A 54,133-nucleotide genomic window follows, 5' to 3' on the forward strand; every position below is an offset into this window, starting at 1 on the left:
CGCCGGGCATGTGGCGGCGTCCACCTTCACCGGGCATAAGCTGCAAACAGGTCGATTCCGGCCCGCAGCTCGGAAGGAGTGTCCTTCTCATGGTCAACGTCGCCGACGGATTCGGGTCCAGCATTCTGGGTTACCCGCGGATCGGGCAACACCGCGAACTCAAGCGTGCACTCGAGTCGTATTGGCACGGCACGCTTTCCCGTGACGAACTGCTCGCGGTCGGGCGCGAGATTCAGGAGAGTCAGTATCTGGAGCTGGCAGCCACCGGGTTGACCCAGGTCCCCGGCAACATCTTCTCCTTCTACGACCACATTCTCGACAACGCGCTGCTCTTCGGCGCGGTCCCGCAGCGGTTCGAGCCCTTCCGGGACGGCCTGGACCCGTTGGACTTCTACTTCCTGATGGCTCGCGGCCGGCCCGATCTGCCTCCGCTCGAGCTGGTCAAGCTGCTGAACACGCCGTACCACTACCGGCAGCCGGAACTCGAGCCCGACACCGAGTTCTCACTGCACCCCGAAGCGCTGCTCGACGAATTCGACCGCGCCAAGGCCGCGGGCATCGAGCTGCGTCCGGTGGTGCTCGGCCCGCTGTCGCTGCTGCTGCTGTCCAAGACCGGACACGTGCCCGGCGAGACCGAATTCGACAAGCTGGTGCTGCTCGACAAGCTGCTACCGGTGTACGAGGAACTGTTCGAGGTGCTGGCCAAGCGCGGCGCCACCTGCGTGCAGCTCGACGAGCCCTGTTTCACCAGCGACCGCTCGCCCTCCACCATGGAGCTGTTCGAGAAGACCTACCAGCGGCTGTCCAAGGCCCCGCTGCGCCCGCGCATGCTGGTCACCGGCGCGTACGGCGATTTCGGTGAGGCCACCGAAATCCTGTGCCGCACTGCGGTCGAGGCCATCGGCCTGGACCTGGCCAGCTACCGGATCCGGCCCGAGGACCTGGCCGCCATCCCCGGCATCAAGCGCAAGCGGCTCTACGCCGGCGTCATCAGCGGCACCAATGTGTGGCGCGCCGACCGGTACGTGACGCTGGAATACCTCAACGCGCTCGCCCAGGTCTGCCCCGACATGGTGGTGTCCACCGGCGCCTCGCTGCTGCACGTGCCCTACGACGTGCTGCGCGAATACGAGCTGGAGGGCAATGTCGCCGACCGTCTCGCCTTCGCCAAGCAGAAGGTGCTGGAAGTGGTCTCGCTGGCCAAGGCGCTGACCGAGGGGCCCTCGGAGAAGTGGCGCAAGAAGCCGACCTCGGTGCACTTCAAACAGAAGCACGCGGTGCGTCAGCGCGTCTACGCCGTGACCCCGCAGATGCGGGTGCGCGAACCGTACGAGACGCGAAAGCTGGCGCAGCAGGCCAAACTTCAGCTGCCGCTGGTGCCCGCCACCACGCTGGGCTCGTTCCCGCAGACCCCGACCGCCCGGCAGGCGCGTCACGACCTCGGTCAGGGCCGTTTGTCGTTCGACGAGTACCGCAAGCGCATCGAAGCCGAGATCGAGTCCACCATCCGGTTGCAGGAGGACATCGGCCTGGATGTGCTGGTGCACGGCGAGCACGAGCGCAACGACATGATCCAGTTCTTCGCCGAACAGCTGGACGGCATGGCCACCACCCACTTCGGCTGGGTGCAGGTGTACGGCTCCCGCTGCGTGCGGCCGCCGATCGTGTACGGCGACGTGGCCCGCCCCGAACCCATGTCGGTGTCGTGGACCGCGTACGCGCAGTCGCTCACCGACAAGCCGGTCAAGGGCATGGTCACCGGGCCGGTCACCATGCTGGCCCGCTCCTTCGTGCGTCAGGACCAGCCGCTCTACGAGACCGCCGACCAGGTGGCGCTGGCCATCCGCGACGAGGTCGTGGACCTGGAGAAGGCCGGCATCGCCATCATCCAGGTGGACGAGCCGTCCATCCGCGAGCTGCTGCCGCTGCGCAAGAAGGGGCAGGCCGAGTACCTGCGCTGGGCGGTCGGCGCGTTCAAGCTGGCCACCTCCGGGATCAAGCCCGAGACCCAGATCCACACGCACATCGGCTATTCCAGCCGCGGCGACGTGGTGGCGGCCATCGAGGAACTCGACGCCGACGTCACCGCCATCGTCGCCACCCGCTCCATCGAATGGGTGCTGGAGGCGTTGAAGGAGGACTGCGCCGAGGGCCGCGGCCTCACCCACGGCGTCGGGCCCGGCGTCTACGAATCACGGTCCGCGCGGATCCCGGACATCGACGAACTGGACGAGCTGCTCACCGCGGCCGCCGAGGCCGTCAGCCCGGAACGGCTGTGGGCCAACCCGGACGGCGGTCTCAAGACCCGCCACCACTGGCAGCTGGATCCGTCGCTGCGCAATATGGTGGCCGCCGCCCGTCGCGTCCGCCGCCGCGCGGAAGCGGCCGCGGGCGAAACCGCCTGAGGCCGTAGCGTTCTCACCCCGGACCCCGGTTCGATCCACCGATCGGACCGGGGTTCCGCGTGTTCGCCGCCGACGACCGGAAGGGCGATCGGATGCCGCCGGACCAGCAGGGGAAGTAGGTTCGCGGTCTCCCGGAATTGTCGGTGGGCCTCGCTACGGTGTGGGCGTGAACCGCACGGACCGGCTCTACGCGATCGTCGAGGAGTTGCGGGCGGTGTCGCCGCGCCTGCGCACCGCACGGGAACTCGCCGCGCGGCACGGGGTGAGCGTCCGCACGGTCGAGCGGGATATCAGCGCGCTCCAGCAGTCGGGGGTCCCCATCTACGCCGATGTGGGGCGGCGGGGCGGGTACGCGCTGGAGAAGAGCATGTCGCTGCCGCCGCTCAACTTCACCGCGGCCGAGGCGGTGGCGCTGGCCGTCGCGGTGGCGCGCGCCGACGGCGGTCCGTTCGCCGACGCGGGGCGCAGTGCGCTGCGCAAGATCCTGGCCGCCATGTCCGCCCAGAACGCCGCCGCCGCAAGGCAATTGGCGCTGCGTGTGCGGCTGCTGGAATCACCCGAGGCGGTCGCGCCCATGCCGGTGCCGCCCGAGGTGGAGCAGGCCGTGGTGGCGCGGCGGGTGCTGCGCATCGAATACCTGGATCGGGCGGGCGTGCTCAGTGAGCGCGAGGTGGAACCGGTGGCCCTGCTGCACGGCGGCCGGGGCTGGTACCTGCTGGGCTGGTGCCTGCTGCGCGACGAACCGCGCAATTTCCGGCTCGACCGGATGAAGGCGATCGAACTGACCGAGCGGATCGGGCCGGAGCGGTCCATCGAGACGTGCAGCCCGGCCGAACCGGTGCACGAGATCCGGATGATCTCGCTCGGCTAGGCCCGGGAAACACCGACGAAAGATCGGGAAACACCGACAGGGGGTTGTCGCCGGGCGGCGAGATCGTGGTGGGGCACAAGAATCCACGACGACCGCACAGGAGACAGCCATGACCACCCCGCCCTTCAACACCGTCGCCTGGTTCCAGGTCGGCAGCGACCAGCCCGACTCGGTGAAGACCTTCTACAACGGCCTGTTCGGCTGGAACTTCGCGCAGGACCCCGACCAGGACAGCGGCTACGACCTCATCACCTACCCGGGCAACGAGATGCCCGCCGGCGGCCTCGCGCACGTCGACGACGCCTCGGCCAATCACGCCATCTTCTATGTGCTGGTCCAGGACGTCGCCGCGACCCTGGCCGCGGCCGAGAAGCAGGGCGGCAAGGTGTTCCTGCAGCCCATGACCGCCAACAACGGCCTGGTCTTCGCCGAACTGCTCGACACCTCCGGCAACCGCTTCGGCGTCTTCAGCCCGCCGCCCGCGAACTGAGCGGCGCCGGTCCCGCCCGTCGCGGAGATAGCCTGTCCTGGACGTTGTTTCGAGACAGGAGTGTGGATCGTGGGCATGTTCGATCAGTTGAAGGACGCGGCGGGCAAGGCGGCGGAGCTGGCGGGTCAGCACGCCGACAAGCTGGAGCCGTTGATCGACAAGGCCGGCGACGCGCTGGACCAGCAGACCGACGGCAAGTTCGCCGGCGCGGTGGACAAGGTGCAGGACGCCGCCAAGCAGGCCCTGCGCGAGCAGTCGGGCCAGTAGCCGTCGGTGCATGACGTGCGGCCCGGGGCATTTCGCAGCGGCCGGTGCGAAATACCCCGCGGCGTCACATGGTGGCGGCGTCGATGACGAAGCGGTAGCGCACGTCGGAGGCGATCACGCGCTCGTAGGCGTCGTCGATGCGGTCAGCGGGGATGACCTCGATCTCCGCGCCGATGCCGTGCTCGGCGCAGAAGTCCAGCATCTCCTGGGTTTGCGCGATACCGCCGATCATCGAGCCGGACAGTGAGCGCCGGAAGCCGGACAGCGCCGAGGCCCGCACACTGTAGGGCTTGTCGGGCAGGCCGAGCGCCACCAGGCTGCCGTCCAGGCGCAACAGCTTGAGGTAGTCCTCGATCGGCAGGTCCGCGGACACGGTGTTGATGATCAGGTCGAAGCTGCCGCGCAGCTGCTTGAAGGTGGCGCGGTCACCGGTGGCGTAGTAGTGGTGCGCGCCGAACCGGCGGCCATCGTCCTGCTTGGACATCGAGTGGCTGAGCACGGTCACCTCCGCGCCCATGGCCGCGGCGATCTTCACGCCGATGTGCCCGAGCCCGCCCATGCCGATGATGGCGACCCGTTTGCCCGGCCCGGCGTTCCAGTGCCGCAGCGGTGAGAACAGGGTGATGCCCGCGCACAGCAGCGGCGCGGCCACATCCAGCCCGATGCCCTCGGGAATGGACAGCACGAAGCCCTCGGTCACCACGATCTGCGTGGAGTAGCCGCCCAGGGTCCGCCCGCCCGCCTGCTGTTCGGCGGGCACGGGGGAGTTGTAGGTCCAGACCGCGGCCCGGGTGCAGTACTGCTGTTCCCCGGCCACGCAGGGCTCGCACTCGCCGCACGAGTCGACCAGACAGCCCACGCCGACCCGGTCGCCGACCCGGTGCCGGGTCACTTCGGAGCCGACGGCGGCCACGATTCCGGCGATCTCGTGGCCGGGCACGCACGGGTAGGCGGTCCCACGCCATTCGTTGCGGGCGGTGTGGATGTCGGAGTGGCAGATGCCCGCGTACTTCACGTCGATCAGCACGTCGTGGGGTCCGAGTTCGCGGCGCTCGATGGCGACCTTCTCGAAGGACCCGTCCGGGGCGTTCACGGCATAGGCGGTAGCGGTGCTCATGGAGTCATGCCTACTCCCGCATCCCCCGGAGCTCAAACCTTTCGTCCGATTTCCCACCCCGGCGTGCCGCGCCGATGGGCCCGCAATCGGTCGGCATGCTGGCGGAATGGCGATTCTGCTGTCGTTCCTGTCGTTCTGCTCGACCCTGGTCGGCGGCCTGCTGGCCGTGCGGATCGGCGAGCGCAAGCGACTGGTGCTGGGGCTGGCGGCGGGAGTCATGCTCGGCGTGGTGGCCTTCGATCTGATGCCCGAGGCTCTCGAACTGGACGACAGCGAGGCGCTCGGCGTTCCGGTGCCGCTGCTGGCCGCGGTGATCGGTTTCTTCACCGTGCACGTGATCGAGCGGTCGATGGCCATCCACACCGGCCACGAGGACGAATTCGGGGCGCACCAGCACAATCACGACTTCAGTTCGCTGGGTTTGCTGGCCGCGGGCGGGCTGGTGTTCCACAGCACCCTCGACGGCCTCAGTATCGGTTTCGGCTTCCAGGCGGGCGCGGCGACGGGCGTGGCGGTGGCCATCGCGGTGATCTGCCACGACTTCGCGGACGGATTCAACACTTTCACCCTGGCCACGCTGTACGGCAATGCCCGCAAGCGTGGCCTGATCATGCTCGGGCTCGATGCCGTGGCCCCGGTGATCGGTGCGGTGATCGGTACGGTGGTCAAGGTTCCGTCCGGACTGGTCGGACTGTTCCTGGGTTATTTCGCGGGCTTCCTGCTCTACCTCGCCACGGCCGATATCCTGCCCGAGGCGCACGCGGGCAAACCCGCCCGCGGACCGTTGGTATGCACACTGGCCGGTGTGCTTTTCATATTGGGCGTTGTGGCGCTGAGTCATTGAAATGCTGGTACACCGGTAGAGACGCTTGCTCGAGCCGGCGGGCGAACCGCAATCGGGAGGGTCCGTGGACAGCGACAGACGCGGTGGCGGCGGCCGGGTGTTCGCGCTGTTCGTGGTGGTCGTGCTCGGCATCACCGGATTCCTCGGCTACCGCGGTGAACTGCCCCGCTGGCCCTTCGGCGACACCTACGTCACCGCCGGTCTGACCGGCCCGCCGCTGCCTCCGCTGAACGTCACCCTGGTGGCGCGGGTCGCGGAACCGGCGCTGGTGAACATCACCGCGGGGATCCGCCCCTACGGCATGGGCGCGGCCGGGTCCGGCATCGTGCTCAGCGCCGAGGGGGAGGTGCTGACCAGTCATCACGTCATCAAAGGCGCTGACACCGTGACGGTCTCGGATGTCGGCACCGGCGCGGTCTACACCGCCACCGTGGCCGGCTACGACGCCATGGCCGACATCGCGCTGCTGGATCTGCAGGGCGCGGGCGGTCTGCCGGTCGCCCGGATCGGCAGTTCCGCCCCGCTGCACGTGGGCGACGACGTGCTGGCCATCGGCAATGCCGGCGGCACCGGATCGCCGACCGCGGTGGGCGGGCCCATCACCAATCTGGATTCGTCCATCGTGGCGCGTAATTCGGCCGACCTGACGCGGAAGTCGTTGCGCGGCATGATCGAGGTCGCGGCCGCGGTCGCCGCCGGGCAGTCCGGCGGCGCGCTGGTGGACCGCTACGGCTCGGTGATCGGGGTCGTCACCGCCGCCTCCGGCGAGGCGGCGAAGGCGGTGGGCAAGGGGCCCAACGGCTACGCGGTCCCCATCGACACCGCCATGGGCGTGGTCCGCCAGATCCGTTCCGGCACATCGACCGACACCGTGCACATCGGCCCCACCGCCACGCTCGGCATCCTCACCTCCGACGCGCAGCCGTCCGCGCAGTCGGGGGCGCCGGCGGGCGCGCGCATCGACGTCGCCATCTACGGACTGCCCGCCTACGAGGCCGGGCTCGCCGACGGAGAGGTCATCACCGCCCTCGACGACCGGCCCATCACGGGCTCACAAATGCTGAAAGCCGCACTCAACGCCCATAAACCGGACGATGTGGTGCGGCTCGAGATCAGCGAACCGGGTGGGGCGCGCCGGACGGTGAGCGTGTCCCTCACCGTCGGCCCGCCGAACTAGTCCCGGCCGATCAGAACTTGCTGTTCCAGTACGACTGGAACTGGACGTACACGATCAGGATGACCACCGCGTAGAACACGGCGACCAGCGTCCACCGCCACTCCGCGATGATCTGCGCGACGCCGCGGGACCGGCCGAACAGCAGTTCGGTCACGATGGCGAACATGGCCGGGGTCACCGCCCACACCACCATGCACCACGGGCACAGCGCGTGGATCTGGAAAGTGGCGTCCCAGACCAGCCAGCCGATGGCCGCCACGCCCGCCAGCAGACCGGCCCACATGCCGCCGACGAACCAGCGCGGCAACGAGATTCCGCAGACCAGCAGCACTCCGATGGTCACGAACACCGAGAAACCCACCACGCCGATGATCGGATTGGGGAATCCGAACAGCGACGCGGTCTTGTCCGCCATCACCGTGGAGCACGACAGCGTCGAGTCGATGGTGCACAACGGCCGATAGCCGGGTTCGGTCAGCGACTTGAACTTCTCGACCAGCAGCGTGACCGAGGCCCCCCAGCCGATCAGCGCGGCCAGCAGCAGCGGCCACGCCGATCGGGGTCCAGCGGAGATCATCACTTGCTCGCGTTCTCGATCACCGAGGTCATGCCGCCGGACGACATGAGGGCCTGGCTGTCGGACACCGGGGTGCCGTTCACGTACACCGTCGGAGTGGACTTCACGCCGGTGGCGAAGACCTTGTCGGTCTGCTGCTGCACCCAGGTGGTGTACTTGCCGTCCTTGATTGCCTGGGCCACGGCCGGATCGGTGTACCCGGAGTCCTTGGCGATCTTGATGAGCTGGTCGTCGCTCATGCCGTTGCCGCCCTCCTTGGGCTGGTGCTCGTACATGGCGGACAGCCAGGCCTGGAACTTCGACGGGTCGGCCTCGTACATCACGTAGGCGGCCGCCGCCCCGCGGGTGGAGTACTGATTGCCGTTGGAGGCGCGGTCGAGGAAGGTGATGATGTTGTAGTCCACCACCGCCTGGCCGCTCTGGACCGCCTTGACCAGCGCGTCGGCATTGGCCTTCTCGAACATGTTGCACGCGGGGCACTGCACGTCGGCGACCACGCGCACGGACACCTTCTGCTTGCCCGCGGGCGCGGGGGCGGCGGCGTTGTCGATCCGGATCGCGCCCTCGGGGGTGAGATTCGGCGGCACCAGCGCGGCCTGCTCGGCATTCCAGTGGAACGTGTTCGAGCCCTCGGCGGCCTTGTCGTCGTTGTGCTTGCGCGTCGCCAAGGTGATGCCGATGCCGGCGATCAGGCCGAGTAGGACGACGGCCACCGCCACTTGAATGAGGATCCTGCGGTTGCGGTCGGCCTTGGCCGCCTGCGCCAGCGGATTCCGACCCGGTTTGTTGCTCACCTCTGCGCTCACCACACCTTCCGTAGTCACGACATGTGCGGGCCCATCTTCACCCGCGAACCTGAGAGAAACCAGCAAGCGGGCGTGCGGGGGACGGGGATCACGCCCGCGCGAGGCGTTTCTTCTGCTCCTCGATATCGAAGCCGGCGGGCGGCCAGTCGAGTTTCAGGCCCTGCAGGGCGTCGATCAGCAGTTCGGTGACGGCCAGGCGGGCGTACCACTTGGAGTCGCAGGGCAGCACGTACCAGGGGGCGTAGTCGGTGTTGGTGCGGTCCAGGACCGCCTGGTACGCCTCTTGGTACTGCGGCCAGTAGCCACGCTCGTCGATGTCGGCGGGGTTGAACTTCCAGTACTTGTCTGGGCGGTCCAGCCGCTGCATGAGCCGCTTCTTCTGCTCGTCGAGGGAGACGAACATGGCGACCTTCACCACGGTGGTGCCGTCGTCGACCAGTTTGCGCTCGAACTTGTTGATCTCGTCGTAGCGCTTGCCCCACACCTCCGGCGGGACCAGCTCGTGCACCCGCACCACCAGCACGTCCTCGTAGTGCGAGCGGTCGAACACCCCGAGCTGCCCGCCGCGCGGCAGCTGCTTGCGGATCCGCCACAGGTAGTGGTGTTTGCGCTCCTCGGCGGTCGGCACCCCGAAGGCCGCGTGGTCCACGCCCTGCGGGTCGACCGAGCCGATCACGTGCCGGACGATGCCGCCCTTGCCCGCGGTGTCCATGCCCTGCAGCACCAGCAGCACACTGCGGGTGTCGCCGGAGCGGCCGTTGGCGTAGAGCTTCTCCTGCAGATCCGACAGCACCGCGCGGCGCTCCTCGAGCAGGGCCTCACCGGCACGCTTGTCGCCCTTGAAGCCCGGAGTCGCGGACGGATTCAGGTCCGCGACCGAGATGCCGTCGGCGCGTAGCGCCTTGGTGACCGGTTTGGACCAGGATGTCGCCTTCGCCATTCGTCATGCGTAGCACGCGGCGTGGTTCCCCGCAGGCAACCGCGCCGAATCAGACCCGGGCCAGGTGCACCAGCTGGGCGGCCAGTTCCTCGTCGGTCACCGGGGTCAGCGTGAGATCGGCGGCCGTGGTGAGCAGGTAGCGGCCGTCGCCGGAGAAGTCGAGCCAGGTGCGATGCCGGGTCGGCGGCGAGAGCGGATTCGCCGGTTCCACCGAGACGGTGATGAAGCCGCGGCCGTCCACGGGCTCGCGCAGCTTGCGGCGGAAGCGATCCGCTTCCTCCCCGGCTCCGGCGGCGTCGGGATACAGCACGGCCTGCTGGGGTTCCCGCAGCGTTTCCAGCCGTCCGGGCGGCGCGGATCCGATGATCTCCACCAGTTCCCGGCCCAGATGCTCGGCCGGACACAGGGATACGGTCACCGCGTCCGGCATCGAGACCAGGATCCCGGCCCGCTGCTGGCCCACCGCCGCGAACGCGAGAATGCGCCGGGCGCCGGGCAGGGCGGTGCGTTCGCCGTAGAGGGTGACCGTCGTGGTGTCGGTGCGGGCGCACAGCGCCAGGGCGGCGGCCAGGTCCGGATCGGTGCGACGCAGGTGGCGCGGCATCGGCGCGCCCAGCGCCAGTGGGCCGAATCGCGATGCGCCGCCGGGGTTCTCGGTTGGCGCGGGGCTCGTGTCGAGCGGGTAGGGACGGCGTTCCAGATCGGTTTCGCGGGTCCAGATGATCGCGAACTCGTCCGGGGTCAGGATCCATTTCACGTGGCCGACCCCCTTTCTCGGTAACCACCTCCGTCCCGCCCGCGACCCTACCGGAGAGATTCTGCGGGTGCTGGCCGTCACGCTCGAGCGCAGTTCGTGACCTGTCGCATTCGGGCGGAGGATTTCTATCGGACCGGCGGTCCCGCGAACGGCAGCACGACCGTGCAGGACACCGGCCGAGCGTGTTCGGGATCGAGGGCATTGAGAACCACCCGCACCGCCACCGGATCGGCGGGCAGTTCGAAGTGCTCGGTGTAGTCGGTCGCGCACAGGTCCTGCAGCACCACATTGTCGACGTTCGGGCCGTCGAGCAGGCCGGTGGTCCAGGGGGTGGCGATCTCGTCGTAGCGGGACACGACCGTGGTGAACCGGATCGCCGGGGCGATGGCCGGGTCCGGGTTCAGGTCCACCGCGACCCGTGAACCGGGCGACAGCTGGCAGGGGCCGCACTGCGCCGCCAATTCCATTCCGGGTGCGGTGGATTCGAGCAGCGGTTGCAGATCAGCCAGACCGCTGACCGTCGAGCCGTGCAGTGGCGCGGCCAGCGCCACGTAGTGGTCGATCTTCGGAGCCGCGCCGAGGTGGTTCAGGACGTAGAAGGGGACCGCGCCGCCCATCGAATGGCCGACGAGATCGACCTTGTCCGAACCGGTTTCGGCGCGCACCCGGTCGATGAAGTCGGAGATCTGCCGGGCGCTGGTCTCGACCGGCGTCACCGCGCCCATGATCGGTCCGAGCGCGCCCGTGCCGTAGGTCGTGGTGAATACGCAGTACCCGGCGTTCACGAGCACCGGCGAGAGGGTGTTCCAGCCGACGGTGTCATTGCCCAATCCGTGCAGCAGGACGACCGGATTCGGGTGCGCCGCGGTCGGTGCGCAGGACCAGTCGTTCGCGCCGGGCGGCGGCTGCCCCGGCGCGGTGAGCTCGGCGGCCAGCCCGCCGAAATAGCTGTAGGACGGATCGGGTTGGTCGGCGGCGGCCGTGCCCGGGAGGGCAGCGGCGCACAGGCCCGCGGTGAACAAGGCGGCGAGGCTGAGACGGCCGGTGGCCGATCGCGACATGGGTGCTCCCGGTGTTCGTGCGGTCGTACGCCCGGCGCCCCCAGCGCGCCGGGCATGACCGACCGGTCGGTCATAGACTAGCCCGCGATGTACCCTCGGGGAAAGCCTCGGCCCAGGAAAGGATTTCGGCCATGCCACGACCAGCGGAACCCGGCCGCAACGCCCTGCTCGACGCGGGGTCCGACGTGGCCGCCCGCGCGGGCCTGGCCGGACTGTCCGTGAACGCTGTCGTGCGGGCGGCGGGGATGGCGAAAGGCACCTTCTACCACCACTTCCCGGACCGCCGCAGCTACGTGGTGGCTCTGCATCGCCGCTACCATGACGAGCTGACCACCCTGGTCCTCGCCGCCATCGGCGACCTGGAGCCGGGTCCGGCTCGTCTCCACGCCGGCCTCGCCGCGTACCTGGACGCCTGCCTCGCGACTCGTGGCACGAAAGCCTTCCTGGCTCAATCCCGTACCGACGCCGACCTGCTCGACGAGGTGACGGCCCGCAATCACCTCGTGGCCGTCATGATCGCCCCCGATATCGAAGCACTGGGCTGGGGAAACCCACCCGCGGTGGCGCACCTGGTGATCGCCATGGTCGCCGAAATCGCACTGGCCGAACTGTATTCCGGCGCGGCCCGCCCCGACCTCCGCGCCGCGCTCACCGCACTGATCGACCGCGTCCCGGGCTGACCCGACTCACCGCTCGCTGTCGGCGAGGCCCGTCACGGCCGCATCGAATCCGTCGGTGGCCGCTCGAATCGCCATGGCCCGCACCGTCTCCGGGGCCGTGCCCGCCAGGACGGCTCGGCGGATCTCGGCGTGCAGTGCGCGATCGAGGCCCGCGAGAGCGGCCGCGACGAGCCGCGGAACGGGGTCGTCCGTCTCGGCGCCGGCGGCCTCGGCCAGCGCCTCGGCAAGCGTGTTCTCCGTCTGCTCGCCGAGCCGCCGCAAGCGTGCTTGCAGTGCCGGGCTGTCGTCGATCAGCTGCCAGAAGGTGGTGGCGGCGGGCGCGAGGCCGAGCGTCGGATCGTCGCGGCCCACCCGGTCGAGGAAGGAACGCCGCACCGCCGCCGCGGCCGACTCGCCCGGTTCGCGATCCCGTACCGCCGCCGCGAGCCGGTCCACGACCTCGTCCTGACGGTCGAAGAACAGGTCCTCCTTGGTCGGGAAGTAGTTGAACGCGGTATTGACCGACACGTTCGCCGCCCGCGCGACCTCCGCCACGGTGACCTTGTCGAACCCCTTCTCCGCGAACAGCGCCATGGCCGCGTCGGCCAGTGCGGTCCGGGTGGCGCGCTTCTTCTCCTCGCGCAGTGCCAACGATCGCTCCTTCCGGTCGCGGCCAGTATAGGTGTGACACTAAAAATAGTGTGACACCAAAATTAACGGTACGGTCGGAGCCATGACGCTCAGATTCGGCATCTACGCGGGCGGGCTCGGCGGCGACCAGTACGGCAATGTCACCCCCGGACCGCCGGAACGGGCCGACCGCATCGCGGCCGCCCTCGACGAACTACACGGCGAGCACCCATTCGTGGTGCGCGGATACGTCCTGTACAGCGACGCGCGCGGTGGATTCCAGGAGGCCCCGCCGCGGCCGTGGCAGTACGCCGGGGCACATCGAACCCTCGATCTGGTGGTGTGTTTCCACGAGCCCGGCGACACCTTGACCGGCTGGCTCGCGTTCCTGCGCCAGCAGATTCGCGAGCACGGTCCGGTGCTGTCCTCGCTGCAGATCGCACAGGAGCCCAACCACGCCGGCCCCGGCGGCAACGGCGACTTTCCGCTGGTCCGGCGGGCCGTGGTCGAAGGAGTGCTGGCTGCTCGGGCCGAGGTGGATCGACTCGGCCTCGCGGTGCGCGTCGGCTGCAACGCGGCACCGGCCTTCGATCCGGGGCAGCAGTACTGGACGGACCTCGGCCGCCTGGGCGGGCGCGAATTCGCCGACGCGCTCGACTATGTCGGGCTGGACTTCTTCCCCGACGTCTTCCGGCCGCTACCGGCCTCGGAGCTGGAAGCCGCTGCCACGGCGGTGATGACGGGCTTCCGGCGCGACAGCCTCGCCGCCGCGGGCATACCCGCCACGACACCCATCCACATCAGCGAAAACGGCTGGGCCACCGGGCCGGGACGGTCCTGCGCGCGGCAGGCCGAGGTGCTCGAGACCATGGTCGAACTCGTCGACGGCCTGGCCGACGAGCTCGGCATCACCACCTACGAGCACTTCGGCCTCCGTGATTCGTACAGCGATCAGGGCGATATGAACCTCGAATTCGGGCTCCTGCGTTCGGATTACACGCCGAAGCCCGCCTTCGAGAAATATCGCGAGCTGATCGCGAAGTACAGCGCCCCGGCGTGACCGCCGAGTCTGGTCAGGCGGGAGTGACCTCGATGGTGATGTCGGCGGCGCGCAGCCGCTCGGTCAGCGCGTCACCCATGGCCGAGGCGGGGGTGAGGATGCCCGCCAGCTCCGGCAGGTCGTCGAAGGCCAGGCAGAGTCCGGCCTGGCCGAGCATCACCGCGGTGGCCTGGTAACCCGGGTCGCCCTTACCGGCGAAGGTGCACTTGTACTTCGCGCCGGAGGTGGTGTGAGCGAAGGTTCGCATGGTGAACCAGCCGTTGCGCCGGGCCTTCTCGTCCGGTCCGGTGCCCGGTGCGGGCACGATGCGGTCGATCAGCTTGCGGCCCAGCGGCACTCGCGACAGCACCGCACCGGTCGCCATGGTGGCGACGATGCCGCCCGCGATACCGGCGGCTACCAGGGGAGAGGCGGCCGACGATCCGGCGCTCATGACCTCCTTGTAGCGGAAGTTCTTGCCGTAGGGCCAGCCCAGCAGACCGTTCGAGCGGCGCACGATCTTGGTGTTGTGCGCGCCCATGATGAAGGTCGCCACCCAGCCGTCCAGGCTCGGATCGATGTCCGAGGCTCGCGAGAGGGCCTGGTCGGACTGACGGCCGACGTCGGGGTCCATCGACTTGTCGGGGCTCAGCGAGTAGGGGTGCGCCATGACCGATGCTTTGGCGGGCTCCTCGGCGACCGCCTCGACGAGCGCACGGATCGAGTCGATGGTGCCACCGCTCATCCCGCCCTTGAGGAAGGCCACCAGGGTGACGTCGGTGAGCTCGCCCGTGTTGTCGGCGACACTGCGCTTGTACAGCTGGTACACGCTCAGATCCGACGGAATCGAGTCGAAGCCGCAGGAATTCACGATCTTCGCGCCGGTCTCGGCGGCCTTGTCGCCGAACCGGTCGATGCAGTCGCGGATGAACAGCGCCTCACCGGTGAGATCGGCGTAGTGCGTGCCGTTCTCCGCGCACGCCTGGACCAATGGGAACCCGTAGCGCAGGTACGGACCCACGGTGGTGACGACCACCTTGGTCCGCGCCGCCAGCGCGTTCAAGCTCTCCTGATCCGTCGAATCCGCCTGCACCAGCGGCCATTCCGCGGCGAGCGGGCCGAGTTCCGCGCGAACGGCGGCCAGCTTCTCCAGCGAGCGGCCCGCCAGCGCGATGCGCGCGCCCGCGGGCGCCGCCTCCACGAGATAGTGCGCGGTCAGCTTGCCCACGAAGCCGGTCGCCCCGAATAACGCGATGTCGAATTCCCTTGCGGCCACAGGTCTCACCAATCCGTTTCGTTGGTTCGGGGGCGAAGGCCGGCCGCGGAGGCGGCGGCCCGAGCCCCGCGAGTCGGGTTTGTCACGCCTTGGCGGCGCGCTTGCGGGGCTTCTTGGTGGGTGCCCCGGTGGTCGGCGTGGGAGCCGGTCGGCTCGCCAGCCATTCGTGATGGGCGCGGCCGAGTGCGGTGACCGGGTCGTCCCCGTACAGCCACTCCCGCGCGATGCGGTGCCAGTTGCCGGTCGCTTCCAGCTGCCCGAGCATGCCGAAGGTCAGGAAGTCGGCGCGGCGGGAGAACAGGTGCTCGGGCGGCAGATTCTGCTGTTTCATGCCCTCGAAGTCGGTGGCCCGCGGGTCCACCGCGAGTACGAAGGCGCCGGAGGCCAATTCGGGGGTGATGGTGAGTTCCTCGTCCACCAGCGCCCATTCACACGCGGCGAGTACGTATTCCAGGCATTCCTCGGGCGTGATCTCCTCGGGCGATTCGATGACGCCGCGCTGCACCATGAGGTCGCGCAGGTCCTCGGCCCGCTCCTCGGCGGCCGCGCGAATGCAGACGGCCTCGAAGCGCACGTGTTCGGGATCCATCCGGTTGTAGAGCCCGAAGTCCAGGAACGCGACCCGGCCGTCGGGGCCCAGCAGCAGGTTGCCGGGGTGCGGGTCGCCGCAGAACTCGTTGAAGGTGAACAGCGAGCCCACATAGAACCGGTAGATGATCTCGCCGATCCGATTCCGTTCGGCCGCGGGCATTTCCCGGATCTCCTCGAAGCCGCGGCCGGGGAAGTACGCGCTGACCAGCACGCGGGTGGTGGACAGTTCCGGGTAGGTGGTGGGCACCACGATGAACGGGTGCCCGGCGAACAGGTCCGAGATCTGCTTCTGGGTAGTGGCCTCGGCGACGTAGTCGAGTTCGCTCTCCAGGTTCAGCCGCAGCTCGTCGAGCACGGCCGGGGTCACCCACGGCATGGCGGACTGCAGGATGCGGCGAAACATGGCCAGGTTCTTCAGGTCCGCGCGGACGGCGGTGTCGATGCCCGGGTACTGCACCTTCACCGCGACCTCGCGGCCGTCGTGCAGGGTCGCCTTGTAGACCTGCCCGATCGAGGCGGCGGCGACGGGTTCGGGATCGAATTCGGCGAAGACCTTCTCCAGCGGCTGCCCGAAGTCCTCCTCGATGACCGCCCGCATCACCTCGAACGACACCGAGGGCGCGCTGTCGCGCAGCACCGCGAGCCGCCGCTGGAACCGCTCCCGATGCTCGGGCGGCACCAGGTCCAGGTCCAGCACCGACAGCATCTGCCCGAGCTTCATGGCGACGCCCTTCATGGTGCCCAGCACCATGACCATCTGCTCGGTGGCCCGGATCATGGATTCCTCGGCCATCCGGGCGCGCACCGCCTCGGATCTGCCGCGCATGGAGCGCCGGGTCTTCTGGGCGCGCAAGGCATTACCGGCTACGGCGATTCCCAGCTTCGTCCCCCGCGCGAGCCTGGATGTGGGCAGCTCTTTCGCCATCAGTGACCCTCCATGGGAGCCAACACCCCCGTTGGTGCCGACATGGCGGAAACCCTGTGATGTGAGCGCCTCAGAGGGTGCGCTCCGCCGAACTCAGACTAACCACACTGGGAACTCCAGTGCTAGCCGTCAGCTAGCACTGTTTGGGGTGTTCTCCGCATCGGGTAGCACGTGGGGGCGCGAGTTGAAGTAATGGCGGTCGCCGCCCGCGCGGACCATGCCCTCGATGGCGCTCCAGGCCATCATGGTGAGGTAGTCGAGCATTTCCTCGCTGGACATGGTGCGGTTGGAGATCCACCAGTCCGTCGCCAGCTGCACGCCGCCGACCAGCACGTAGGACCACAGCATGGCGCCTTCGGTCTGCAGGCCGCGGTCGAAGGACTTGTCGATGATGACCGCGGAGACCACCTGCGCGAACAACTTCTCGAAGTCGGCGAGGGTGGAGGTGTCGGTCGCCGCGCCGTTGCCCATGATGAACCGGTACACATCGGTGTCCGAATCCACGGTGTGCACATACGCCGCCAGCGTGTTGCGGACCAATTGGTATTCATCGAGGTCGTCGCTGATGGCGCCGTAGATGCGCGGCATCAGGGTGGTCTCGATGAACCGTTCCATGGTGGCGCGGGTCAAATCCTGCTTGTCCGAGAAGTACCGGTAGAGCACGGTTTTGGAGACGCCGATCTCGGCGGCGATCTCGTCCATTCCGGCATCGCCGCCGCGCTTGCGGATGGCGGCGAGGGTGCCGTCCACCAGTTCTTCGCGTCGGTCGATCTTGTGCTGCTGCCAGCGGCGTTTGCGGCCGTCCACACGACCCCCGCGTGGACCGGTGGCCGCCTCGACGGCTGCACTCACGCTGCCTTTGGTGGTCACGCTGCGTTGGCTCCTTGTTCGCGTCCTGGGCCTGGGCCTATTCAGCTTAAGCCTCCCATGCTGTGGATCGCCGCCGTTCGGGAAGGGCCCGGTGGCGGGGAGTTCGTCACAGCACGCGCCAGAATGGAAGTTATGGAGCAACCTGCCGGCAGTGCCGGGGTACTCGAGCAGACCGAGCCGAAGCCGATGAAGACCGTTCCCACCGGCGGCGGAGCGTTCGCCGATCTCCTGGACGAAGAGGGTAAGAAGCGCGAGCTGTGGCGTATGAAGGCCATCGCGACGGGCTTCCTGGCCGTGGCCACCGTCATCTACATCGTTTGCGCGTGGATCAGTTCCCGCGGCGGGGGCGGGGAGTGGGTGGGCTACGTCAAGGCCGCTTCCGAGGCGGGCATGGTGGGCGCGCTGGCCGACTGGTTCGCCGTCACCGCCCTGTTCCGGCATCCGCTGGGTCTGCCGATCCCGCACACCGCGATCATCCGCAAGAAGAAGGATCAGGTGGGGGAGGGCCTCGGTGACTTCGTGCGCACCAATTTCCTCTCGCCCGACGCCGTCGCCGTGAAGGTGAATTCCGCGCAGATTCCGTTGCGGCTGGGCCGGTGGATGGCAGAACCGGCGAACGCGGAACGGATCTCCGACGAGAGCGCGACGATTCTGCGCGCGGTGATCGGCGTGCTGCGCGACGAGGACGTCGAGCAGATCATCGACCAGACCATCGTGAAGCGGATCGCGGAACCGCTGTGGGGCCCGCCCATCGGCAAGGTCCTCAACGAGTTGATCGCCGACAACCGGCAGGCTCCGCTGCTGGATCTGCTGGCCGAGCGCGCGCACCAGTGGGCGCTGGACTCGCAGGAGACCCTCGACCGCATCGTGAACCGGGACGCTCCCTCGTGGGCGCCCAAATTCGTGAATTCGCTCCTGGCCGAACGCATTTATCGAGAGCTGGTGGAATTCACCTGGAAGGTGCGGACCCAGCCCGATCACGAGGTGCGGCTGGCCGCGAATCGCTTCCTCGAGGAATTCGCCCACGATCTGCAATTCGACGAGGCGATGATCGAGAAGGCGGAAAAGATCAAGACCGAGCTGATGGGCCGGCGCGAGGTCACCGGGATGGCGCAGGCCACCTGGCGGGCGGCCAAGCGGGTGATCCTGGAATCGGCCGACGATCCGAATTCGACCTTGCGGCGCAAGGTGTCGGAGAACGTGTTGCAGTTGGGTGAGCGGTTGTCCTCGGACCCGGCGATGCGCGATCAGGTGGACGGCTGGCTGGAACGGGGCGTCCGTTACCTGGTCGCCAACTACGGCGCCGAGTTCGCGGGTCTGGTCAGCGACACGGTGGCGCGCTGGGATGCCGAGGAGGCTTCGCGCAAGATCGAATTGGCGGCGGGCAAGGACCTGCAATTCATTCGCATCAACGGCACGGTGGTGGGTTCGCTTGCGGGCCTTGTGATCTACACCGTTTCGCATTTGCTGTTCAATGGCTGAACAATTGACCAATTGGCGCTTCTGTTGAAGCGCTGAGTGTTTGCCGACCTGGCATCGATAGGGCGTGCTAACAGAGCGCTTGCAAGAGTTAGCACCCCGTCCTAGAATTGGCCCCACAACCGCCGGAAGGTGAGTGATGAAGCACGATCCCGAGGTTCCCGAACCGATCGAAGGCGACGCAGCGGAGACGTCCGCCGCCGGAGATCGGTCGGGCCGCGTAGCCAACGCGGCTCACGACATCGGGGGCTTCATCCGCTCGCAACGCGAGGCCGCTCAGGTCTCGCTGCGGCAGCTCGCACAGCTGGCGGGGGTGAGCAATCCGTACTTGAGTCAGATCGAGCGCGGACTGCGGAACCCGTCCGCCGAGGTACTCGCGCAGATCGCCAAGGGTCTGCGGGTCTCCTCGGAGGTCTTGTACATGCGGGCCGGGTACCTCGAGCAGAGGCCGCACGGCCCGGTCCGTGATGCCCTGCTGGCCGACAACGGTCTGACCGAACGTCAGAAGCAGGTCCTCTTGGACATCTATGAATCGTTTTGCCGGGAGAACCAGGCTAACGAGGACAGAGGGGACGCAACGGAGCTAATGGGGGGCGTTCCCGGGGGAAACAGGGACAACGAAGTTCCGCACCGCACAACCGAAGTTCCGCCACGCCAGGAGAGCGAACCATCATGACCGAATCGAATCTGACCGCAACCGTCACCAAGCCGATCTACGCCACCGTCGGCGCCGGCGACGCCCTCTATGCCGTCGTGACCGACGCCGTCTCGCAGATCCGTGAGCGTGCCAACTCCGCCGACGTGCAGGGGCGCATCGACGAGGCTCGCGAGCGCTTCGCCAACCTCCCGGCCGACCTGCAGGAGCAGGCCGAGACGCTGCGCCAGCGCGTGCAGGCGCTGCCGTCCGAGCTGCCCGAGGACCTGGCCGAGCTGCGCGAGAAGGCCACCCCCGAAGAGCTGCGCAAGCTGGTCGACCAGTACTACCACCAGCTGCTGGACTTCTACGCCGACCTGGCCGCCCGCGGCGAGGAGACCGTCGAGAAGCTGCGCGCCAACCCGGCCTTCGAGGACCGCTTCGAGCTCGTCGAGTCCCGCTACAACGACCTGCTGGCCCAGACCCAGGACGTGCTGGGCAAGGTCACCGACCAGGTCGGCCCGTACCTCGGCTTCACCGCCAAGGAAGAGGAGGCCCCGGCCGACGAGACCGTCGACGCCGAGGTCGTGGACGTGACCACCGAGACCGCTCCGGTCGAGGACGAGGCCCCCGCCGCCAAGAAGGCCGCTCCGGCCAAGAAGGCTCCGGCCAAGAAGGCCGCGCCCGCCAAGAAGGCCGCCCCGGCCAAGAAGTAGGTCTTCGCGTTCCGCGAAAGAGCTTGTCGCCCTCGCGCACTCCGGTGCGCGGGGGCGACGCTCGTTTCGGGGGCCGCGCGGATTCGTGTCGTGCCCGGAAGTCGCGGTGGCCGGGTCTTCGCTCCGTATGATGGGTGGCGTGATGGGAATACCCGGACTGATTCTGTGGGTCTTGTGGCTGGCCGCGATGGGCATGACAGTGTTCGCCCTCGTGCACGCGATTCGGCAGCGTCCGGATGCCTTCACGGCCGTGGACAAGCTGACCAAGCCGGTGTGGATCGCCATTCTGCTGGCGTCGCTGGGCGGGTTGCTGCTGGGGCAGACCGCGGTCGGGTTCCTCGGTATCGCGGCGGTGGTCGCGACCGGTGTCTACCTGGCCGATGTGCGCCCCAAGGTCGATGAGATCCAGCGCGGGCCGCGCTGGTAGTCGGGCCCGAGAACTTCGGCCGCCACCCGGATCACCGGGTGGCGGCCTCTTTTTTGTGCCCGGCACGGTGTGCGGTGGATTCCGACTGGGGAACTTTTCGGGTGCTTGCACTAGCTAGCACCCGGTACTGCGGGTTACTGTATCTATCAGTAACACAAAGGAGTGTCCTATGCGGGCAACGCTGCCTCACCCTGCGGACCTCGGCCGGAAGGTCCGTGACCTGGTGCTCGCGCACCGGGCCGACCTGCGCACCCGGACCTACGGCACCGCGGATCTGAATCCGCCCGCCGGACCCTACGAGGTCCTGCCGGTCACCGCCTCCGACGGCGCGCGGCTGCGGGTGCACGCCTACGGTCCCGCCGACGGCGATGTGATCGTGCTGGTGCACGGCTGGACCTGCTGTCTCGAATACTGGAATCCCCAGATCAACGCCTTCGCCGGTGAATACCGCGTGATCGCCTACGACGTGCGCGGGCACGGGGAGAGCGACGAGGGCACCGCCCCGCTCACCACCGATCAGCTCGCCGACGATCTGGCTGAGGTCCTCGACGCGGCACTGCGGCCGGGCCGGCGGGCCGTGCTGGTGGGACACAGCCTGGGCGGCATGACGATTCAGGCCTGGGCGGGCCGCTATCCGCGGCGCGTGCAGAAGCAGCTGCTCGCGGTGCTGCTCACCAATACCGCGGCCGGCGACCTGATCGCCGAGACCACCGTGGTCCCGTTCCTCAACCGCGGCGCCGCCGCGCTGCCGTTCCGGGCGGGTCTGCTCGGGCTGAGCGCGCCGATCCTGTTCCCGCCGGTCAAGCCCGTGCGGTGGGTGTTCCGCCGCCAGGTCATGAGCCTGGCGTCGGTCGGCGACATCGCCGACTTCGGCCTCAATATCGTGCGGTCCTGCCCGGCTCGCGTGCGTGGGCGGTTCGGAACCCTGTTGTCCTACCTGGACGTCGGGCGCGGTGCGGCCAACCTGACGGTGCCGACCACCGTCATCGCGGGTTCGGCCGACGACATGACCCCGCCGGTGCACGCGGAGCGGATCGTGGAGATGCTCGCCGAGACCGGCAGTCTGGACGCCTATCGGGTGCTGCCGACCGGGCACCTCGGCAATGTGGAGGCCTATCGGGAGTTCAATGCCGAACTCGCGCGCGTCGCCGGGGCCGCTTTCGGGGTTCCGGCGAAGGTGGTGGGCGCCTGAGGGGTGGGTCTCGCTCACCCCTGGGGGACCTTATTCGTGAGGTCGCGCACCGCGAACATTGTTGTATAGCAAGAAGATATATACCCGCTTGCTGTTGCAAGCACCCCGGTTAGCGCGATACTGTGGTCTGGAACACAAAGGAGTGCTCATGCTGGTGAAACTGCCAGAGGCGGGTGTCGGCGTCGACGCGCTCACCGCGCCCTTCCGTTCCGGGCTGCGGTCCCGGGCCTACCGGACCGCATCGCTCAACTCCCCGCGCCCCACCGAGGTCCTCCCCGTCACCACGCGGGACGGCGCGAAGCTGCGCGTCCACGCCTACGGTCCGGCCGACGGTGACGTGATCGTGCTGGCGCACGGATGGTCCTGTGCCATCGAATACTGGAACCCGCAGATCAACGCCTTCGCGGGCGAGTACCGGGTGATCGCCTTCGACCAGCGCGGCCACGGCGAAAGCGAGAGCGGCACGCGCCTTTTCAGCGCCGATCAGCTCGCGGACGACTTCTCCGACCTGCTCGACGCGGTGCTGGCCCCGGGCCGCCGCGCGGTGCTGGTCGGGCACAGCATGGGCGGCATGACCATTCAGGCGTGGGCCGAACGCTATCCGCACCAGGTCCGGCATCGGGCTTCGGCGGTGCTGCTCGCCACCACCGCCGCGCGGCAGATTCCCAACCGCGCCACCGTGATTCCGTTGCTCAATGACGTGATCCCGGGTCCGGACTGGCTGGCGCTGGCGTTGTTCGGCACCCCGGTGCCACTGCCCGGCGGTCCCGCGGTCAACCTGATCGCCAAGCATCGGCTGATGACCCCGGAAGCCACCCGCGACCAGATCCTCTTCGGCACCTCGATCGTCCGGTCCTGCCGTCCGTCGGTACGCGCTGCCGTGGCCCGGGGCCTGCTCGAACTCGACCTGCACGGCGCCGCGGCGCATTTGACGGTTCCGACCGCGGTGGTCGCGGGTTCGCACGATCGGCTGCTGCCGGAGGTGCATTCGCGCGAGATCGCCGACACCCTCGCCGTCGCCGGACATCTCGACCGGTACACCATCCTGCCCACCGGGCATCTGGTGAACATCGAGGCCGAGAAGGCGTTCAACGTGGAGCTGCACCGCGTCATCCGCCGGTCGCGCCGCGACCCGGTCGCCGTCGCCGGCTGAGCCGGACCAACGACAACGCCCGCCCCGGGAAAGCCGGGGCGGGCGTTGGCTTTTCGGGGTCCTATTCGAAGACGACGGTGCGGCGGCCGTGCACCAGCACCCGGCCCTCCAGATGCCAGCGCAGACCGCGGGCCAGCACCACGCGCTCGATGTCGCGGCCCTGCCGGACCATGTCGCGCACGGTGTCGGAGTGGTCGATGCGGGTGACGTCCTGCTCGATGATCGGGCCCGCGTCCAGTTCGGCGGTCACGTAGTGGCAGGTCGCGCCGATCAGCTTCACGCCGCGCGCGAACGCCTGGTGGTACGGGCGCGCTCCGACGAAGGACGGCAGGAAGCTGTGGTGGATATTGATGGCCTTGCCCGCCCAGTGCTCGCACAGTTCGGCGGGCAGCACCTGCATGAAGCGGGCCAGCACCACCGCGTGCGGGTCGTGGGCGTCGACCAGATCCCGCATCTGCTCGAAGGCGGGACCGCGTTCGGCCGGATCCTTCGGGAACGGGATGTAGTGGAACTTGATGCCGTGCGCCTCGGTCATCGCCGCCAGGTCGGGGTGGTTGCCGATGACGGCCTCGATGGTGGCGGGCAGCTCGCCGGAGGCGGCGCGGCCCAGCAGGTCGTGCAGGCAGTGGCCGTCCTTGGAGACCAGCAGCACCGCGCGGCGGCGTTCCCCGGAGTCGTGCAGCTGCCAGTCGGTCTCCGGGCCCAGCTCGGCGGCGACGGCGGTGAACCGGTCGCGCAGCTCGTCCAGGTCGAACGGCACGGTGGCGGCCTTGATGGCCTGCCGGGTGAAGAACCACCCGGTCTCCAGGTCGGAGTGGTAACCCGCCTCCACGATCGACCCGCCGAAATCGGCGATGAACGAGGTGATGCGGGCGATGATGCCGGGACGGTCCGGGCAGCCCAGGGTGAGCACGTAGCGACGGTCGTCCAGGGTGGAACTCATGAGGGACATACTCCCAGCAACCGCCCGGCTCGCGGCACAGGGGTGAAGCACGCCCCGGTCAGAGCGTGTAGAACGCCTCGGCGTAGTGGAAGTCGCCCTTGATCTCGAGTTCGTAGGCGGTGAGGGTGCGGACCTGGAAGTGGGTGGCCCAGTCCGGCTGGTCCGGAATGACGCCCACCCGGGTGCCGGGTACGAAGCCGAAGCGCGGGTAGTACTCGAGGCTGCCCAGCAGGCCCACGAGGGGCTCGTCGAGGGCGTCCGCGGCCCCGAGGGCGGCGTGCATGAGGGCCGAGCCGATGCCCGCGGCCTGATGGTTCGGGAGCACCCCGAGCGGCCCCAGCGCGAGCACCGGGAATGGGCCCACGGTCGCGCGGGTGAGGCAGACGTGGCCGACCACCTGATCGTGGACCTCCGCCACCAGTGACAGGGTCGGGACCCAGACGGCCGCGTCGTCGCGCAGCTTGTGCACCAGGCCCACTTCGACGGGGTCGCCGGAGACGTGGGAGGAAGGGGAATCGCCGTCGGCAGCCGCGCGGCGATCGGGGCTCGCGCCGAAAGCGCCGCGGTGTACCGCGTCGATCGCGGCGGCATCGCCGGTACGTTCACGACGGATCAGCACGCCTACAAGTCTGCGTGACAGCGGCGGCGGCCCGCAACAAAGATGTGCCAAACTCGGTGCTCATGCCGAAGATTTCCCGCTCTGACGTGGCGGAGATGATCGATCACACACTGCTGTCACCCGATTCCACCCCCGCTGATGTGACCGCGCTGGTGGCCGAGGCGCGCGAATTGGGGGTGTTCGCGATCTGCGTGTCGCCGTCCATGTTGCCGGTGCGCGCGCCCGGTCTGGTGGTGGCCACGGTCGCGGGTTTCCCTTCCGGCAAACATCATTCGCTGGTGAAGGGGGCCGAGGCGCGGCTCGCCGTGGAGCAGGGCGCGGCCGAGGTGGACATGGTCATCGACGTCGGCGCGGCGCGCGCGGGCGAGTACGGTGCCGTGCTCTCCGACATCGTCACCGTGCGGGAGGCGGTGGGAGATCGCGCCCTGCTCAAGGTGATCATCGAAGCGGCGGCGTTGAGCGATGACGCCATCGTGGAGGTGTGCCGGGCCGCGGAACGCGCGGGCGCGGATTTCGTGAAGACCTCCACCGGTTTTCACCCCGCGGGCGGCGCGAGCGCGCATGCGGTGCGGCTCATGGCCGAGACGGTCGGCGGGCGGCTCGGGGTGAAGGCCAGCGGCGGGATCCGGGACGCGGCGCAGGCGGCGGAGTTGATCGCCGCCGGCGCCACCCGGCTGGGTCTGTCCCGGTCTCGCGCGGTGCTGGAAGGGTTTCCGGTCTAGCGGCGGCCGGTCAGCAGAGGATGGGCTGCTGCTGCGCGTTCGGATCCGCCTGCAGCACGGTGTTTCCGCCCTGCAGCGTGATGTGCAGGCCCTCCTTGGTGACCTCGACCTTGTTGGGGGTCAACCCCATCGGGTAGGTCTGCAGGCTCTCGGTCATGAGCTGGACGATGCCCGAGACCAGATCGGTGGGCAGCCCGAAGCCGAGCAGCGACGCCTGCAGCGTCTCGACCTCGATCTTGCCGTCCACGATCTTCGGCTTGACCTGCAGTTGGGCCAGGCCGCCCAGCACCGCGAAGCTCAGTGTGCCGGTGGCGGGATCGGAGGCGGTGGCCGAGACCAGACCGGCCATCGTCTGGGTGATGCCGTCATTGCTCCAGGTGACGTCGGCGTTGGAGCTGCCGACGCTGGCCTGCTTGCCGCCGTCCTTGGTCTCGACGTCGTGGAAGGTCGCGTGCACGACCATGCCCTGGGCCGGGCCGAACTTGGAATCGTCGCTCTGCACGGTGACCTCGCCGACCTTGTGGTCGATCATGGTGAGCAGCAGCGGCTTCCAGCCGAACGAGACGTCGATCTTGGAGCCCATCTGGGCCTCGAACTGCGAGCTGATGCACTTCTGGACCTTGTGGCGGGCCCAGGCCTCGCCGCCGGCGAGTCCGCCCGCGACCAGTAGTGCGGCCACCAGGGTGACGATCAGCAGGGTCTTCTTGCGGCTGCGCCGCGGACCGGATGAACCGGTCTGTCCGCCACCGGCTTTCGCCGGGGGAGGTGGAGTGCCCGGTGGCATCTGCATACCGCCGGACTGGGTGATCGGACCCGAAGGTCCTGCCGGATAACCGGGTCCGCCCGGCAGAACCGCGGTCGGGCCGGTGCCGTTCGCGAGTTTCGCGGTGTCGGCGGTCGGCGTCGAGCCGGTGCCGGGATGGCCGGTCGCGCCCGCCGCGTAGGCGGCCTCGCCGGGGTGCAGGACCTGGGTGGGCTGGACGTCGGGATCGGGGGTGGCCGGGGTGCCGGTGTGGGCGGGATCGTTCCACCAGTCGGTGGCCGCGTCCTGTCTCGCACCTAGGACCTCGGTGGGCGTGCCGTCTGGTTTATCGAGGTCGACCGGCTGCGCCGTGGAGTCGCCGGGCCGCACGGTGGGGTCGACCGGCTGCGCGGCGGAGGTGTCGCGCTTGGTTGCGTCGTCCGAGGTGGGTTCCGAACTCATGGGGGCGATTCTTCCCGAGCTTTCTGTGTTAGCTCTGTGCATCCTGTGAGGTGTCGGCACACAGCCGCGGAATGTGACATAACACACATGGGTCCGGCTTATCCTGAGTGCCATGGCTGGGAACGCGGCACCGGGGGATCCGGAACACGGATGGGACGCGTTGCGGGAGCAGGCCGGGCGGCACGCGGGATACTTCACCACCCGACAGGTACTGCGCACCGGATGTGAGGTCCGGATCCGCGACGGATTACGCGACGGCAGCGTGCTGCGGTCGGGGGTGGGGCTGCTACGGCTGGCCGACTGGCCCGACGGGCCGCTGGACGAGTACGCCATGTGGTCGGCCTGGTTCGACGGGGCGGCCGCCGTCTCCCACCACAGCGCCGCCGAACTGCACGGGCTGGGCCGGCTGCGGCCGCGGTTCGTGCACCTGTCGGCGCGGGTCGGGCGGTTCCCGCTGTCGCCGCGGCTGGTGGTGCTGCGGCGCAGTTTCGCGCGCAAGGACGTGGAATCGGCGGGCGCGTTCCTGGTGACGACGCCGCTGCGCACCGTCATGGATCTGGCCGAGGCCGGGATCGGGCAGGCCGCCCTGGACGAGGTGGTCTCCGACGCGGTCGCCATCCACCGGTGCGCGCGGGCCGAGATCCGTTCCGCCAGTGCGGCTCTGGACCCGGCCACCGCGGCCCGGCTGCAACGCGCGCTGGCTCGCGCGCAGGAAGATCACCGGTAGCGTTCGCCGGACGGCATTCCGGGGAGCGCGGCGTGCGGGTTTCGAGTTTTGCGGGCGCGCGATTCGTGGCAGGGTGACTGGTATGGGGACCGGTGCTGGCGTGTGGGATCTGGTGTTTCCGCCGGGCCCGCCCGAACGGATCGCGGACATGTTCTCGGCCGCCGTCGTCGCCGACGCGATCCGGCCCTACGACGCCGACCTGGCGCAATCCGTGGAGACCTGCCGCGACTGGCGGCACGGCTACCACCGCGTCTTCCGGGGCATGACGGCGCTGGCGATCAGCGCGCCCGAGATCTCGATCGGCATGGCCGAGGCCGGACTGCGCTCGGTGCGGCACATGCTGCGGTTCACCGTCGGCCGCACGGTCGCGGCCCTGGACACCGTCGACGTGGACGCCGCGGCCGACGGCGCCGGGCTGGAGACCGCCGCGGTGGCCGGCGAGGCCGCGGCGGTGAAGCGGCTCGAGGTGCCGTGGCGCGGATTGCTGCTGGCCGAGGACGCGCTGCGGCTGCGCCTGGCCGAATGGCAGACCCACGGCATCCTGGAAGCCGATTTCGTGGCCGCGATCGAGCGGGTCATCGACCATCCGGAGTGGCTGGCGCTGCCCGGTTTCCGGGTCACCGTGACCGGCGCGGGCGCGGAACTCGGTCCGCTGCGGCCGCTGCTGAACTGGGGCGCGGAAGTGCTCGCGGTCGATCGGCCGGGGCGGGTGCGCTGGGAGCGGCTGCGGGCGGCCGCCAAGTCCGGCGCGGGGGTGATGCGCTACCCCGTCGCGGACGGCGAACCCGGTGTCGACATCTCCCGAGGCTTTCCGGCTCTGGCGCAATGGATCACCGCGCACAGTGACGCGCGGCCGGTGCTCGGGCTCTACGCCGGGCTGCCCGGTGCCGCCGGGGTGCGGCTGGCGGTGGCCTCCGATGTACTCGCCGACGCGGTGCTGCGGCATCACCCCGATGCGGCGCTGGCCATGCTGGGCTCGCCGACCGACACCTACGCGGTTCCGGCCTCGGTGGTGGCGGCGGCCCGGGATCACCTGGCGCAGCGCGGTTTCCGCGGCAATGCGCAGGATCTGCTGCACCGGGTCGCGCCGCGCTCGCTGTACCGGCTCAACTACACCCGCCCGATCTTCGACACCGAGGGCGGCGCGTGGGGGCTGTTCGACAACCTGCCCGCGCTGGCCGGGCCGGATTACGCACTGGCGCAACGGTTGCCGCGCTGGCGGGCGGTGCTGGCCGCCGCGGCGGGCTGCCCGGTGTCGTTCACGGTGGCCCCGCCGGCCTGGACCCGCGGTCTCGCCCGCGAGAACGGCTGGCGCGCGGCCGCGTACCGGGCGTCCTCCCGCTTCGGCATCGAGATCTTCGACCCCGCCACCGCGCGAACCCTGCTCGCCGCGAAGCTGGTCGCCGACCTGTACGCGCCCGACGAGCCGCGAATCTCCAACCCGGAAGCGCTGTTCGCGGCGGGCGCCGCCCACGGCGGTCTGTGGCGGCAGCCCTTCGCACCGCGGTCGCTGCTCGCTCCGGCCGCGGTCTCCGGCATGGTGCGGGACCTGCTCCACAAGCTCCACTGATCCGCGCGTGGGTACCCGCGGATCAGTGCAGCCTGCGGTCGGCCACTGGTGCCCCGTCGGGGGCCGGAGTGTGGGGACCATAGGGGGACAGGGTAACTCGCGGGACTCGCTCAGGGCAGCGGCGCGACGGCGGACCACGGCACCGTCAGAGTGTTGTCCCGCAGGCGGCGGCGGTAGGCGCGGAGCGGAAAACCCTGCTCGCGCAGCAGGTTCGCGGCGTGGCGCCAGCGGACGCGGGGGCCGTAGGGGGCCAGCGGCGCGGCGACGGACCAGGCGCGGTCGGCGGCGGTCAGCAGGGTGTGGATGGGTTCGCCGGGGATATTGCGGTGGATGAGGGCCTTGGGGAGGCGTTCGGCGATGTCGGAGGGCGTGTCGACGGTGAAGGGGTCCCAGGCCAGGGTGAGGGACAGCGGGCGGGTGCGATCCAGGAGGACCCAGGCGCAGCGGCGGCCGAGTTCGTCGCAGGTGCCGTCGAGGAGCAGGCCGTCGGGGGCCAGCCCGGACTGGATGGTCGACCAGGCTTCGGGGACAGCGGATTCCGGATACTGGCGCAGCACGTTGAAGGCGCGCACCAGGGTCGGTCGCAGACCCGCGAGTTCGAAACCGCCGCGGGCGAACACCACTCCGTCCCGGCCCGGGACCACCCGTTCGGGATCGATCTCCAGGCCGACCACGCGGAGATCGGGCCGCACGGTCCGCAGCCGGGCCGCCAGCTCCAGGGTGGTGACCGGGCTGGCCCCGTAACCGAGATCCACCACCAGTGGATCCGCGGCGTCCAGCAATCTTCCGGTGACGAGCGGGTCGTGCGTCATCCACCGGTCCCCGCGGCGCAACCGGTTGATCCCGGTGGTGCCACGGGTGATCGTGCCGATGGGTTTGGTTACCCGACGGGGTGCTGCTGATCCAGCCAAACCTTCGTCACCTCGGCTTCGGCGCGGAACAGGTCCACCAGATTCACCAGCATGAGCTGTTCGAGCCTGCGCCCGAGGAACGGAACATTGACCTGGGCCCGCGAGGAGGTGCGCAGGGTGCAGCCGGTCTCGGTGGGAAACAGCCGCATGCTGCCGCCGAGAGTGCCCGGGCTGCCGGGGATTTCGGCGGTGTAGGCGCCGGTCACCTCGGGACCGTACGGCCCGTAGGTTTCCCGGCGGGTGATCACCATGTCCTTGTGCACCACCATCTGCGCCATCTCGGGCAGGGTGTCGCGGGGCAGCACGTGACGTAGTTCGACCGTGATGCCGTCGTCGCCGGACTCCAGGCTGACGATGTCGTTCGGGGAATGCTTGCGCAGTTCCTCGATGCGGGCGTCCCAGTGCTCACGGTTCGTCATCGCCGCGTACACCTGGTGGGTGGTGTGCAGCGAATACCGCGCGGAATAGTCGAGTCGGCGGGCCACGATCGCTCAGGTTACTGCCGGGCGACCTCGGTCAGTGAGAACTCAGCCAATTGTCGGTGAACTCGGCCTCGCGCTCCAGCAGTTCGGTGAGGTGCTGCTGGATGGCCGCCTCGATCTTCTTGCCGAACAGCGGGATCTTCACCTCGATGGTGGCGTCGACCACGAAGGTGGAGCCGGTGCCGTCCTCGGTGACGGTGAGGCTGCCGGTGATGGTCGCGGGCGCGCCGTCCACGTATGCCTCGACGGTGCCGCCGCTGCCGTGCCAGATCTCGGTGCGCGGAATCGTCAGGCCGTCGGGCTTGATCGCGGTGATCTGGGCGGGCAGTTCCGCGGCCGGGATGGTCTGGACCATGTCGACACGCACCTGGTCACCGTTGATGGCGAGGCTCTCGATGCGAGCGTTGGGGCCGCCGACCGCCTCGATGCGGTCCTTCCAGTACTGCTCGTTCGCGAACGCAGCGCGCACCGCGGCCATGGGATGTGTCGAGTGCCCAGTGAAGGCCAGAGGTGTCGCCATGGTCGGACACGCTACCGTCTGTGCCTGTGCGTACTTCTCGGGTGGTGTCGTTCGACGACCTGCGGGACCTGCTGGCGGCGACCGGTGCGCGGCTGCGTGCCGGGGTCCCGCTGGCGGAACTGACGACCCTGCGGGTCGGCGGCCCGGCCACGGTGGCCGACTGCGAGACCACCGAAGCACTGGTGGCGACGGTCCGGGAACTGGACGCGGCCGGGATTCCGGTGCTGCTCGTCGCGGGCGGCTCCAACCTGCTCATCGGTGACGACGGCTTCGACGGGGTCGTGGTGCGGATCGCCACCGACGGCGTGGAGATCGGAGCGGACTCGGTGCTCGCCGAGGCGGGCGCGAACTGGGACGCGGTGGTGGCGGCCACGGTGGCGGCCGGGCTCGGCGGCCTCGAATGCCTGTCCGGCATCCCGGGTTCCGCGGGCGCCACACCGGTGCAGAATGTCGGCGCCTATGGCGTCGAGGTGGCGAGTTTGCTGCGCAGGGTGCGCTTGCTGGACCGGGCCACCGGGGAGATCCGCTGGGTCGCGCCCGAGGAGCTCGGATTCGGGTACCGCACTTCGATTCTCAAGCACAGTTCCGCCGCGGTGGTGCTGGCCGTCGAATTCGCGCTGCGCGCGGACGGTTCCAGCGCGCCGCTGGGGTACCGGGAACTGGCCGGCGCGCTGGGCGCGGCCGAGAGCGAGTCCCGGCCGGCCGCCGATGTGCGCGAGGTGGTGCTGCGGTTGCGGGCGGGCAAGGGCATGGTGCTGGACCCGGCCGATCACGACACCTGGAGTGCCGGTTCGTTTTTCACCAATCCCGTTATTCCGGACGAGCGGGTGGAAGCCGTGCGCGCCGCGATCGCCTCACATCTCGGCGCGGATGTAACCGTGCCCACCTACCCGGCCGAGGGCGGGGTAAAATTCTCGGCGGGCTGGCTCATCGAGCGCGCCGGCTTCGCCAAGGGCTTTCCGGGCGACGGGTCTCCGGCGCGGTTGTCGACCAAACACACGCTGGCGCTGACCAATCGAGGCGCGGCTACCGCGACCGATCTGGCGACCCTCGCCCGCACGGTTCGCGAAGGGGTTGCCGAGCGCTTCGGCATCGAGCTGGAACCCGAACCCGTGACCGTGGGAGTGAGCCTGTAGCGGGTGGTGTCCACCACCAGTACAGCGTCCGGGATACACGGTTTGCGGGGGTAGGGTCGAACAAGTGAGTAATCGAGGACTGTCCCGCCGGTCGGCCATGCGTGCCGCACTGGTGGCGTCGACAGCGGTCATCGCGGCGGCCTGCTCGTCGTCGAACAAGAACGGCGGCACGGCCAAACCTGCCGAACCCGTCGCGACCGTGAAATTGGAACCGGCCGCCGGCGCCGAGCAGGTCAACCCGACCACGCCGGTCACCGTCACCGTCACCAACGGGCGGATCGACCAGCTGGCGCTGACCAATGCCAATGGCAAACAGGTAGCCGGCACATTCGATGCCACTCGCAGCAAATTCACGGTGAACGAGCCGCTCGGCTACGGCGTCACCTACACCTGGTCCGGCACCGCCATCGGCACCGACAACAAGCCGGTCGCCATCGACGGCAAGTTCAGCACCGTCAACCCCAAGAAGACCGCTCCCGCCACCGTCAATATCGGCGACGGGCAGGAGGTCGGCATCGCCGCGTCGATCATGCTCCAGTTCAAGGGGCACGTCGAGAACAAGGCAGCCGTCGAGAAGGCGCTCACCGTCACCGCCACCCCGGCCACCGAGGGCTCCTGGGCCTGGCTGCAGGACGACAACGGCGGCTCGCGCGCGCACTGGCGGCCCCGCGAGTACTGGCAGCCCGGCACCACCGTGCACCTCGGCGCCAAGCTGTACGGCCTGGACATGGGCGGCGGTCTGTTCGGCGACTCCGACCTCACCTCCGACTTCCGCATCGGCCGCGCCCAGATCGTGAAGGCCTCCGCGCCCAGCCACCGCGTCCAGGTGGTGCGGGACGGCGCGACCATCTTCGACTTCGCGTGCAGCTACGGCGAGGGCAACGAGGACCGCAATGTCACCCGCTCCGGCATTCACGTGGTGACGGAGAAGTACGAGGACTTCATGATGTCGAATCCGCCGTTCTACACGAACGTGCGGGAACGCTGGGCCGTGCGCATCTCGAACAATGGCGAGTTCATTCACGCCAATCCGCAATCGGCTTCCGCCCAGGGCAATTCGAACGTCACCAACGGCTGCATCAACCTCAGCACCGCCGATGCCCAGGCCTACTTCCCGACCGCGCTCTACGGCGATCCGGTCGAGGTCACCGGCACCCGTATCCAGCTGTCGGCGGCCGACGGCGACATCTACGACTGGACCATCGACTGGGAGACCTGGAAGGGCCTGTCCGCCCTGCAGGGCGAACCGCACAACCAGATCTCGGCCACCCCGCTCGCGCCCCAGCCGGTCGGCGGTCGCTGACCGCTCGAATCGCGCGCCCGCGACCGCCGGGTTAGGGTCCTCGCCGAGTAACGCCGTGGTGAGGAGCGTCCATGGTCGCGGGCCGAAAGGGAGCGGCGGCAACGGATTCCGGGCGCGCCCTGAGTCCTTCGGAGCGATGGTTCTGGATCATCGACCGGATGTCGCCGGCCAACTGCACCGCGCGCGTCCGCGTCGACGGGCGGATTCCGGTCGGGCGGCTGGAATCCGCGGCGGCGATCCTGGTCGCGGAATATCCGCTACTGCGGATGGGCATTTCGGACAATGTGGGCAGTGATCCGTGGTTGCGCCCACTACCCGCACCGCGAATTCCGGTGCGGCGGATCCAATCCCGTGATTCCGGGGACTGGGTGCGCGTGGTCGACGCCGAAATCGCCGAACCCATCGACATCGCGAACGGCTTGGCGCGCATCACCGACATCGTCGCCGGGGCGGATTCCGACGGCGAAAACCACGAGATCGTTCTGACGATCTCCCACATCATCGCGGACGGCCGCTCCCTGCTGGCGTTGCTGCGCAAGCTGATCGACTACGCGTCGGATCCGCCCGGGCCGGTAGCCACGCGGCCTCCGGTCCCGGCCGCGGACGACCTGATTCCCCGGGGCGCGCGCGGCTTCCGCCGCTGGGCGCACACCACCTTGGCCGACCAGATCGGCGCGCTGGTGCGGCGACCACAACGGCTGACCGGCACGGTGGCGGCGTTGTCCGAGCGGCGGACCAGGGTCGTGCACCGGGTGCTCGGCCGGGAAGCGCTGGCCTCCTTGATCATCGATTGCCGCCGAGCCGGGGTGACCGTGCACGCGGCCCTGGCGGCCGCGGTCGCCGACGTCATCGGCGAGGGGGAATCCGGGTTGATCGACGCCGAGGCGCCCCGGGAGATCCCGACTGCGGCTGCCGAGGCGGCGGGGGGTGCGGAGCCCTCGGGAGGCCGGTGCACGACGTCCGGGCCGGGCGCGAGGACAGCGGCGCGTCGGGTCTCGAGGTTCGGACCTCGGGAGGGCCTGGCGATCGGCGCGCGGGATGCCGGGGCGGCCCGCGGGCGCGGTGCCGTGGGAGTCGGGTCGCCGGTGGATTTCCGGGAATCGCTCAGTCCGCGTGTGGATTCGGAGGAGCTGGGGGTGTACGCACCGGTGCTGGTCGGGTTCGTGCCGTTCGGGCGCGGTGTTTCGCTGTGGGAGGCGGCGCGGGCGGTGAAGCGGCAGTTGGATCGTGGCGTGCGGCAGGGGCGGCATCTGGCGACGGTGGCGGGGATGCGGTTCGGGACGCCGCGCACCCTGGAATCCGGGCGGCGGCTGGCGGAACTGGTGGATCGGCGTGCGCCGTGGAATGTGTCGGTCACGAATCTGGGGCGGGTCGAGTTTCCGGAAAAGGCCGGGGCGTGGCGGCTTTCGGGGTTACGGGTGGCCGCGTCGAATTCGTGCGTGAGCGTCATGACGGTCGCGGTCACGACGGCGCACGCCGAGATGTACCTCGGGTTCTGCCATGCCGAACCGGCGTTGCCGGCGGCGCGGGCGGAGGCTTTCGCGGACGCGGTGCTGGCCGTGCTGGCGCGGCGGCCGGATCCGTCAGCGCCGTTGCAGGCGGGCGCGTAGTTCGGCGCGGTCGGGCTTGCTGGTGCGGCCGGCCACGGGGATCTCGTCGACCAGGACGATGTCGTCGGGCAGGGCGGAAACGTCGATGAGGGCGGGTAATTCGCGGCGGAGGCGGGCCTCGACGTCGGTGGCGTTCAGGTCGGCGACGACGGCCAGGACGATGCGCTCGTCGCCGATCTCGTCGGGGATGCCGATCATGACGGCCTCGCGGACGCCCTCGACGCCCACGATGGCCGGTTCGTACAGCCCCGGATAGATATTGGTCTTGCCGCGGATCATCATGTCCTTCTTGCGGCCCATCAGGACCAGGGTGCCGCCGTCGAAGCGGGCCAGGTCGCCGGTGGCGATCTCCTTCAGCGGGGGTTCGCCGAGGTAACCGCGGCACAGGTTGGGGCCGGAGAGGATGAGTTCGCCGTCGTCGGCGATGCGCGCGTCCACGCCGTCGCACGGGAAGCCGAGCGGGTCGCCCGCCCCCTCGAAGGCGAGTTTGTCGGCGCCGGAAGTGATTGCCACCGGCAGGATCTCGGTCATGCCGTAGACAGCCAGGAATTCGGTGCCGGGGAGGGCGGCGCGGGCGCGGCGCAGCAGCGCGGTGGTGACGGGCGCGCCGCCGAGGGAGATCTCCTCGAGGTGGGCCGGTGCGGTCAGCCGCCCGGCGTCGACGGCGTCGAGGATCACCGCCAGGTCGGCGGGGGTGAGGAAGGCGTGGGTGGCGCTGTCCGGGCTGCCCGCCGGGCCGAGGGTGCGGGCGAAGCCGAGCGGATCGACGTGGGTGCTGAAGCGGGGATAGCGCGGCATGGACCAGCGCGCCCCCTCCAGCACCGCGGGCACGCCCATCATCAGCTGCTCGGTGTGCAGGTGGGAGCCGGGCATCAGGGTGGTGGAGCCCGCCACGGCGGCCAGGCCCGCGCCCAGCGAACCGCGGGTGTGCACCACGGCTTTCGGGTCCGCGGTGGTGCCGGAGGTGAAGACGATGAGCGCCTCGGCGTCGGGATCCTCGACCGGCGCGTCCACGACGGCGCCGGTGGCGGGGCCGGACCAGCCGGGTTCGGAGCCGATCAGGCGGCCGAGCGGGATGGAGCCGCGCGGTGTCCCGGGGAGGCGCGGGCCGCTGTGGATGTGGCGCACCGGCAGCCGCCCGAATTCCGGTAGCGAGAGGCCGAGCCGGCGGCCGTACTTCTGGAGCGGCCCGCTCAGCAGGTAGAGCAGTGATTCGGTGGCGGCCCAGACGGGTTTCACCAATTCCAGTCGGCGCGCGAACAATTCGGGACCGACGCCGGGGTCGACGAACACGATGCTGCCGCCCGCCGCGATGGTCCCGAACACCAGCACCACCGCGTCCACGCAGGGCCGGATGGAGAACAGCATCCGGTCGCCGGGCTCGAAGCCCTTGCTGTGCAGGCGTTTCACCACCAGGCGGATGCGGGCGTCGAGTTCGGCGAAGCTCAGCGGCCGTTCGCCGATCATGCCGAGGGCGGGGGCGTCGGGGGTGCGCAGCACCTGCTCACGCAGCAGCGCGACGAAATCCTCGCCCGTCGACGGGTATCCAGACGTCACCGGATGTCCACCAGCTCCGGTTTGTAGCGGTGGTCGGCGTACCAGGCGAGGGTCTTGCGCACACCCCAGGCTTTCACGCGCCGATTGGACCCGTACACCCGCACGTCGCGGCGCAGCCCGTAGTCGGTGGTGAGCGTGCGGACCGCGTTCACCAGGGCCCGGTCCTCGTGCAGTTCCTCGATGGCGGTGCGCGGGAAACCGCCCGCGGCCTCGTACAGTTCGGCCGTGATGGCCATATTGCAGCCGGGCGTCATGACGTACGGGCCCAGGTAGCGCGGATCCTGGTTGCCGGGCCGGAGTTTCCCGAACTGCGAGGCCACCTCGAGGGCGACCCGGATGACGGTGCGGTCCAGCAGGCTCACGCCCTCGTCGGTGCGGGGGATGAGCTGACCGCTGACCAGGCGCAGGCCGGAGTCGAAGGCGGCCCGGATCCGCGCGGTCCAGTCGGGGGCGGGCAGGCAGTCGGCGTCGGTGCGGGCCAGGCGGGTGGCCCCGGCCGCGATGGCGTGGCGCATGCCGGTGTCGGCGGCCGCGCCGGTGCCCTTGTGTTCCTCGGTGATGATCTCGATCCGCGGCTCCGGATGCGCGAGGGCGAAGTCGCGCACCACCTTCACGGTGGCGTCGGTGGAGTTGTTGTCCACCACCACGACGGTGAAGTCCCGGTCCCGCTGCCCGGCGAGTGCCGCCAGGGTGGCGGTGATGCCGTGTTCCTCGTTGTAGGCGGGCACGATCACCCACAGGTCGTTCATGGCTCTCCCGGCGGAATTACTTACCGCGACTTACGGTTTCGGCAGGCGGTACGCGATGGCGGCGGCCGACGGGCCCGCCCCGGCGGCCACGAACAAGGCTACGGCGGCGTGGTCGAGACCGCCGCTGTCGCGGGCCGCCAGGAACGCGACGGGCAAGGCCGAGGTGTGGGCGTCGCCGCCGGAGTCGTCGGCGCTGACCGCCTCGGGGGCGATGCCCAAGCGCTCGGCGAGCCGGGCCGGGAAGTCGGGGGTGGGTCGCCCGCAGATCAGCATCGTGCGGTCCAGGGGCGCGTCCGCCACCTCGAGGGCTTCGGTCGCGGCCGAGACCGCGTGGCGCAGGAGCGCTTCGACGTCGGCGGGGCGGTGCACCGTGATGGCGGACCGGCCGGTCGTCCCCATCTCCGGGAGCCGCACGAATCCCTCCGACGCGGGCCGTCCGTCGGTGGCGCTGATGTGCAGCGCCCCGAATCCGGCCGGGCCCGCGGCCTTCTCCAGCAGCATGGCCGCACCCACCGGCTTGATCGGGAAACCCGGCTGCGGCCGCGGCGATGTCGACGGGTGCGCGTCGCCGGATACCAGTAGCACCTGGTGGACGGTCGGCGCCTCCAGCAGCGCCTGACCGACCTGGATGGCATTGAGAATGCCGCAGGCCCCGTTCATCAGGTCGAAGGACAGGCAGGGCACATCGCCGCTGCGATACTCCAGCCCGATGCCCACCTGCTGCTGGATCAGCGCGGACATGGCCGGTTCCACCATGTTGGAGTCGCGGTAGACGCCGGTGTTGATCAGCGCGTCGATCCGCTCGGGCGTGCTGCCCGCCTCCGCGATGGCCCGGCGCGCGGCGGCCGCCGCCTGCTCGATCGAACTGCCGCCACCGATTTCGGTGACGATGGAAGAAATCACGATTCCCATACCGCATCACACCCGCAGGTCGCCGAGCGTCACCGACAGAAACCCGGCCACGACGCCGGAAGCCGCGGGGACCATCAGTACTTTCGCCCCGGACGCTATCCGCTGTTGTTTGAGCGCGTCATGTAAAACCACGAAATGCGAGGTCGACGCGGTGTTGCCGTACCGGTCCAGCACCATGAGCGCGGGCGGTATCGGGGCGTCGAATTCGCGTTCGGCGATCTTGGACACCAATTCCACCGCGGGCGCGCTGAATTGATGGTGGATCACGTGGTCGTAGCCCTCCGCCGCGAAATCGCTGCCCCGCGCGGCCAGGAAGTCCCGCTGCCGGGTGGTCCACAGCAGATAGCGGGCCTCGTTGTGCATGGCCCGGTTGTCGGTGTAGAGCGCGATACCGGAACTGCGGTCGCTCGGCATGCCCAGGCACAACTGCGCGAATCCGGCGCTGGTATTGAGTTCGACGTAGTCGATGCCCTCGTCGGCGGTGCCGTCGCCGTCCAGCACCACCGCGGCCGCGCCGTCGCCGACGGTGAGGGACGCGAACTGCGGATCGTATTTCTCCGACATCTCGCGCACCGCGGTATCGGAGATCGGGGTGATGTACTCGCCGGAGACCACCAGGCCGCGCCGCACCATTCCCGCGCGAATCATCCGGTCCAGCACCAGAACTCCGCTCATCATGCCCGCGCAGGCATTGGAGACGTCGAAATGGATGGCTCCGGTCGCGCCGAGTTCGTTGCGTAGCATGAGCGCGAACGAGGGTTCCACGCAGAATTCGTCACCGCGAATACGCGTGATGGAGCAGGAGATGACGACATCCAGATCGGCGGCGTCGTAGCGGGAATTGTCGAGGGCGGTCCGGGCCGCGGCCATCGCCACGGTGAAGGAGTCCTCGTCCTCGGCGCAGCGGCGGCGGTGCCGCACGCCGCTGATCCGCTCCAGGTCGATGGGGGAGTCGACGGCCAGCTGGGCCAGCAGCTCCGCGGTCGATATCTCGGTGGCGGGCAGGTACGACCCGACCGCCTCGATGCGTGATCTCACCATGTTTCGCTCCAAGCCGCCCTCGGTTGCGGGGGACGCTAGCAGCGGCCGGCGCGCGGATTCCGATTTTGAAGAATCCGTGATTCAGATCATGGGGGCCGTGAACTGCGATGCGGGGCAACGCAACTACGCCGCGCCGCGCACCACGGTCAGGAACGACGCGCGAAACGCCCCGGCCCGGCCTGATCCCGCGGCGTCACCGTGATGGTGTCCAGATTGACGTGCGGCGGGCGGGACGCCACGAAACCCACCACTTCCGCGATGTCCTGCGCCACCAGCGGATCGATGCCCTGATACACACTCGCCGCACGCTCGGCGTCACCCGCGAACCGCACCAGCGAGAACTCCGTCTCCACCGCGCCCGGCGCGATCTCGGTCAGCCGCACCGGCTGCCCGAGCAGCTCACCGCGCAGCGTCCGGTGCAGCACCGCCTGCGCGTGCTTGGCCGAGGTGTACCCGGACCCGTTGTCGTAGGCGTGGAAGGCGGCGATCGAGGTGATGGTGACGATCAGGCCGTCGCCGGAGGCGATCAGCTTGGGCAGCAGCGCCTTGGTGAGCCGCAGCGTGCCCAGCACATTGGTCTCCCACATCCAGCGCCAGTCGTCCAGATCGGCCTCGAGCACCGGGGCCAGGCCCTTCGCGCCACCGGCATTGTTGACCAGCACGTCGCACCGCTCGACCGCCTCGGTGAACGCGCGCACCGACTCCTCGTCGGTCACGTCCAGGGCCAGCGGGGTGCCGCCGATCTCCTCGGCCAGCTTCTCCAGCCGCTCCACCCGCCGTGCGCCCACGTAGACGTGGTACCGCTGCTTGGCGAGTTCGCGGGCGGTTGCCTCGCCGATACCCGAACTGGCTCCGGTCACCACAGCGGTACGAGTGCTCATGCCTCCGAGCTTAGGCAGAAGCCCTGGCCTGCCCCTTCTCGGCCCGCGCCCGCCGCAGGCGCCGCGGCGGGGGCGAGATCCCGGCGGCGCTGCCGGTTAGCCTCACTCCTATGGCGATTCGGGAAGCAGTGAGCGCGGACGGCACGACCATCGTTTACCGGGTGACGGGTCCGGAAGGGGCGCGGCCGCTGGTGCTGCTGCACGGCTGGTCGGGGAATCTGTGCTGCTGGGGACGCTCGGCCGACCTGCTCGCCGAGCAGTTCCGGGTGATCGCGGTGGACCTGCGCGGGCACGGCTACTCCGACGCCCCCGCGACCGGCTACGACGATCCGAAGAACTGGGCCGCCGATGTCGCCGCCGTGTTCGCGGCCGAGGACATCACCGCCGGCGCGCTGCTGCTGGGCTGGTCGTACGGCGGCATCGTCGCCTCCGACTACCTCACCGCGCACGGCACCGCGGCCCTCGCGGGCGTCGTCTACACCGGTTCGCAGGCCAATATCGGCCGCGGCGTGCCCGGCGCGGAGACCGGGCCCGGCATGGCCAAGGCCATTCCCGACGTGTTCGACGAGAGCGCGGGCAAGGCCATGCGCGGTTTCGCCGCCTTCGGCAATGCCAATACCGGCCCCGGCCGGGACAAGGGCGTGGACGCCCAGCGGCTGTTCGGCGGCAGCATCGCCACGCTGCCCCGGGTCCGCAAGGCGCTGTTCTACCGGACGGTCGACAACACCGACACCCTGCGCGGCCTCGACATCCCCGTGCTGGTGCTGCACGGCACCGCTGACCCGGTGGTTCCCATCGAGAACGGCCGCCACATCGCCGCCTCCGCGCCCGACGTGCGGACCTCGTACTGGGAGGGCGCCCAGCACGGTCTGTTCATCGAGGATCCGGAGCGATTCGCCGCCGAAATCGCCGCTTTCGCGCGAGACCTGCGGTGATAGCGGTATTGCATTCACATCGACGAATATCCTTGTGAGTCAGGTCACTTGGGAAGGTAACCCGTGCATGGGGCGTTGTAACCCCCGTGCACACTGGAGTGGTGAGTCAACGCCCGGAGCTACGGCCCAATCGGATTGCCGTGCTATCGGTGCATACGTCGCCCTTGGCGCAGCCCGGAACGGGCGATGCGGGCGGCATGAACGTCTACGTTCTGCAGACCGCCCTCGAACTGGCCCGCCGCGGCACCGAGGTGGAGATCTTCACCCGCGCCACCTCCTCCAATGACGAACCCGTCGTCGAGGCCGCGCCCGGCGTGCTGGTCCGCAATGTGGTCGCCGGGCCCTTCGAGGGGCTCGACAAGTTCGACCTGCCCACCCAGCTGTGCCCCTTCGCCGCGGAGGTGTTGCGCACCGAGGCGCGCAACCTGCCCGGCCACTACGACCTGATCCACTCGCACTACTGGCTGTCCGGCCAGGTCGGATGGCTCGCGCGGGACCGCTGGCGGGTGCCGATGGTGCACACCGCGCACACCCTGGCCGCGGTCAAGAACGCCTTCCTGGCCGAGGGCGACTGCCCCGAGCCCGCGGTCCGCGAGATCGGCGAGAAGCAGATCGTCGCCGAGGCCGACCGGCTGGTCGCCAACACCGGCGAGGAGGCCCGCCAGCTCGTGGAGCTCTACGGCGCCGACCCCGAGCACATCGACGTGGTGCTGCCCGGCGCCGACCTGAGCCGCTATCACCCCGGCGACAAGCTCGCCGCCCGCGCCGAGCTCGGCCTGCGCGCCGACGAGCGGATCGTCGCCTTCATCGGCCGCATCCAGCCGCTCAAGGCCCCCGACGTGCTGGTTCGCGCCGCCGCGCACCTGCTCGCCGAGGAGGCCGCGCAGCCGGTGCCGCCCACGCGGCCGCTGCGCGTGGTGATCGTGGGCGGGCCCTCCGGCAGCGGGCTGGAACGGCCCAACGCGCTCATCGAACTCGCTGCGGCCCTGGGCATCTCGGATCGCGTCACCTTCCTGCCGCCACAGCCCGCGCACCGGCTGGTGCAGGTGTACCGCGCCGCCGACCTGGTCGCGGTGCCCAGCTACAACGAGTCTTTCGGCCTGGTCGCCATCGAAGCGCAGGCCAGCGGCACCCCGGTGCTGGCCGCGGACGTGGGCGGGCTCGGCACCGCCGTCCGCGACGGCGTCTCCGGCCTGCTGGTTCCCGGCCACCGGACACCGGACTGGGCGGACGCGCTGCGCAGCATGCTCGACGACCCGGTCCGGCTCGAACTCATGGGTGCGGCGGCCGTCGAGCACGCGGCCAACTTCTCCTGGGCGCACACCGCCGACGGGCTGCTGGACAGCTACTCGGCCGCGTTGTCGCAGGCTCGGGGCAATCGGGTGCGCGGTAGCCTGCATACTGATCGCGCAAGAGCACTGACACGGCCGGCGGTCAGCCCGAGGTCGGCACGCGGGGAGGCTGACCTGGCATGGCGGCGGCGGACGGGAGCGGTACGCAGATGAGTGAGTTCGAGCGCGACTGGACGCCGCGCCCGCACGCCAGCAGCGGTGGTTTGAACGACGAAACCGCCCGGGCCACGGCGCAACTCATCGACGACACGCTCCGCGACCGCGAGATCGAGTACTCGCGCGAGGCGCCCGACCTGTTCGCGGTGGTGCTGCCCGGCGAGCGCAAGCTCAAGACCGTCATCGGCGTCGGCGTCGGCAAGCACGGCGTGCGGATGGAATCCTTCGTCTGCCGCAAGCCCGACGAGAACTTCGAGGGCGTCTACAAATTCCTGCTGCGCCGCAATCGCCGCCTCTACGGCGTCGCCTACACCATCGACCGGGTCGGCGACATCTACCTGGTCGGGCGCATGTCCAACGACCGCGTCACCTCCGACGAACTGGACCGCTGGTTCGGCCAGATCCTCGAGGCCGTCGACGCCGACTTCAACACCCTGCTCGAACTCGGCTTCGCCGAATCCATTCGCAAGGAATGGAAATGGCGGGTCTCGCGCGGCGAATCGCTGAAGAATCTGCGCGCCTTCGAACACCTCATCGAGGACGCCGACACGCTGCCCCGTATGCCAGGGTGAGAACTGATTTCGTGCCGGTCGGGTAACTTGTCGGGACGTCCACACCAGGTTCGGCTCACCACCGCGGGCACGCAATGCCAACCCGGACGAATCTGAGCCGTGCGCTGAAGTCTCGGAGAGGCGGGGGAGTCATGGTGGCGCTTGCGCTGGATATCGGAGCGACCAAATTCGCGGCCGCCCTGGTCGATTCGACGGGTGCGCCCGAGAAACCCCGACGCGTCGCTGTACCCGAATCCGGGGTGTGGGCGGCCTGCCGTGAACTATTGAGCACCGTGGCCGCCGGGGAAACGGTGACCGCGGTCGGGATCGGGTCCGCGGGCCCGGTGGACGTCACCGCCGGGGTGTGCGGTCCGCTCAATATTCCGGAATGGGCCGACGGCTTCCCCGTGGTCGACGCGGTGCGGAAAGTGTTCCCCGCGGCCGAGATTCGCTTCGCCCTCGACGGGGCCTGCCTGGCGCTGGCCGAACACCGGCTCGGCGCGGCGCGCGGCGCGACCAACGCGCTCTGCCTGACCGTGTCCTCGGGCATCGGCGGCGGGATCATCAGTGACGGCCGGGTCGTCATGGGCCGCACCGGCAATGCCGGACACGTCGGCCACATCGTGGTGCCCGGCAACGAAGAGCCCTGCGCCTGCGGTGGATTCGGCTGCGTGGAGGCCGTCGGCAGCGGCAAGTCCGCGGTGCGCTGGGCCCGGCGGCAGGGGTGGGAGGGCCAGACCGGAGTGGAACTGGCGCAGGCCGCGCGCGACGGGGAGCCGCTCGCCATGGAAGCCCTCGCCCGGGCCGGCGCCGCCATCGGGACCGCGGTCGCCTCCGCGGCCGCGTTGCTCGACACCGATCTGGTCGTCATCGGCGGCGGCTTCGCGCAGTCCGGGGAGCCGCTGTGGCAGCCGCTGCGCGCGGCGGCGCTCGGTCACGCCCGCCTGCGCTTCCTGCGGGAACTGCGGGTCGTTCCCTCCGAACTCACTGATCAGGCCACCCTGCGGGGCGCGGCGCTGCTCGTGGGAGGATGACCCCATGACGTACACCCTCGTTTTGCTGCGCCACGGCGAGAGCGAATGGAATGCCCTCAACCTGTTCACCGGCTGGGTGGATGTTCGCCTCACCGACAAGGGTGTCGCGGAAGGCAAGCGCGCCGGCGAGCTGCTCGCCGAGCACGGGATTCTGCCGGACATCGTCTACACCTCGCTGCTGCGCCGCGCGATCAGCACCGCCAACAACGCCCTCGACGCCTGCGACCGCCACTGGATTCCGGTGGTTCGCGACTGGCGTCTGAACGAGCGCCACTACGGCGCTCTCCAGGGCAAGAACAAGGCGGAGATCAAGGAGCAGTACGGCGAGGACCAGTTCATGCTGTGGCGCCGCAGCTACGACACCCCGCCGCCGCCGATCGAGGTCGACAGCGAGTACAGCCAGGACGGCGACCCGCGCTACGCGGGCATCGAGGTCCCCGCGACCGAGTGCCTCAAGGACGTCGTCGCCCGGATGGTCCCGTACTGGGAGGACACCATCGCGACCGATGTGCGTTCCGGCAAGACCGTTCTGGTTGCCGCGCACGGTAATTCGCTGCGCGCGCTGGTGAAGCACCTGGAGAACATCTCCGACGAGGACATCGCCGGGCTGAACATTCCGACCGGCATTCCGCTGAAGTACGAGCTCGACGAGAACCTGCGCCCGCTCGGCGCCGGTGTCTACCTCGACCCGGAGGCCGCCGCGGCCGGCGCCGCCGCCGTCGCGAACCAGGGCGGGAAATAGAGAGGACAACTCTCGTAACTCTCGGGGGCTTCGCCCCTGAAACCCTCGAAACGCCCGGGGAGGCTTCGGCCTGAAACCCCCGAAACAATGGCCCGCCCAATGACATTGGGCGGGCCATTGTCATCAATACATTCCAGTGTGATAGGCGTCTCACTACGCGACCGTAAGGTATTTCCATGTCGCGCAAAACAATTTGCCATAGTGTCGGCAATTCGAAGATGTATCTGTAACCGGGGTTTGCAACTTACTGTGCGGTAGATATGCTGCTGGGCGTTCGACCACCTGCGAGAGGTAGATCACGTTCGATGAAGCACGCGCTACAGGCCACGGTTTTAGCCGCCACGGCCGCTCTGCTCCTGCCTTTGACCGGCATCACCGCCGATGCCATCATCCCGACCGGACCCGATGGCGGCGCCGCCGGCGCCGCCTGGACCGCCGCCGAGGACGGGCCGCAGCAGTACCCCAACGTCTTCATCGAATGGGACGTCCCGATCACCATGAGTGACGGCACCGTCCTCAAGGGCAACGTCTACCACCCGGCCGACGCCGCGGGCCGACCCGTCGACACCCCGACGCCGACCGTGCTGAACATGACGCCCTACACCAAGCTGGTGTCGAACGTCGCCGACAGCGCCTTCTCCATTCCGGGCCTGTCCGACGCGCTTCTGAACGTCTTCCGCAACATCCACCTCGACGGCACTCCGCTCACCGGCTTCGGTGAACTGCTGAACGCGGCGGGCAACGGCGAACTCCGCAACTTCTCCGTCGACCGCCAGCTCATCAAGTCCGGGTACACGCAGGTCGTCGTGGACGTGCGCGGCACCGGATTCTCGCAGGGCGAATGGGACATGCTGCGCGGCCGCGAACAGCAGGACACCGTCGAGACCATCGACTGGGCGTCCAGGCAGCGCTGGTCCAACGGCCGTATCGGCATGAGCGGGCTGTCCTACAGCGCCATCAACCAGGTGCAGGCCGCCGAGAAGCAGCCGCCCGCGCTGAAGGCCATCTTCCCGATCGTGCCCGGCAGCGACCTCATCGACGACGTGCTCGCGCCCGGCGGCGGCTTCGGTTTCAACTTCATCCCGCTGTGGCTGAGCGCCATCAACGGCCTCAAGTGGGTGCCGGACCTGGCCTCCATCGCCGCGGGCACCTTCGACTTCAAGTGGTTGCAGGATCGTGTCAACGACCCCTTCGGCTACCTCGACGTGCTGATGTCGGCCTACACCTCCACCACCATGGACAGCCTCGACCCGCGCGTGAAGGACATGCTCAACGGGTTCACCCAGGACCGCCAGGACTGGCTCGGCGACCCCAGCCGCATCCAGATCCCGACCTTCGTCACCGGCGGCTGGCACGACCTGTTCACCTACTCGGAATCCAAGATCTACAACCAGATTCCGCTGCCGCCCGGCCAGAAGCAGCTGCTCATGGGCAACACCTACCACGTCACCTCCGGTGCGGACGTCAACCGCGTCGGCGCCCCGCCGCGCCTGGACGTGCTGCAGCGCGCCTGGTTCGACAAGTGGCTCAAGGGCATCGACAACGGCATCGACGCCTACGGGCCGGTGACCCTCAAGACGCAGGGCGGCGGCTGGAACACCCAGGGCGGATTCGGGCCCACCGCACCGGCTTCCGAGGCCGCCGACTACCGGCGCATGTACTTCTCCGCGCAGCCCTCCGGCACCGCGAACAGCCTGCACGACGGCTCGCTCACCGCGGCCGCCAACAGCGACGGTGACCGGCTCACCGTCGCGCCCGGCCTGTCCACCGTCTGCTCCAACGACGCCGCCCAGGCCACCGCGGGCATCCTCAACCTGATCGACGGCTGCTCCAAGGACTCCCGCGTCGCCGAGACCAACGCGCTCACCTTCACCAGCGCGCCGGTCGCCGAGGCCACCACCATCTCGGGCCCGATCGCGGTGCACCTCAATACCGTTCAGGACGCCGCCGACGGCTACTGGACCGTCACCGTCAACGACGTCGCCCCCGACGGCCAGTCCACCGTGCTGACCTCCGGCGAGCTCATGGCCTCGCTGCGCCAGGTCGACGAGGACCGCAGCAGCCGCTCCCCGAACGGCGACTACACCGACCCGCGCGCCTTCACCTCGCTGGACAAGCGCCAGGAGACCGTGCCCGGCGAGGCCACCACCCTCGACATCGCCCTCGGCGGCACCCAGGCCGTCCTGCAGCCGGGCCACCGCCTGCGCGTGGACGTGTTCGCGGGCAACTTCCCCAAGGGCCTGCCCATCCTCCCGATGCTCATCGACACCGGTCTCAGGCCGCAGCACCTGCAGCTCGACCCGGACCGTCCGAGCTTCGTGAACATCCCGGTCCGCGGCAACACCGGCTGGTGACACCGCCCTACCGGGATTGAATCCCCGAGCGTGCACAACGGCGTGCACGCCCGGGGTTTTTTTTCTTTCCGGCCGCATGCGGTCAGGCGTCTCAGGACTCGGGGTCGGCGACGATCACGACTTTGCCGGTGACGGTGCCGGATTCGGCGAGGGTGAGTGCCCGGGCGGCCTCCCGTAACGGGATTCGGGCCGCGATCTGCGGGTGCAGCGCGCCGCGCTCGGCGAGGTCGAGCACCGCGCCCAGGTCCGTCGCGAGGCGCGACCGGAACCGGGAACGCCGCCGGCGGCCCGCCCAGATGTTGTAGAAGGACGCGCTCCGGTTGTTGGGCAGCGCATTCCACCACAGTAGGCGGGCGAACAGCTTCAGCACCGGCAGCCGGGAATTGCCCTCCTCGTCCTTGGTGGCGGCGCTGCCGTAGGAGACGAGGGTGCCACCGGGCGCGAGCAGCGCGAACGAGTCCACGATGCCGGGGCCGCCGACATGATCGAAGACGGCGTCCACCCCGCCCGGCGCCAGCGCCCGCACCTGGGCGGCCACATCCCCGCGATAGTCCACCGGCAGGGCGCCGAGCTCGGCGACCGCGTCGGCATTGCGCGCCGAGGCGGTCCCGATCACGCGGATTCCCGCCGCGCGCGCCAGTTGCACGAGCGTCGACCCGACGCCACCGTTCGCGCCGTGCACCAGGATGGTCTGCCCCGCACGGGCTTTCGCCTTCCGATGCAGCATCTGCCAGGCGGTGATGCCGTTCACGACGAAGGTCTCCGCGGCGTCCGCGGCCAGGCCCTCCGGCACCGGCACCAGATCATCCGCGGGCACCGCGAGATGGCTGCTCCAGCCGCCGATCTTGGTCAGCGCCGCGACCCGGCGGCCGATCAGGGCCGGATCGACCCCGGCCCCGACCGCCGCCACCATGCCGACGACGTCGTAGCCGGGCACGAACGGAAACGCGGGCTGGTCATAGTATTTGCCGCGCCGCATCTGCTGCTCGGCGAAGGACACCCCGGTCGCCTCCATGCGGACCAGTGCCTCACCGGGGCCGGGCTGCGGCAATTCGCGCGTGGTGACGGTCAGGCCCTCCGGCTCGACGCGTCCGGGCAGCACTACTTCGGTGGCGATGATGTTCGACATGGGTCGATCCCTTCCGGGTGTGTGATCGGTCAATCACTCTTGGATTGAAGAAAACGCCCTCGTCCGAGGGCGTGAGAGGTCAGTCGAAGTGGCGGATGCCCGCGGTAAGGGTGGCGGCCCAGGCGCCTTCGCCGGCGTCCAGGCCGAGGGTCGTGATCAGGTGGCACAACTGCCCGTAGGCCATGAACCGCTGCACCTGCCGGCCGGTCGCGCCGGAACGGGTTTCGGCGAACTCGGTGACCCGCCGCAGGCCGCGGCGCACGGCCTCGGCGATATCGGGCACATCGGCCGCCGAGAGGGCGTGCACCTGCAGCATGAGCAGGCTCTTGTCCACGATCAGTTCGGCGTAGGCCCCGCCCATCTCGTACAGGACCTGCTCCGGATCGCCGCCCGGGGTCCGGGCGGCGCCGGTCGCCAGGGCGCCCTCGACCCGTTCGAAACAGCGATCCAGGGCGGCGACGAACAACTCCACCTTGCTGGGGAAGAGCTTGAACACGTACGCGGGTGAGATTCCGGCCGCGGCGGCGACCGTATTGATCGGCGTCCCATGGAATCCCGTCTTGGCGAACTCGGTGATCGCCGCGTCCAGCACGGCATCCCGTCGAACATCCGAAGTCGAGAGTGCGATCCCGCGTCTGCTCATGTGAGTGACTGTACACTCACTCTCGGGATCTCCGCTAGCCCTCCGACTCGTCGGGAACGGCGAAGGCCGCTTCCAGCGGCGGGAACAGGGCCCGGGCATCGTGACCGGCGAACCAGAGGCCGACCACGAAAGCCGCGGTCGCCTCCAGATATCGGGCCCGGGACAGGCCGCCCGCGGGGATCGGGCGCAGCTTCAGGTCCTCGGCGAGGCCGGAGACGAGCGCGATCGCCGCCTCGTCATCGCCGCAGAGCGGCACCGTCACAGGGCGGCCGTCGAATTCGCGATCAGCGCCCGCCCACACCTCGGCGGCCAGCAGGTTGAACGCCTTCACGACCTTGGCGCCGGGCACCGCGGCCGAGATGCGTTCGGCCACCGCGGGTTCGGAGAGACCGAAGCCGCCGGTGTCCGGGGCGAAAGCATTGGTGCAGTCGATCAGAGTGCGCCCGGTGAGCGCCTCACGCTGGTCGGTGAGGATGTCCGTCAACGCGGCCACCGGCACGGCCAGCAGGGTGGCGTCGCCGAAATTCGCCGCCTCGGACACGGTGGCGGGGCGGGCGCCGGACCCGATCGCGGCGGCGGCCTCCGCCGCTCGCGTGGAAGTCCGTGCGCCGACCACGATCTCGTGCCCGGCCGCGGCCCAGCCGCCGCCGAGAGCGCGAGCCATCTGCCCGGCCCCGATGATTCCGATTCGCATGTCATCTCCTTGGTGTGGCGTGTGGTGACGACGTTAGGAATTCCGAAGCGCACTCCCGGGTGCCCAATGGCGGTGGCAGGGTGGAGGCATGACGGTCGAGAGCATCGAACCGGTGCGGTTCGCCGAATACGGCGGCCGCGAATCGGACTGCCCCGCGCGGCTGGCGGTAGACGTATTCGGCAATTCCTGGCTGACAGTGATCGTTTACACACTTCGTGAGGGTCCGATGCGCCCCGTGGAATTGCGGCGCGCCATCGGCGGCATCAGTCAGAAGATGCTCACCCAGACGCTGCGGCGCATGCAGGCGATGGGATTGCTGGAACATCGCCGATACGCGGAAGCGCCACCGCGCGTTGAGTATTCGCTGACCCCCGCGGGCCGTGATCTGCTGATTCCGATCTTCGCGCTGGGGGAGTGGGCGGACCGCCACGGCGACACCGTGCGCACCGCCCTCTACGGCGATCCGGAGGACTGACCGTCGCCGCGAAAGCGGTTGCCACAGGGGCGCTCAGCTCCCGCGACACGCTGACCGAACATCGCGTGAACACCGGGCTAACGAGGGTGGAAGGACCCATGACCTGCGTGAAACTTCCTGCACCCGGGGTTTGACCCCGCGTCGGCGACCGTACGATTCAAAGTGTGAGCGTTCCACAGGCCGTGCTTTTGGCAGTCCTGGCGGCCGTAGTAGGACTGGCCGTCGGCGGACTGCTCATTCCGTATGTGAACGCTCGTCAGGAGCGGATGCGCGCCGCCACCGATACCGGGCTGACCATGTCCCAGGTGCTGGATCTGATCGTGCTCGCGTCCGAATCCGGCATCGCCGTCGTCGACCAGTACCGGGACGTGGTCCTGGTCAACCCGCGGGCCGAGGAGCTGGGCGTGGTCCACGACCGCCTGCTCGACGAGCGCGCGTGGGCGGCGGTCGAACAGGTGCTGGCCGGGGGCCAGGACGTCGAGTTCGAGCTGACCGCCAAGATTCCCATGCCCGGCCGCGCCCGCCTCGCTGTCCGAGGAGTTGCCCGGCCGCTCTCGCAGGAGAATCCGAACTTCGTGGTCCTGTTCGCGGACGACGACTCCGAACAGGCCCGCATGGAGGCCACCCGCCGCGACTTCGTCGCCAATGTGAGCCATGAACTCAAGACCCCCGTCGGGGCCATGAGCCTGTTGGCCGAGGCGTTGCTGGAATCCGCCGACGATCCCGACTCGGTCCGGCACTTCGGTGAACGCCTGCACGGCGAGGCCCGCCGCATGGGCAAGATGGTCACCGAGCTGATCGCGCTGTCGCGGCTGCAGGGCGCCGAACGGCTGCCCGAGCTCGAGGCCGTCGACGTCGACAGCGTGGTCACCCAGGCCATCGAGCGCTCCCGCACCACCGCCGAGGCCGCGGGCATCACCGTGTCCACCGACGCGGGCAGCGGCCTCGAGGTGCTCGGCGACCAGACCCTGCTGGTGACCGCGCTGTCCAACCTGGTCGAGAACGCCATCGCGTACTCCCCGCGCGGCTCCCACGTGTCGGTGAGCCGGGCGCTGCGCGGCGGCTACATCAATATCGCCGTCACCGACCGCGGCATCGGCATCTCCAAGGAAGACCAGGAACGCGTCTTCGAACGCTTCTTCCGGGCCGACAAGGCGCGCTCGCGTGCCACCGGTGGTACCGGCCTAGGGCTGGCTATCGTCAAGCATGTGGCCGCCAACCACAACGGTGAGATCACCCTGTGGAGCAAACTGGGCACCGGATCGACGTTCACCCTGCGTATCCCGGCCCACCCTGCCGATTCCAACGGGCAGGTCGACAAGAGACTTGCCACCGGCATTCCGGTGGCCAAGAAGGAAAACGGCACGCGCCCCCTCGGGCGGGCCAGAACCAACGGTGTGGAGGCAACCCGATGACGAGTGTGCTGATCGTCGAGGACGAGGAGTCGCTGGCCGATCCGCTCGCGTTCCTGCTGCGCAAGGAGGGGTTCGAGGTCACCGTGGTGGGCGACGGCCCGTCCGCGCTGGCCGAGTTCGACCGCTCGGGCGCGGACATCGTCTTGCTCGACCTCATGCTCCCCGGCATGAGCGGCACCGACGTGTGCAAGCAGCTGCGGGTGCGCGGCAGCGTCCCGGTCATCATGGTGACCGCGCGCGACAGCGAGATCGACAAGGTGGTCGGCCTGGAACTGGGCGCCGACGACTACGTCACCAAGCCCTACTCCTCGCGCGAGCTGATCGCCCGCATCCGGGCCGTGCTGCGCCGAGGCGCCGGCGAGGAGCCCGACAACGGCAGCGAGACCGCGGTGCTCGAGGCCGGGCCGGTGCGCATGGACGTGGACCGCCACACCGTGCAGGTGAACGGCAAGGCGGTGACGCTGCCGCTCAAGGAATTCGACCTGCTCGAATACCTGCTGCGCAATTCCGGGCGCGTGCTCACCCGCGGCCAGCTCATCGACCGCGTCTGGGGCGCCGATTACGTCGGCGACACCAAGACCCTCGACGTGCACGTGAAGCGTCTGCGCTCGAAGATCGAAGCCGATCCGGCCAAGCCCGAGCACCTGGTCACCGTGCGCGGCCTGGGCTACAAGCTCGAAGCCTAGGACCGCCCAGAACGCAGAACCCGCCCGCTTCGAATTCACGAAGCGGGCGGGTTTCGTCTTTCTCCCCGACCAGTTTCCGGGCTTACCCGTTCGGCCGGTGTACTACGCGTTGGGGTCGGACTTCATGGTGTAGACCCACGCCGGGCCGATGCCGGGCAGTTCCTGCTTCTCCAGGATGATCCAGCCCAGGCCGGGGTTGTCCTGCTGCATGCAGTCGTACCACGCGACGTCCGCGCCGTTGCCGCGGCAGGCGATGGTGTGGCTGGTGCCGTAGGGGCTCACCACGATCTGCTTGCCGGCGTCCTTGGCGCCCAGCACGGCCGGGTCGTTGTACACGACGAAATCGGCGGTGCGATCGGAGAACGCGGTCGGATCGGTGTTATCGGCGAACGCCTGCGGGGCAATGGAGATAACCGCACCGGCGGTCAGAGCGGAGACGGCGAGGATTTTCTTGATCATGGCCACGATGTCTAACACGTTCCGGTGAATTCGCAATAGCGGATCGATGTCGTGGGCACTTCCGGCTATTCACAACGCGAGGTCATCGGACCGGCGGTTATGCGAAATATACTTCTGTGCAGCCTGATTGGATTGTCTCCGACCTGCACCGTTTGTTCACCTTCCGGACACTATGACGCGCGCCGCACCGGCGAGACCCACGCCACAAACGAGCACGGGCGTGCCGGGTTCCGGAGAACCCGACACGCCCGATCGCGTGAGGCGATTCGCTAGCTGCTGCCGAAGAGGCCGCTCAGCAGACCGCCCACCAGCTTGCCCGCGCTACCGGTCGCACTGCCGGAGCCGATGCTGCCACCGCCGCCGGTCGACGGCTTGGTGGTGGTCGGTGCCGTCGTGGTCGGCGGCGCGGTGGTGGTCGGCGGGGTCGTGGTGGTCGGCGGGGTGGTGGTGCCGCCCGACACGTTCACGATCAGGGTCTGCGTGCTGCTGCCCTGCGACGCCGTGATGATGTGCTGGCCCGGCGTGGTGGGCTTCCAGGTGACGCTCGAGTGGTACGCCGGCCACGGGATGATGCCGACGCCGTCGGTGAGGCTCACGCCGTTGTCGTTCCAGTTCACCAGCAGGCCGAACGACGCACCGGAGAGATCCGCACTCAGGGTGTAGGTACCCCCGACCGCGGGCGCCGTGTCGGAAATCGTGATCACGTCGACGGTGGCGTTGGCCGCCGGCGCCAGGGCGACCGCGACCGCGGCTGCCGAGGCGACGGCTAGACCGGCCATCCCGGCTCCGAGCGCACGGCCCGGAGAATTGCTGCGCATAGGTACTCCTCTGTTGTTACTAGCGCTTGTGCCCCAAGGGAATTGGGGAGATCGGTCAGAGACCGAAGGGCAGACCGTTGGCGCTACCCGTGCCGCCACCGCTCGGGGGGTTGGTGGTGGTCGTGGGCGGCGTCGTCGTGGTGGTCGGCGGAGCCGTCGTGGTGGTCGGATCCGTCGTGGTGGTGGTCGGGGGGACCGTGGTGGTCGTGGTCGGCGGCACCGTGGTCGTGGTGGTCGGCGGGACCGTGGTCGTGGTCGTCGGCGGCACGGTGGTCGTGGTCGTCGGCGGCGTGGTGGTGGGGCTGCTGACGTTCACGATCAGGGTGTTGGTCGAGCTGCCCTGCTTCAGGGTGATGGTGTGCTTGCCCGGCGTGGTGGGGGTCCAGTCGGTGCTGGAGTGGTTCACCGGCCACGGCACCTTGGAAGGCGGGTCGGTGATCGGGTTGCCGTTGTCTTCCCAGTAGCAGAGCAGGCCGAACTCCCAGCCGCTCAGATTGGCGGAGAGGGTGTAGGTCTGGCCGACGGTCCAGTTCGAGCCCGAGATAGTGATCGAGTCGACGGTCGCGTGGGCCTCGGGGGCCTCGTGGGTGGCCACGGCCAGCGACCCGCCGGCGATGACGGCCAGGCCCGCCAACCCGGCGCCGAGACGGCGAACGGTGGTGGTGCGCATGTGTACTCCTGTGTGTACCAAAGGAATTCGGAGACGAGTCCGGAGCGGGGTCAGAGACCGAAGGGCAGACCGTTGGCGCTACCCGTGCCGCCACCGCTCGGGGGGTTGGTGGTGGTCGTGGGCGGCGTCGTCGTGGTGGTCGGCGGAGTCGTGGTGCTGCTGGGCGGCTCGGTCGTCGTGGTCGGCGGAACCGTCGTCGTGGTCGGGGGCACCGTGGTGGTGGTCGGCGG

Annotated in this window: 56 protein-coding genes; 29 read left to right on the plus strand and 27 right to left on the minus strand. The window is 69.3% G+C overall.

Annotated features, from left to right (window positions below):
• Nucleotides 1–89 precede the first annotated feature (89 nt).
• From metE to ACFYTS_RS07735, 4 genes are all read left to right on the plus strand, one after another.
• The gene (metE, locus tag ACFYTS_RS07720) at nucleotides 90–2,405 is read left to right on the plus strand and encodes a 5-methyltetrahydropteroyltriglutamate--homocysteine S-methyltransferase (protein WP_387302167.1); all 2,316 of its coding nucleotides are present in this window, start codon (nucleotides 90–92) and stop codon (nucleotides 2,403–2,405) included.
• 166 nt (nucleotides 2,406–2,571) lie between these two features.
• Nucleotides 2,572–3,276 (plus strand): WYL domain-containing protein, encoded by a 705-nt coding sequence (locus ACFYTS_RS07725; RefSeq protein WP_357281950.1) that lies wholly within the window; start codon nucleotides 2,572–2,574, stop codon nucleotides 3,274–3,276.
• Nucleotides 3,277–3,385: 109 nt separating this feature from the next.
• Nucleotides 3,386–3,766 carry a VOC family protein gene (locus ACFYTS_RS07730; protein ID WP_387302169.1) on the plus strand — a complete coding sequence of 127 codons (381 nt, stop codon included), beginning with the start codon at nucleotides 3,386–3,388 and terminating at the stop codon, nucleotides 3,764–3,766.
• 75 nt (nucleotides 3,767–3,841) lie between these two features.
• Nucleotides 3,842–4,033 (plus strand): antitoxin, encoded by a 192-nt coding sequence (locus ACFYTS_RS07735; RefSeq protein WP_357281948.1) that lies wholly within the window; start codon nucleotides 3,842–3,844, stop codon nucleotides 4,031–4,033.
• A 64-nt stretch (nucleotides 4,034–4,097) separates the two neighbouring features.
• Here ACFYTS_RS07735 and ACFYTS_RS07740 read toward each other — a convergent pair whose 3' ends face one another.
• Nucleotides 4,098–5,150 (minus strand): NAD(P)-dependent alcohol dehydrogenase, encoded by a 1,053-nt coding sequence (locus ACFYTS_RS07740; RefSeq protein WP_357281947.1) that lies wholly within the window; start codon nucleotides 5,148–5,150, stop codon nucleotides 4,098–4,100.
• Nucleotides 5,151–5,256: 106 nt separating this feature from the next.
• Here ACFYTS_RS07740 and ACFYTS_RS07745 point away from each other — a divergent pair, with 106 nt between their 5' ends.
• Both ACFYTS_RS07745 and ACFYTS_RS07750 read left to right on the plus strand, forming a co-directional pair.
• Nucleotides 5,257–5,994, plus strand: a complete 738-nt coding sequence (locus tag ACFYTS_RS07745; protein WP_357281945.1) for a ZIP family metal transporter — start codon at nucleotides 5,257–5,259, stop codon at nucleotides 5,992–5,994.
• A 64-nt stretch (nucleotides 5,995–6,058) separates the two neighbouring features.
• A complete protein-coding gene (locus ACFYTS_RS07750) occupies nucleotides 6,059–7,171 on the plus strand; it encodes a S1C family serine protease (RefSeq protein ID WP_387302171.1) in 1,113 nt (370 codons plus the stop codon).
• A gap of 10 nt (nucleotides 7,172–7,181) precedes the next feature.
• On the opposite strand, the gene ACFYTS_RS07755 is transcribed toward ACFYTS_RS07750, so the two are convergent.
• The 5 genes from ACFYTS_RS07755 to ACFYTS_RS07775 all read right to left on the minus strand — a co-directional run bounded on the left by ACFYTS_RS07755 (nucleotide 7,182) and on the right by ACFYTS_RS07775 (nucleotide 11,312).
• The gene (locus ACFYTS_RS07755) at nucleotides 7,182–7,748 is read right to left on the minus strand and encodes a vitamin K epoxide reductase family protein (protein WP_357281942.1); all 567 of its coding nucleotides are present in this window, start codon (nucleotides 7,746–7,748) and stop codon (nucleotides 7,182–7,184) included.
• Nucleotides 7,748–8,554 carry a DsbA family protein gene (locus ACFYTS_RS07760; RefSeq protein WP_387302173.1) on the minus strand — a complete coding sequence of 269 codons (807 nt, stop codon included), beginning with the start codon at nucleotides 8,552–8,554 and terminating at the stop codon, nucleotides 7,748–7,750. The genes ACFYTS_RS07755 and ACFYTS_RS07760 overlap by 1 nt, the downstream gene beginning before the upstream one ends.
• Nucleotides 8,555–8,642: 88 nt before the next feature.
• Nucleotides 8,643–9,494, minus strand: coding sequence for a polyphosphate kinase 2 family protein (locus ACFYTS_RS07765; RefSeq protein WP_387302175.1), 852 nt, complete (start codon nucleotides 9,492–9,494; stop codon nucleotides 8,643–8,645).
• Between the two features lie 49 nt (nucleotides 9,495–9,543).
• Nucleotides 9,544–10,251 (minus strand): ESX secretion-associated protein EspG, encoded by a 708-nt coding sequence (locus ACFYTS_RS07770; RefSeq protein ID WP_387302176.1) that lies wholly within the window; start codon nucleotides 10,249–10,251, stop codon nucleotides 9,544–9,546.
• 125 nt (nucleotides 10,252–10,376) lie between these two features.
• Nucleotides 10,377–11,312 (minus strand): esterase/lipase family protein, encoded by a 936-nt coding sequence (locus tag ACFYTS_RS07775; protein WP_387302178.1) that lies wholly within the window; start codon nucleotides 11,310–11,312, stop codon nucleotides 10,377–10,379.
• Nucleotides 11,313–11,443: 131 nt separating this feature from the next.
• Here ACFYTS_RS07775 and ACFYTS_RS07780 point away from each other — a divergent pair, with 131 nt between their 5' ends.
• Nucleotides 11,444–11,992, plus strand: a complete 549-nt coding sequence (locus ACFYTS_RS07780; protein WP_357281934.1) for a TetR/AcrR family transcriptional regulator — start codon at nucleotides 11,444–11,446, stop codon at nucleotides 11,990–11,992.
• A 6-nt stretch (nucleotides 11,993–11,998) separates the two neighbouring features.
• Here ACFYTS_RS07780 and ACFYTS_RS07785 read toward each other — a convergent pair whose 3' ends face one another.
• Complete coding sequence (locus tag ACFYTS_RS07785) at nucleotides 11,999–12,622, minus strand: TetR/AcrR family transcriptional regulator (RefSeq protein WP_387302180.1); 624 nt, start codon at nucleotides 12,620–12,622, stop codon at nucleotides 11,999–12,001.
• Nucleotides 12,623–12,704: 82 nt separating this feature from the next.
• Between ACFYTS_RS07785 and ACFYTS_RS07790 the strand changes: the two genes are divergently transcribed.
• On the plus strand, nucleotides 12,705–13,661 hold the full coding sequence (locus tag ACFYTS_RS07790; protein ID WP_387302182.1) for a hypothetical protein: 957 nt from the start codon (nucleotides 12,705–12,707) through the stop codon (nucleotides 13,659–13,661).
• 13 nt (nucleotides 13,662–13,674) lie between these two features.
• On the opposite strand, the gene ACFYTS_RS07795 is transcribed toward ACFYTS_RS07790, so the two are convergent.
• The 3 genes from ACFYTS_RS07795 to ACFYTS_RS07805 all read right to left on the minus strand — a co-directional run bounded on the left by ACFYTS_RS07795 (nucleotide 13,675) and on the right by ACFYTS_RS07805 (nucleotide 17,302).
• Nucleotides 13,675–14,916: a saccharopine dehydrogenase family protein gene (locus tag ACFYTS_RS07795; RefSeq protein WP_387302184.1), complete on the minus strand. Its 1,242-nt coding sequence runs from the start codon at nucleotides 14,914–14,916 to the stop codon at nucleotides 13,675–13,677.
• Between the two features lie 82 nt (nucleotides 14,917–14,998).
• Nucleotides 14,999–16,432, minus strand: a complete 1,434-nt coding sequence (locus tag ACFYTS_RS07800) for an AarF/ABC1/UbiB kinase family protein (protein ID WP_357281928.1) — start codon at nucleotides 16,430–16,432, stop codon at nucleotides 14,999–15,001.
• Nucleotides 16,433–16,561: 129 nt separating this feature from the next.
• Entirely contained in the window at nucleotides 16,562–17,302 is a 741-nt protein-coding gene (locus tag ACFYTS_RS07805) for a TetR/AcrR family transcriptional regulator (RefSeq protein ID WP_379092058.1), read from the minus strand.
• A gap of 186 nt (nucleotides 17,303–17,488) precedes the next feature.
• Between ACFYTS_RS07805 and ACFYTS_RS07810 the strand changes: the two genes are divergently transcribed.
• The 6 genes from ACFYTS_RS07810 (at nucleotide 17,489) to ACFYTS_RS07835 (ending at nucleotide 22,903) form a co-directional block, all read left to right on the plus strand.
• Nucleotides 17,489–18,784: a DUF445 family protein gene (locus ACFYTS_RS07810; protein WP_357282049.1), complete on the plus strand. Its 1,296-nt coding sequence runs from the start codon at nucleotides 17,489–17,491 to the stop codon at nucleotides 18,782–18,784.
• A gap of 136 nt (nucleotides 18,785–18,920) precedes the next feature.
• Entirely contained in the window at nucleotides 18,921–19,457 is a 537-nt protein-coding gene (locus ACFYTS_RS07815; RefSeq protein ID WP_357281927.1) for a helix-turn-helix transcriptional regulator, read from the plus strand.
• Nucleotides 19,454–20,131, plus strand: coding sequence for a heparin-binding hemagglutinin (locus ACFYTS_RS07820; protein ID WP_357281926.1), 678 nt, complete (start codon nucleotides 19,454–19,456; stop codon nucleotides 20,129–20,131). The genes ACFYTS_RS07815 and ACFYTS_RS07820 overlap by 4 nt, the downstream gene beginning before the upstream one ends.
• A 130-nt stretch (nucleotides 20,132–20,261) precedes the next feature.
• The gene (locus ACFYTS_RS07825; RefSeq protein WP_357281925.1) at nucleotides 20,262–20,558 is read left to right on the plus strand and encodes a DUF2516 family protein; all 297 of its coding nucleotides are present in this window, start codon (nucleotides 20,262–20,264) and stop codon (nucleotides 20,556–20,558) included.
• Between the two features lie 169 nt (nucleotides 20,559–20,727).
• Nucleotides 20,728–21,750, plus strand: coding sequence for an alpha/beta hydrolase (locus ACFYTS_RS07830; protein ID WP_357281923.1), 1,023 nt, complete (start codon nucleotides 20,728–20,730; stop codon nucleotides 21,748–21,750).
• Between the two features lie 148 nt (nucleotides 21,751–21,898).
• Nucleotides 21,899–22,903 (plus strand): alpha/beta fold hydrolase, encoded by a 1,005-nt coding sequence (locus ACFYTS_RS07835; RefSeq protein ID WP_387302187.1) that lies wholly within the window; start codon nucleotides 21,899–21,901, stop codon nucleotides 22,901–22,903.
• A 61-nt stretch (nucleotides 22,904–22,964) separates the two neighbouring features.
• Here ACFYTS_RS07835 and purU read toward each other — a convergent pair whose 3' ends face one another.
• Nucleotides 22,965–23,846 (minus strand): formyltetrahydrofolate deformylase, encoded by an 882-nt coding sequence (gene purU / locus ACFYTS_RS07840; RefSeq protein WP_387302189.1) that lies wholly within the window; start codon nucleotides 23,844–23,846, stop codon nucleotides 22,965–22,967.
• A 58-nt stretch (nucleotides 23,847–23,904) separates the two neighbouring features.
• Complete coding sequence (locus ACFYTS_RS07845; RefSeq protein WP_387302191.1) at nucleotides 23,905–24,465, minus strand: GNAT family N-acetyltransferase; 561 nt, start codon at nucleotides 24,463–24,465, stop codon at nucleotides 23,905–23,907.
• 95 nt (nucleotides 24,466–24,560) lie between these two features.
• On the opposite strand from ACFYTS_RS07845, the gene deoC reads away from it, so the two are divergent.
• A complete protein-coding gene (gene deoC, locus ACFYTS_RS07850; RefSeq protein WP_387302193.1) occupies nucleotides 24,561–25,187 on the plus strand; it encodes a deoxyribose-phosphate aldolase in 627 nt (208 codons plus the stop codon).
• Between the two features lie 10 nt (nucleotides 25,188–25,197).
• Here deoC and ACFYTS_RS07855 read toward each other — a convergent pair whose 3' ends face one another.
• The gene (locus ACFYTS_RS07855) at nucleotides 25,198–26,391 is read right to left on the minus strand and encodes a DUF2993 domain-containing protein (protein WP_387302195.1); all 1,194 of its coding nucleotides are present in this window, start codon (nucleotides 26,389–26,391) and stop codon (nucleotides 25,198–25,200) included.
• Between the two features lie 112 nt (nucleotides 26,392–26,503).
• Here ACFYTS_RS07855 and ACFYTS_RS07860 point away from each other — a divergent pair, with 112 nt between their 5' ends.
• Both ACFYTS_RS07860 and ACFYTS_RS07865 read left to right on the plus strand, forming a co-directional pair.
• Nucleotides 26,504–27,118, plus strand: a complete 615-nt coding sequence (locus tag ACFYTS_RS07860; RefSeq protein ID WP_357281913.1) for a hypothetical protein — start codon at nucleotides 26,504–26,506, stop codon at nucleotides 27,116–27,118.
• An 82-nt stretch (nucleotides 27,119–27,200) separates the two neighbouring features.
• Complete coding sequence (locus ACFYTS_RS07865) at nucleotides 27,201–28,688, plus strand: hypothetical protein (protein WP_387302197.1); 1,488 nt, start codon at nucleotides 27,201–27,203, stop codon at nucleotides 28,686–28,688.
• 110 nt (nucleotides 28,689–28,798) lie between these two features.
• Here the strand turns inward: ACFYTS_RS07865 and ACFYTS_RS07870 are convergent, their stop codons facing one another.
• From ACFYTS_RS07870 to ACFYTS_RS07880, 3 genes are all read right to left on the minus strand, one after another.
• The gene (locus ACFYTS_RS07870) at nucleotides 28,799–29,500 is read right to left on the minus strand and encodes a class I SAM-dependent methyltransferase (protein WP_387302199.1); all 702 of its coding nucleotides are present in this window, start codon (nucleotides 29,498–29,500) and stop codon (nucleotides 28,799–28,801) included.
• A gap of 68 nt (nucleotides 29,501–29,568) precedes the next feature.
• Nucleotides 29,569–30,084: a DUF2505 domain-containing protein gene (locus tag ACFYTS_RS07875; protein WP_357281909.1), complete on the minus strand. Its 516-nt coding sequence runs from the start codon at nucleotides 30,082–30,084 to the stop codon at nucleotides 29,569–29,571.
• A gap of 31 nt (nucleotides 30,085–30,115) precedes the next feature.
• Nucleotides 30,116–30,601 carry a DUF2505 domain-containing protein gene (locus ACFYTS_RS07880; RefSeq protein ID WP_357281907.1) on the minus strand — a complete coding sequence of 162 codons (486 nt, stop codon included), beginning with the start codon at nucleotides 30,599–30,601 and terminating at the stop codon, nucleotides 30,116–30,118.
• A gap of 44 nt (nucleotides 30,602–30,645) precedes the next feature.
• Here ACFYTS_RS07880 and ACFYTS_RS07885 point away from each other — a divergent pair, with 44 nt between their 5' ends.
• The 3 genes from ACFYTS_RS07885 to ACFYTS_RS07895 all read left to right on the plus strand — a co-directional run bounded on the left by ACFYTS_RS07885 (nucleotide 30,646) and on the right by ACFYTS_RS07895 (nucleotide 34,650).
• Nucleotides 30,646–31,737, plus strand: a complete 1,092-nt coding sequence (locus tag ACFYTS_RS07885; protein ID WP_387302843.1) for a UDP-N-acetylmuramate dehydrogenase — start codon at nucleotides 30,646–30,648, stop codon at nucleotides 31,735–31,737.
• A 97-nt stretch (nucleotides 31,738–31,834) separates the two neighbouring features.
• Entirely contained in the window at nucleotides 31,835–33,040 is a 1,206-nt protein-coding gene (locus ACFYTS_RS07890; RefSeq protein ID WP_387302845.1) for an Ig-like domain-containing protein, read from the plus strand.
• Between the two features lie 71 nt (nucleotides 33,041–33,111).
• Nucleotides 33,112–34,650: a hypothetical protein gene (locus ACFYTS_RS07895; protein ID WP_387302201.1), complete on the plus strand. Its 1,539-nt coding sequence runs from the start codon at nucleotides 33,112–33,114 to the stop codon at nucleotides 34,648–34,650.
• Here ACFYTS_RS07895 and ACFYTS_RS07900 read toward each other — a convergent pair.
• From ACFYTS_RS07900 to ACFYTS_RS07920, 5 genes are all read right to left on the minus strand, one after another.
• Entirely contained in the window at nucleotides 34,624–36,207 is a 1,584-nt protein-coding gene (locus ACFYTS_RS07900; protein ID WP_387302203.1) for a class I adenylate-forming enzyme family protein, read from the minus strand. The genes ACFYTS_RS07895 and ACFYTS_RS07900 overlap by 27 nt on opposite strands.
• On the minus strand, nucleotides 36,204–36,956 hold the full coding sequence (locus ACFYTS_RS07905) for a glycosyltransferase family A protein (protein WP_357281903.1): 753 nt from the start codon (nucleotides 36,954–36,956) through the stop codon (nucleotides 36,204–36,206). Before ACFYTS_RS07905 ends, ACFYTS_RS07900 begins: the two co-directional genes overlap by 4 nt.
• Before the next feature lie 30 nt (nucleotides 36,957–36,986).
• On the minus strand, nucleotides 36,987–37,868 hold the full coding sequence (locus tag ACFYTS_RS07910) for a hypothetical protein (protein WP_387302205.1): 882 nt from the start codon (nucleotides 37,866–37,868) through the stop codon (nucleotides 36,987–36,989).
• Nucleotides 37,869–37,874: 6 nt separating this feature from the next.
• Complete coding sequence (locus tag ACFYTS_RS07915) at nucleotides 37,875–38,909, minus strand: 3-oxoacyl-[acyl-carrier-protein] synthase III C-terminal domain-containing protein (RefSeq protein WP_357281899.1); 1,035 nt, start codon at nucleotides 38,907–38,909, stop codon at nucleotides 37,875–37,877.
• 146 nt (nucleotides 38,910–39,055) lie between these two features.
• Nucleotides 39,056–39,790: an SDR family NAD(P)-dependent oxidoreductase gene (locus ACFYTS_RS07920; protein ID WP_387302207.1), complete on the minus strand. Its 735-nt coding sequence runs from the start codon at nucleotides 39,788–39,790 to the stop codon at nucleotides 39,056–39,058.
• Between the two features lie 110 nt (nucleotides 39,791–39,900).
• On the opposite strand from ACFYTS_RS07920, the gene ACFYTS_RS07925 reads away from it, so the two are divergent.
• The 6 genes from ACFYTS_RS07925 to ACFYTS_RS07950 all read left to right on the plus strand — a co-directional run bounded on the left by ACFYTS_RS07925 (nucleotide 39,901) and on the right by ACFYTS_RS07950 (nucleotide 46,914).
• Nucleotides 39,901–40,725 carry an alpha/beta hydrolase gene (locus ACFYTS_RS07925; protein ID WP_357281896.1) on the plus strand — a complete coding sequence of 275 codons (825 nt, stop codon included), beginning with the start codon at nucleotides 39,901–39,903 and terminating at the stop codon, nucleotides 40,723–40,725.
• 101 nt (nucleotides 40,726–40,826) lie between these two features.
• The gene (mshA, locus tag ACFYTS_RS07930; protein ID WP_357281895.1) at nucleotides 40,827–42,230 is read left to right on the plus strand and encodes a D-inositol-3-phosphate glycosyltransferase; all 1,404 of its coding nucleotides are present in this window, start codon (nucleotides 40,827–40,829) and stop codon (nucleotides 42,228–42,230) included.
• Nucleotides 42,227–42,805, plus strand: a complete 579-nt coding sequence (locus ACFYTS_RS07935; protein WP_357281893.1) for a YbjN domain-containing protein — start codon at nucleotides 42,227–42,229, stop codon at nucleotides 42,803–42,805. Before mshA ends, ACFYTS_RS07935 begins: the two co-directional genes overlap by 4 nt.
• Nucleotides 42,806–42,936: 131 nt before the next feature.
• Nucleotides 42,937–43,818 (plus strand): ROK family protein, encoded by an 882-nt coding sequence (locus ACFYTS_RS07940; protein WP_387302210.1) that lies wholly within the window; start codon nucleotides 42,937–42,939, stop codon nucleotides 43,816–43,818.
• Between the two features lie 4 nt (nucleotides 43,819–43,822).
• Nucleotides 43,823–44,560 (plus strand): phosphoglyceromutase, encoded by a 738-nt coding sequence (locus ACFYTS_RS07945; protein ID WP_357281890.1) that lies wholly within the window; start codon nucleotides 43,823–43,825, stop codon nucleotides 44,558–44,560.
• Nucleotides 44,561–44,865: 305 nt separating this feature from the next.
• Entirely contained in the window at nucleotides 44,866–46,914 is a 2,049-nt protein-coding gene (locus ACFYTS_RS07950; protein ID WP_387302212.1) for a CocE/NonD family hydrolase, read from the plus strand.
• Between the two features lie 91 nt (nucleotides 46,915–47,005).
• On the opposite strand, the gene ACFYTS_RS07955 is transcribed toward ACFYTS_RS07950, so the two are convergent.
• The 3 genes from ACFYTS_RS07955 to ACFYTS_RS07965 form a co-directional block, all read right to left on the minus strand.
• Nucleotides 47,006–48,043, minus strand: a complete 1,038-nt coding sequence (locus ACFYTS_RS07955) for a medium chain dehydrogenase/reductase family protein (RefSeq protein ID WP_387302214.1) — start codon at nucleotides 48,041–48,043, stop codon at nucleotides 47,006–47,008.
• A gap of 79 nt (nucleotides 48,044–48,122) precedes the next feature.
• Complete coding sequence (locus ACFYTS_RS07960) at nucleotides 48,123–48,686, minus strand: TetR/AcrR family transcriptional regulator (RefSeq protein WP_387302216.1); 564 nt, start codon at nucleotides 48,684–48,686, stop codon at nucleotides 48,123–48,125.
• Nucleotides 48,687–48,720: 34 nt separating this feature from the next.
• Nucleotides 48,721–49,380 (minus strand): NADPH-dependent F420 reductase, encoded by a 660-nt coding sequence (locus tag ACFYTS_RS07965; protein WP_387302218.1) that lies wholly within the window; start codon nucleotides 49,378–49,380, stop codon nucleotides 48,721–48,723.
• Between the two features lie 88 nt (nucleotides 49,381–49,468).
• On the opposite strand from ACFYTS_RS07965, the gene ACFYTS_RS07970 reads away from it, so the two are divergent.
• The 3 genes from ACFYTS_RS07970 (at nucleotide 49,469) to ACFYTS_RS07980 (ending at nucleotide 51,956) form a co-directional block, all read left to right on the plus strand.
• Nucleotides 49,469–49,855, plus strand: a complete 387-nt coding sequence (locus tag ACFYTS_RS07970; protein WP_357090942.1) for a helix-turn-helix domain-containing protein — start codon at nucleotides 49,469–49,471, stop codon at nucleotides 49,853–49,855.
• 164 nt (nucleotides 49,856–50,019) lie between these two features.
• Nucleotides 50,020–51,270, plus strand: a complete 1,251-nt coding sequence (locus ACFYTS_RS07975) for an ATP-binding protein (RefSeq protein WP_357281882.1) — start codon at nucleotides 50,020–50,022, stop codon at nucleotides 51,268–51,270.
• Nucleotides 51,267–51,956 (plus strand): response regulator transcription factor, encoded by a 690-nt coding sequence (locus tag ACFYTS_RS07980; protein ID WP_357090946.1) that lies wholly within the window; start codon nucleotides 51,267–51,269, stop codon nucleotides 51,954–51,956. The genes ACFYTS_RS07975 and ACFYTS_RS07980 overlap by 4 nt, the downstream gene beginning before the upstream one ends.
• Nucleotides 51,957–52,058: 102 nt before the next feature.
• Here the strand turns inward: ACFYTS_RS07980 and ACFYTS_RS07985 are convergent, their stop codons facing one another.
• The 3 genes from ACFYTS_RS07985 to ACFYTS_RS07995 form a co-directional block, all read right to left on the minus strand.
• A complete protein-coding gene (locus tag ACFYTS_RS07985; RefSeq protein WP_357281881.1) occupies nucleotides 52,059–52,415 on the minus strand; it encodes a hypothetical protein in 357 nt (118 codons plus the stop codon).
• Between the two features lie 269 nt (nucleotides 52,416–52,684).
• Entirely contained in the window at nucleotides 52,685–53,233 is a 549-nt protein-coding gene (locus ACFYTS_RS07990) for a hypothetical protein (protein WP_357281879.1), read from the minus strand.
• A 55-nt stretch (nucleotides 53,234–53,288) separates the two neighbouring features.
• Nucleotides 53,289–53,903: a hypothetical protein gene (locus tag ACFYTS_RS07995; protein ID WP_387302221.1), complete on the minus strand. Its 615-nt coding sequence runs from the start codon at nucleotides 53,901–53,903 to the stop codon at nucleotides 53,289–53,291.
• Between the last annotated feature and the right edge of the window lie 230 nt (nucleotides 53,904–54,133).

The organism is Nocardia sp. NPDC004151 (assembly GCF_042874235.1).
In the GTDB taxonomy this organism is placed as follows: domain Bacteria; phylum Actinomycetota; class Actinomycetes; order Mycobacteriales; family Mycobacteriaceae; genus Nocardia.

What these genes read in the sequence shown, in the direction of transcription:
- metE (WP_387302167.1), top strand. Translation starts at nt 90, where the DNA reads ATGGTCAACGTCGCCGACGGATTCGGGTCCAGCATTCTGGGTTACCCG.
- ACFYTS_RS07730 (WP_387302169.1), top strand. Translation starts at nt 3,386, where the DNA reads ATGACCACCCCGCCCTTCAACACCGTCGCCTGGTTCCAGGTCGGCAGC.
- ACFYTS_RS07735 (WP_357281948.1), top strand. Translation starts at nt 3,842, where the DNA reads ATGTTCGATCAGTTGAAGGACGCGGCGGGCAAGGCGGCGGAGCTGGCG.
- ACFYTS_RS07740 (WP_357281947.1), bottom strand. Translation starts at nt 5,150, where the DNA reads ATGAGCACCGCTACCGCCTATGCCGTGAACGCCCCGGACGGGTCCTTC.
- ACFYTS_RS07745 (WP_357281945.1), top strand. Translation starts at nt 5,257, where the DNA reads ATGGCGATTCTGCTGTCGTTCCTGTCGTTCTGCTCGACCCTGGTCGGC.
- ACFYTS_RS07755 (WP_357281942.1), bottom strand. Translation starts at nt 7,748, where the DNA reads ATGATCTCCGCTGGACCCCGATCGGCGTGGCCGCTGCTGCTGGCCGCG.
- ACFYTS_RS07765 (WP_387302175.1), bottom strand. Translation starts at nt 9,494, where the DNA reads ATGGCGAAGGCGACATCCTGGTCCAAACCGGTCACCAAGGCGCTACGC.
- ACFYTS_RS07775 (WP_387302178.1), bottom strand. Translation starts at nt 11,312, where the DNA reads ATGTCGCGATCGGCCACCGGCCGTCTCAGCCTCGCCGCCTTGTTCACC.
- ACFYTS_RS07780 (WP_357281934.1), top strand. Translation starts at nt 11,444, where the DNA reads ATGCCACGACCAGCGGAACCCGGCCGCAACGCCCTGCTCGACGCGGGG.
- ACFYTS_RS07790 (WP_387302182.1), top strand. Translation starts at nt 12,705, where the DNA reads ATGACGCTCAGATTCGGCATCTACGCGGGCGGGCTCGGCGGCGACCAG.
- ACFYTS_RS07800 (WP_357281928.1), bottom strand. Translation starts at nt 16,432, where the DNA reads ATGGCGAAAGAGCTGCCCACATCCAGGCTCGCGCGGGGGACGAAGCTG.
- ACFYTS_RS07810 (WP_357282049.1), top strand. Translation starts at nt 17,489, where the DNA reads ATGAAGACCGTTCCCACCGGCGGCGGAGCGTTCGCCGATCTCCTGGAC.
- ACFYTS_RS07815 (WP_357281927.1), top strand. Translation starts at nt 18,921, where the DNA reads ATGAAGCACGATCCCGAGGTTCCCGAACCGATCGAAGGCGACGCAGCG.
- ACFYTS_RS07820 (WP_357281926.1), top strand. Translation starts at nt 19,454, where the DNA reads ATGACCGAATCGAATCTGACCGCAACCGTCACCAAGCCGATCTACGCC.
- ACFYTS_RS07825 (WP_357281925.1), top strand. Translation starts at nt 20,262, where the DNA reads ATGGGTGGCGTGATGGGAATACCCGGACTGATTCTGTGGGTCTTGTGG.
- ACFYTS_RS07830 (WP_357281923.1), top strand. Translation starts at nt 20,728, where the DNA reads ATGCGGGCAACGCTGCCTCACCCTGCGGACCTCGGCCGGAAGGTCCGT.
- ACFYTS_RS07835 (WP_387302187.1), top strand. Translation starts at nt 21,899, where the DNA reads ATGCTGGTGAAACTGCCAGAGGCGGGTGTCGGCGTCGACGCGCTCACC.
- purU (WP_387302189.1), bottom strand. Translation starts at nt 23,846, where the DNA reads ATGAGTTCCACCCTGGACGACCGTCGCTACGTGCTCACCCTGGGCTGC.
- deoC (WP_387302193.1), top strand. Translation starts at nt 24,561, where the DNA reads ATGATCGATCACACACTGCTGTCACCCGATTCCACCCCCGCTGATGTG.
- ACFYTS_RS07855 (WP_387302195.1), bottom strand. Translation starts at nt 26,391, where the DNA reads ATGAGTTCGGAACCCACCTCGGACGACGCAACCAAGCGCGACACCTCC.
- ACFYTS_RS07860 (WP_357281913.1), top strand. Translation starts at nt 26,504, where the DNA reads ATGGCTGGGAACGCGGCACCGGGGGATCCGGAACACGGATGGGACGCG.
- ACFYTS_RS07865 (WP_387302197.1), top strand. Translation starts at nt 27,201, where the DNA reads ATGGGGACCGGTGCTGGCGTGTGGGATCTGGTGTTTCCGCCGGGCCCG.
- ACFYTS_RS07870 (WP_387302199.1), bottom strand. Translation starts at nt 29,500, where the DNA reads ATGACGCACGACCCGCTCGTCACCGGAAGATTGCTGGACGCCGCGGAT.
- ACFYTS_RS07880 (WP_357281907.1), bottom strand. Translation starts at nt 30,601, where the DNA reads ATGGCGACACCTCTGGCCTTCACTGGGCACTCGACACATCCCATGGCC.
- ACFYTS_RS07890 (WP_387302845.1), top strand. Translation starts at nt 31,835, where the DNA reads ATGCGTGCCGCACTGGTGGCGTCGACAGCGGTCATCGCGGCGGCCTGC.
- ACFYTS_RS07895 (WP_387302201.1), top strand. Translation starts at nt 33,112, where the DNA reads ATGGTCGCGGGCCGAAAGGGAGCGGCGGCAACGGATTCCGGGCGCGCC.
- ACFYTS_RS07905 (WP_357281903.1), bottom strand. Translation starts at nt 36,956, where the DNA reads ATGAACGACCTGTGGGTGATCGTGCCCGCCTACAACGAGGAACACGGC.
- ACFYTS_RS07910 (WP_387302205.1), bottom strand. Translation starts at nt 37,868, where the DNA reads ATGGGAATCGTGATTTCTTCCATCGTCACCGAAATCGGTGGCGGCAGT.
- ACFYTS_RS07915 (WP_357281899.1), bottom strand. Translation starts at nt 38,909, where the DNA reads ATGGTGAGATCACGCATCGAGGCGGTCGGGTCGTACCTGCCCGCCACC.
- ACFYTS_RS07920 (WP_387302207.1), bottom strand. Translation starts at nt 39,790, where the DNA reads ATGAGCACTCGTACCGCTGTGGTGACCGGAGCCAGTTCGGGTATCGGC.
- ACFYTS_RS07925 (WP_357281896.1), top strand. Translation starts at nt 39,901, where the DNA reads ATGGCGATTCGGGAAGCAGTGAGCGCGGACGGCACGACCATCGTTTAC.
- ACFYTS_RS07935 (WP_357281893.1), top strand. Translation starts at nt 42,227, where the DNA reads ATGAGTGAGTTCGAGCGCGACTGGACGCCGCGCCCGCACGCCAGCAGC.
- ACFYTS_RS07940 (WP_387302210.1), top strand. Translation starts at nt 42,937, where the DNA reads ATGGTGGCGCTTGCGCTGGATATCGGAGCGACCAAATTCGCGGCCGCC.
- ACFYTS_RS07945 (WP_357281890.1), top strand. Translation starts at nt 43,823, where the DNA reads ATGACGTACACCCTCGTTTTGCTGCGCCACGGCGAGAGCGAATGGAAT.
- ACFYTS_RS07950 (WP_387302212.1), top strand. Translation starts at nt 44,866, where the DNA reads ATGAAGCACGCGCTACAGGCCACGGTTTTAGCCGCCACGGCCGCTCTG.
- ACFYTS_RS07955 (WP_387302214.1), bottom strand. Translation starts at nt 48,043, where the DNA reads ATGTCGAACATCATCGCCACCGAAGTAGTGCTGCCCGGACGCGTCGAG.
- ACFYTS_RS07960 (WP_387302216.1), bottom strand. Translation starts at nt 48,686, where the DNA reads ATGAGCAGACGCGGGATCGCACTCTCGACTTCGGATGTTCGACGGGAT.
- ACFYTS_RS07965 (WP_387302218.1), bottom strand. Translation starts at nt 49,380, where the DNA reads ATGCGAATCGGAATCATCGGGGCCGGGCAGATGGCTCGCGCTCTCGGC.
- ACFYTS_RS07970 (WP_357090942.1), top strand. Translation starts at nt 49,469, where the DNA reads ATGACGGTCGAGAGCATCGAACCGGTGCGGTTCGCCGAATACGGCGGC.
- ACFYTS_RS07980 (WP_357090946.1), top strand. Translation starts at nt 51,267, where the DNA reads ATGACGAGTGTGCTGATCGTCGAGGACGAGGAGTCGCTGGCCGATCCG.
- ACFYTS_RS07985 (WP_357281881.1), bottom strand. Translation starts at nt 52,415, where the DNA reads ATGATCAAGAAAATCCTCGCCGTCTCCGCTCTGACCGCCGGTGCGGTT.
- ACFYTS_RS07990 (WP_357281879.1), bottom strand. Translation starts at nt 53,233, where the DNA reads ATGCGCAGCAATTCTCCGGGCCGTGCGCTCGGAGCCGGGATGGCCGGT.
- ACFYTS_RS07995 (WP_387302221.1), bottom strand. Translation starts at nt 53,903, where the DNA reads ATGCGCACCACCACCGTTCGCCGTCTCGGCGCCGGGTTGGCGGGCCTG.